41 protein-coding genes, 2 pseudogenes and 1 riboswitch (2 of these 44 only partly in view) are annotated in these 57,671 nt (G+C 73.7%); of the genes and pseudogenes, 29 read left to right on the top strand and 14 right to left on the bottom strand.

Annotated elements, in window-relative coordinates:
• Window positions 1–153: the start of an LOG family protein gene (locus tag HCN08_RS17200; protein ID WP_167983974.1), read on the bottom strand. The gene continues 378 nt to the left of window position 1, outside the view; the window shows 153 of its 531 coding nt (coding positions 1–153); it begins with the start codon at window positions 151–153; its stop codon lies beyond the left edge, outside the window.
• Window positions 150–1,322 carry a tRNA 2-thiouridine(34) synthase MnmA gene (gene mnmA, locus HCN08_RS17195; protein ID WP_322974497.1) on the bottom strand — a complete coding sequence of 391 codons (1,173 nt, stop codon included), beginning with the start codon at window positions 1,320–1,322 and terminating at the stop codon, window positions 150–152. The genes HCN08_RS17200 and mnmA overlap by 4 nt, the downstream gene beginning before the upstream one ends.
• Before the next feature lie 199 nt (window positions 1,323–1,521).
• Here mnmA and HCN08_RS17190 point away from each other — a divergent pair, with 199 nt between their 5' ends.
• The 3 genes from HCN08_RS17190 to HCN08_RS17180 all read left to right on the top strand — a co-directional run bounded on the left by HCN08_RS17190 (window position 1,522) and on the right by HCN08_RS17180 (window position 5,300).
• On the top strand, window positions 1,522–2,382 hold the full coding sequence (locus HCN08_RS17190; protein ID WP_167983973.1) for a thioesterase family protein: 861 nt from the start codon (window positions 1,522–1,524) through the stop codon (window positions 2,380–2,382).
• Window positions 2,383–2,498: 116 nt separating this feature from the next.
• Window positions 2,499–3,665: a cysteine desulfurase family protein gene (locus HCN08_RS17185; protein WP_167983972.1), complete on the top strand. Its 1,167-nt coding sequence runs from the start codon at window positions 2,499–2,501 to the stop codon at window positions 3,663–3,665.
• Window positions 3,666–3,803: 138 nt separating this feature from the next.
• Entirely contained in the window at window positions 3,804–5,300 is a 1,497-nt protein-coding gene (locus HCN08_RS17180) for a DUF885 family protein (protein ID WP_167983971.1), read from the top strand.
• Window positions 5,301–5,304: 4 nt separating this feature from the next.
• Here the strand turns inward: HCN08_RS17180 and HCN08_RS17175 are convergent, their stop codons facing one another.
• Both HCN08_RS17175 and HCN08_RS17170 read right to left on the bottom strand, forming a co-directional pair.
• Entirely contained in the window at window positions 5,305–6,027 is a 723-nt protein-coding gene (locus HCN08_RS17175) for an enhanced serine sensitivity protein SseB C-terminal domain-containing protein (protein ID WP_167984020.1), read from the bottom strand.
• Window positions 6,028–6,218: 191 nt separating this feature from the next.
• Window positions 6,219–6,971: an enhanced serine sensitivity protein SseB gene (locus HCN08_RS17170; RefSeq protein ID WP_167983970.1), complete on the bottom strand. Its 753-nt coding sequence runs from the start codon at window positions 6,969–6,971 to the stop codon at window positions 6,219–6,221.
• Between the two features lie 147 nt (window positions 6,972–7,118).
• Window positions 7,119–7,221: riboswitch (glycine riboswitch) on the top strand.
• 177 nt (window positions 7,222–7,398) lie between these two features.
• On the opposite strand from HCN08_RS17170, the gene gcvT reads away from it, so the two are divergent.
• The 4 genes from gcvT (at window position 7,399) to HCN08_RS17150 (ending at window position 11,812) form a co-directional block, all read left to right on the top strand.
• A complete protein-coding gene (gene gcvT / locus HCN08_RS17165) occupies window positions 7,399–8,538 on the top strand; it encodes a glycine cleavage system aminomethyltransferase GcvT (RefSeq protein ID WP_167983969.1) in 1,140 nt (379 codons plus the stop codon).
• A 112-nt stretch (window positions 8,539–8,650) separates the two neighbouring features.
• Window positions 8,651–9,031, top strand: coding sequence for a glycine cleavage system protein GcvH (gcvH, locus tag HCN08_RS17160; RefSeq protein WP_167983968.1), 381 nt, complete (start codon window positions 8,651–8,653; stop codon window positions 9,029–9,031).
• A gap of 34 nt (window positions 9,032–9,065) precedes the next feature.
• Window positions 9,066–10,331: a serine hydroxymethyltransferase gene (gene glyA, locus HCN08_RS17155; RefSeq protein WP_167983967.1), complete on the top strand. Its 1,266-nt coding sequence runs from the start codon at window positions 9,066–9,068 to the stop codon at window positions 10,329–10,331.
• 113 nt (window positions 10,332–10,444) lie between these two features.
• Entirely contained in the window at window positions 10,445–11,812 is a 1,368-nt protein-coding gene (locus HCN08_RS17150; protein WP_167983966.1) for an L-serine ammonia-lyase, read from the top strand.
• 27 nt (window positions 11,813–11,839) lie between these two features.
• On the opposite strand, the gene HCN08_RS17145 is transcribed toward HCN08_RS17150, so the two are convergent.
• A complete protein-coding gene (locus HCN08_RS17145; RefSeq protein WP_167983965.1) occupies window positions 11,840–12,418 on the bottom strand; it encodes a suppressor of fused domain protein in 579 nt (192 codons plus the stop codon).
• Window positions 12,419–12,492: 74 nt separating this feature from the next.
• Between HCN08_RS17145 and HCN08_RS17140 the strand changes: the two genes are divergently transcribed.
• From HCN08_RS17140 to HCN08_RS17125, 4 genes and pseudogenes are all read left to right on the top strand, one after another.
• Window positions 12,493–12,987, top strand: coding sequence for a molybdenum cofactor biosysynthesis protein (locus tag HCN08_RS17140; RefSeq protein WP_167983964.1), 495 nt, complete (start codon window positions 12,493–12,495; stop codon window positions 12,985–12,987).
• An 83-nt stretch (window positions 12,988–13,070) separates the two neighbouring features.
• Window positions 13,071–13,787 (top strand): annotated as a pseudogene (locus HCN08_RS34800) (response regulator transcription factor); the annotation flags it as partial.
• Window positions 13,788–14,488: 701 nt separating this feature from the next.
• A complete protein-coding gene (locus HCN08_RS17130) occupies window positions 14,489–15,529 on the top strand; it encodes a sensor histidine kinase (RefSeq protein WP_240970147.1) in 1,041 nt (346 codons plus the stop codon).
• Window positions 15,530–15,713: 184 nt separating this feature from the next.
• Window positions 15,714–16,589, top strand: a complete 876-nt coding sequence (locus tag HCN08_RS17125; RefSeq protein WP_167983961.1) for an SMP-30/gluconolactonase/LRE family protein — start codon at window positions 15,714–15,716, stop codon at window positions 16,587–16,589.
• 69 nt (window positions 16,590–16,658) lie between these two features.
• Here HCN08_RS17125 and HCN08_RS17120 read toward each other — a convergent pair whose 3' ends face one another.
• Window positions 16,659–16,847, bottom strand: a complete 189-nt coding sequence (locus HCN08_RS17120) for a DUF6191 domain-containing protein (protein ID WP_167983960.1) — start codon at window positions 16,845–16,847, stop codon at window positions 16,659–16,661.
• Window positions 16,848–17,072: 225 nt separating this feature from the next.
• Between HCN08_RS17120 and budA the strand changes: the two genes are divergently transcribed.
• Window positions 17,073–17,831, top strand: a complete 759-nt coding sequence (gene budA, locus HCN08_RS17115) for an acetolactate decarboxylase (RefSeq protein WP_167983959.1) — start codon at window positions 17,073–17,075, stop codon at window positions 17,829–17,831.
• A 190-nt stretch (window positions 17,832–18,021) separates the two neighbouring features.
• Window positions 18,022–20,322: a glycoside hydrolase family 3 N-terminal domain-containing protein gene (locus tag HCN08_RS17110; protein ID WP_206318873.1), complete on the top strand. Its 2,301-nt coding sequence runs from the start codon at window positions 18,022–18,024 to the stop codon at window positions 20,320–20,322.
• A 62-nt stretch (window positions 20,323–20,384) separates the two neighbouring features.
• Here the strand turns inward: HCN08_RS17110 and HCN08_RS17105 are convergent, their stop codons facing one another.
• Entirely contained in the window at window positions 20,385–21,812 is a 1,428-nt protein-coding gene (locus HCN08_RS17105) for an MFS transporter (protein ID WP_167983958.1), read from the bottom strand.
• A 136-nt stretch (window positions 21,813–21,948) separates the two neighbouring features.
• Here HCN08_RS17105 and HCN08_RS17100 point away from each other — a divergent pair, with 136 nt between their 5' ends.
• From HCN08_RS17100 to HCN08_RS17080, 5 genes are all read left to right on the top strand, one after another.
• Window positions 21,949–22,626, top strand: coding sequence for a TetR/AcrR family transcriptional regulator (locus tag HCN08_RS17100; protein WP_167983957.1), 678 nt, complete (start codon window positions 21,949–21,951; stop codon window positions 22,624–22,626).
• 377 nt (window positions 22,627–23,003) lie between these two features.
• Window positions 23,004–25,415 (top strand): endonuclease/exonuclease/phosphatase family protein, encoded by a 2,412-nt coding sequence (locus tag HCN08_RS17095; RefSeq protein ID WP_407648822.1) that lies wholly within the window; start codon window positions 23,004–23,006, stop codon window positions 25,413–25,415.
• A gap of 128 nt (window positions 25,416–25,543) precedes the next feature.
• Window positions 25,544–25,981 (top strand): glutaredoxin domain-containing protein, encoded by a 438-nt coding sequence (locus HCN08_RS17090; RefSeq protein WP_167983956.1) that lies wholly within the window; start codon window positions 25,544–25,546, stop codon window positions 25,979–25,981.
• A gap of 216 nt (window positions 25,982–26,197) precedes the next feature.
• A complete protein-coding gene (locus tag HCN08_RS17085; protein ID WP_167983955.1) occupies window positions 26,198–26,896 on the top strand; it encodes a DUF4232 domain-containing protein in 699 nt (232 codons plus the stop codon).
• A gap of 274 nt (window positions 26,897–27,170) precedes the next feature.
• On the top strand, window positions 27,171–28,619 hold the full coding sequence (locus HCN08_RS17080) for a discoidin domain-containing protein (RefSeq protein ID WP_206318872.1): 1,449 nt from the start codon (window positions 27,171–27,173) through the stop codon (window positions 28,617–28,619).
• Between the two features lie 102 nt (window positions 28,620–28,721).
• On the opposite strand, the gene HCN08_RS17075 is transcribed toward HCN08_RS17080, so the two are convergent.
• Together HCN08_RS17075 and HCN08_RS17070 are read right to left on the bottom strand one after the other, a co-directional pair.
• A complete protein-coding gene (locus HCN08_RS17075) occupies window positions 28,722–29,654 on the bottom strand; it encodes an NADP-dependent oxidoreductase (RefSeq protein ID WP_167983954.1) in 933 nt (310 codons plus the stop codon).
• A 404-nt stretch (window positions 29,655–30,058) separates the two neighbouring features.
• On the bottom strand, window positions 30,059–30,688 hold the full coding sequence (locus tag HCN08_RS17070) for an LUD domain-containing protein (protein ID WP_167983953.1): 630 nt from the start codon (window positions 30,686–30,688) through the stop codon (window positions 30,059–30,061).
• Window positions 30,689–30,867: 179 nt separating this feature from the next.
• Between HCN08_RS17070 and sigJ the strand changes: the two genes are divergently transcribed.
• Window positions 30,868–31,842, top strand: coding sequence for an RNA polymerase sigma factor SigJ (gene sigJ / locus HCN08_RS17065; protein ID WP_167983952.1), 975 nt, complete (start codon window positions 30,868–30,870; stop codon window positions 31,840–31,842).
• 27 nt (window positions 31,843–31,869) lie between these two features.
• Here the strand turns inward: sigJ and HCN08_RS35410 are convergent, their stop codons facing one another.
• The 4 genes from HCN08_RS35410 to HCN08_RS17045 form a co-directional block, all read right to left on the bottom strand.
• Complete coding sequence (locus HCN08_RS35410) at window positions 31,870–32,271, bottom strand: ATP-binding protein (protein ID WP_322974495.1); 402 nt, start codon at window positions 32,269–32,271, stop codon at window positions 31,870–31,872.
• 430 nt (window positions 32,272–32,701) lie between these two features.
• The gene (locus HCN08_RS17055; RefSeq protein ID WP_167983950.1) at window positions 32,702–33,469 is read right to left on the bottom strand and encodes an enoyl-CoA hydratase/isomerase family protein; all 768 of its coding nucleotides are present in this window, start codon (window positions 33,467–33,469) and stop codon (window positions 32,702–32,704) included.
• 17 nt (window positions 33,470–33,486) lie between these two features.
• Window positions 33,487–34,722: a L,D-transpeptidase gene (locus tag HCN08_RS17050; RefSeq protein WP_407648815.1), complete on the bottom strand. Its 1,236-nt coding sequence runs from the start codon at window positions 34,720–34,722 to the stop codon at window positions 33,487–33,489.
• A gap of 496 nt (window positions 34,723–35,218) precedes the next feature.
• On the bottom strand, window positions 35,219–36,460 hold the full coding sequence (locus HCN08_RS17045) for a L,D-transpeptidase (protein WP_407648813.1): 1,242 nt from the start codon (window positions 36,458–36,460) through the stop codon (window positions 35,219–35,221).
• A 234-nt stretch (window positions 36,461–36,694) separates the two neighbouring features.
• On the opposite strand from HCN08_RS17045, the gene glgX reads away from it, so the two are divergent.
• The 7 genes and pseudogenes from glgX to HCN08_RS17010 all read left to right on the top strand — a co-directional run bounded on the left by glgX (window position 36,695) and on the right by HCN08_RS17010 (window position 48,723).
• Window positions 36,695–38,989: a glycogen debranching protein GlgX gene (gene glgX / locus HCN08_RS17040; protein WP_167984016.1), complete on the top strand. Its 2,295-nt coding sequence runs from the start codon at window positions 36,695–36,697 to the stop codon at window positions 38,987–38,989.
• 73 nt (window positions 38,990–39,062) lie between these two features.
• Window positions 39,063–40,352, top strand: a complete 1,290-nt coding sequence (locus HCN08_RS17035) for an MFS transporter (protein ID WP_407648812.1) — start codon at window positions 39,063–39,065, stop codon at window positions 40,350–40,352.
• 60 nt (window positions 40,353–40,412) lie between these two features.
• Window positions 40,413–41,159, top strand: a complete 747-nt coding sequence (locus HCN08_RS17030; RefSeq protein ID WP_167983947.1) for an SDR family NAD(P)-dependent oxidoreductase — start codon at window positions 40,413–40,415, stop codon at window positions 41,157–41,159.
• Window positions 41,160–41,315: 156 nt separating this feature from the next.
• Window positions 41,316–43,262, top strand: coding sequence for an ABC transporter ATP-binding protein (locus HCN08_RS17025; protein ID WP_167983946.1), 1,947 nt, complete (start codon window positions 41,316–41,318; stop codon window positions 43,260–43,262).
• Window positions 43,263–43,732: 470 nt separating this feature from the next.
• Window positions 43,733–45,529, top strand: a pseudogene (locus HCN08_RS17020) (ABC transporter ATP-binding protein); the annotation flags it as partial.
• 459 nt (window positions 45,530–45,988) lie between these two features.
• A complete protein-coding gene (locus HCN08_RS17015; RefSeq protein ID WP_167984014.1) occupies window positions 45,989–48,349 on the top strand; it encodes a M4 family metallopeptidase in 2,361 nt (786 codons plus the stop codon).
• 167 nt (window positions 48,350–48,516) lie between these two features.
• The gene (locus HCN08_RS17010; protein WP_167983944.1) at window positions 48,517–48,723 is read left to right on the top strand and encodes a cold-shock protein; all 207 of its coding nucleotides are present in this window, start codon (window positions 48,517–48,519) and stop codon (window positions 48,721–48,723) included.
• Between the two features lie 100 nt (window positions 48,724–48,823).
• On the opposite strand, the gene glgP is transcribed toward HCN08_RS17010, so the two are convergent.
• Entirely contained in the window at window positions 48,824–51,433 is a 2,610-nt protein-coding gene (glgP, locus tag HCN08_RS17005; RefSeq protein WP_167983943.1) for an alpha-glucan family phosphorylase, read from the bottom strand.
• Window positions 51,434–52,152: 719 nt separating this feature from the next.
• Between glgP and HCN08_RS17000 the strand changes: the two genes are divergently transcribed.
• The 3 genes from HCN08_RS17000 to HCN08_RS16990 all read left to right on the top strand — a co-directional run.
• On the top strand, window positions 52,153–54,138 hold the full coding sequence (locus HCN08_RS17000) for an alpha-1,4-glucan--maltose-1-phosphate maltosyltransferase (RefSeq protein WP_167983942.1): 1,986 nt from the start codon (window positions 52,153–52,155) through the stop codon (window positions 54,136–54,138).
• Window positions 54,135–55,835, top strand: a complete 1,701-nt coding sequence (gene treS / locus HCN08_RS16995; protein WP_167983941.1) for a maltose alpha-D-glucosyltransferase — start codon at window positions 54,135–54,137, stop codon at window positions 55,833–55,835. Before HCN08_RS17000 ends, treS begins: the two co-directional genes overlap by 4 nt.
• 782 nt (window positions 55,836–56,617) lie before the next feature.
• Window positions 56,618–57,671: the 5' portion of a maltokinase N-terminal cap-like domain-containing protein gene (locus HCN08_RS16990; RefSeq protein WP_206318871.1), read on the top strand. 299 nt of this gene lie beyond the right edge of the window; the window shows 1,054 of its 1,353 coding nt (coding positions 1–1,054); the start codon lies at window positions 56,618–56,620; its stop codon lies off the right edge, out of view.

Below are 57,671 nucleotides of genomic sequence, written 5' to 3'. Positions count from 1 at the left end.
GACGCTGTCGGCGAGCACCTTCATCAGGCCGACGTCGGAGCCGCCCCACACCAGGGTGTGGCCGCCGGCGCCGAGCAGTTTGCCGAACTCGCGGGCCGGCTCGGTGTACTGCTCCGACAGGTCCGCGGCGGACAGGAACACGCCGATGTTCATACGGTCACCGGGGGCTTCTGCTCGTGCGCGGTGGTGGCGCGGTCGATGGCGGCGCGGTCGGTGGTGGCGATGGTGGCGGAGCCGACGACGCGGGTGCCGTCGTAGAGGACCACGGCCTGGCCGGGGGCGACGCCGCGCACCGGCTCGGCGAAGCCGACCCGCAGCTCGCCGCCGGTCAGCTCGGCGGTCACGGGCACGTCCTCGCCGTGGGCGCGCAGCTGCGCGGTGTACGCGGCGGGGCCGGTGGGCGGGGTGCCGCACCAGCGGGGGCGTATGGCGGTGAGCGCGGTCACGTCGAGGGCTTCGGCGGGGCCGACGGTGACGGTGTTGTCGACCGGTGAGATGTCCAGCACATAGCGGGGCTTGCCGTCGTCGGCGGGCACGCCGAGCCGAAGGCCCTTGCGCTGGCCGATGGTGAAGCCGTACGCGCCCTGGTGGGTGCCGACCCGGCGGCCGGCCTCGTCGACGATCGCGCCCTCGGCGCTGCCGAGGGACCGGGCGAGGAAGCCCTGGGTGTCGCCGTCGGCGATGAAGCAGATGTCGTGGCTGTCGGGCTTCTTGGCGACGGCCAGGCCCCGGCGCTCGGCCTCGGCGCGGATCTCGTCCTTGGTGGTGAGGGTGTCGCCGAGCGGGAACATCGCGTGCGCCAACTGCCGCTCGTCGAGCACGCCGAGGACGTAGGACTGGTCCTTGGCCGCGTCGCTGGCACGGTGCAGCTCGCGGGTGCCGTCGTCGCGGGTGACGATCGTGGCGTAGTGGCCGGTGCACACCGCGTCGAAGCCGAGGGCGAGTGCCTTGTCGAGCAGCGCGGCGAACTTGATCTTCTCGTTGCACCGCAGGCACGGGTTGGGGGTGCGGCCGGCGGCGTATTCGGCGACGAAGTCGGCCACCACGTCCTCGCGGAAGCGCTCGGCGAGATCCCACACGTAGAAGGGGATGCCGATGACGTCGGCGGCGCGGCGGGCGTCGCGGGAGTCCTCGACGGTGCAGCAGCCGCGGGCGCCGGTCCTGAAGCTCTGCGGGTTGGCGGACAGGGCCAGGTGGACGCCGGTGACGTCATGCCCGGCCTCCGCAGCGCGGGCGGCGGCCACCGCGGAGTCGACACCGCCGCTCATCGCGGCGAGCACGCGCAGCCTCTTGGGCGCGGCGGGCGGGGAGAAGTCGTTCACCGGTCCAGGGTAACGGCCCGGCCGCGGCGGCCCTCGGGGTTATCCACAGGGGGCGGTGGCCGGCGGCCGGGAGCGGCCGGGCATCGTGGGGGCGGACAGGGGCGAGCGGGGCCTAGCGGGACCGGCCGGTGCACGCCCGGGGCTGACGGGCACCGCCGGGGCTGGACAACCGGCGACTACTGACGGGTAACATCGACTCATGGCATATGCATCGGCCCGTGCGGCCCTCGGGGACAGCGAGTTCGACCGCGACACCGCCGTGGCCGCGCGCCCCGGCGAGCCCGGCTTGTACGACGCGGGCCTCTCGGCGGGCTGGACGATCATCAGGGCCGTCAACGGCGGCTATCTGCTGGCCGTCGTGGGCCGCGCGCTGCGTGCCGCGCTCCCCCACCCCGACCCGCTGACCGTCACCGCGCACTACCTGACCGCCTCGGAGCCGGGCCCCGCGGTGATCAGGACCGAGACCGTACGCGCCGGGCGCAGCATGTCCACCGGCCAGGCGTCGCTCTTCCAGCGGGACGCCGAGGGCCGCGAGGTGGAGCGGATCCGGGTCATCGCCGCGTACGGCGACCTCGCCGCGCTGCCCGACGACGTACGCACCGCGGCGCGACCGCCGGAGATGCCCCCGTACGAGGACTGCGTCGGCTCCGACGACGCGCCCGAGGGCGGTCCGGTCACCGGCTCCACCGAGATCCTCAAGCGGCTCGACCTGCGCCTGGACCCGGCGACGGCCGGCTGGGCGGTGGGCGCGCCCTCCGGCGCCGGGGACATGCGCGGCTGGCTGGGCCTGGCCGACGGGCGCGACCACGACGCGCTGTCGCTGCTGCTGGCCGTCGACGCGCTGCCGCCGACCGCCTTCGACCTGGGCCTCGCGGGATGGGTGCCGACCCTCGAACTGACCGTCCATCTGCGGGCGCAGCCGGCGCCGGGACCGGTCCGGGTGGCCCTGACGACCCGCAACCTGGCGGGCGGGCTGCTGGAGGAGGACGCGCAGGTCTGGGACAGCAAGGACCGCCTGGTGGCGCAGTCCCGGCAACTGGCCCGCGCGCCGCGCCCCTGACGGCCGCCGGCCGCGGCGGCGCAATGGGCTGCGCGCCGCGGCGCAATGGGCTGCGGGGTGCCGGCGGCGGACGGGCGGGGCGAGCCGGGCCGGGCGGACCGTAGAATCGGAAAATCATGGCCTACTTCGATCACGCCGCCACCACGCCCATGCTCCCGGAGGCGGTCGAGGCGATGACCGCGCACCTGACGGTGACGGGGAACGCGTCGGCCCTGCACGCAGCGGGCCGCCGGGCCCGGCGGACGGTGGAGGAGGCGCGCGAGGCCCTTGCCGCGGCATTGGGCGCACGGCCCAGCGAGGTCGTCTTCACCGGCGGCGGCACGGAGTCGGACAACCTGGCCGTCAAGGGCCTGTTCTGGGCCCGCCGGGCCGCCGACCCGCGCCGGGTGCGCGTCCTGTCCAGCCCGGTGGAGCACCACGCGGTCCTGGACGCGGTGCACTGGCTCGCCGACCACGAGGGCGCCGTCGTGGAATGGCTGCCGGTCGACGCCTACGGCAGGGTCGGGCCGGACACCCTGCGCGCGGCGCTCGCGGCGAACCCGGACGACGTGGCCCTGGTCACCGCGATGTGGGCCAACAACGAGGTCGGCACGATCCTGCCCGTCGCCGATCTCGCGGCCGTATGCGCCGAGTTCGGCGTCCCGATGCACTCCGACGCGGTGCAGGCCTTCGGCCAGGAGGAGCTGGACTTCGCCGCGAGCGGCCTGGACGCGATGACCGTGACCGGGCACAAGGTGGGCGGCCCGTACGGCGTCGGCGCCCTGCTGCTGCGCCGCGACGACACCCCGGTGCCGCTGCTGCACGGCGGCGAGCAGGAGCGCAGCCGCTCCGGCACGCTCGACGTGCCGGCCATCGCCGCGTTCGCCGCCGCGGGCACGCTCGCGGCCGAGCGGCGCGAGCAGTTCACCGCGCACGTCGGGCGGCTGCGGGACGAGCTGGCACGCGGGGTGTTGGACGCGGTCCCCGACGCGGTCCTCAACGGCGACCCGGCGCCCGGCGGCCGGCTCGCCACGCACGCGCACTTCACCTTCCCCGGCTGCGAGGGCGACGCCCTTCTGCTGCTGCTGGACGCCCAGGGCATCGCCTGCTCCACCGGCTCGGCATGTACTGCGGGCGTGGCACAGCCCAGCCATGTACTGCTCGCCATGGGCCAGCCGGCCCCGCACGCGCGCGCCACGCTGCGCTTCTCCCTCGGCCACACGACGACCGCCGACGAGGTCGCCGAGCTCGTCCGGGCCATCGGGCCGGCCGTCGCCCGCGCCAGGACCGCCGGGCAGACCTGACGCCGGACGCCGGGGGCGGGCGGACGTCAGAGGTCCGGCCGGGTGAATTCCGCCCCGCCCATGGCGCCATGACACGCCGTGCCGACTCGCCCGGTGCCCCGGGCAGACGCGCGGCGGCGGCAACGCTACGGTCGTGGAATGGATGATCGGCTCCGCGCGGTCTGCGACCTGATGATGCCCACCGTCCGCGAGATGGCCGGGCTGCACGAGTACGACGGCCGCGTGCAGGACCTGTCCCCCGACGGAATACGCCGGGCCCTCGCCGCCGTCAACACGGCCCGGCGCAATACGCCGCGCCTTGAGGACCCGCACGACGAGGCGCACCTGCGGGTCTTCGAGGACGCGCTGCGGGTGCAGTACGGCGAGCTGGAGCTGCACCGGCGCGACCCGTACCCGCATCTGTCCAACCTGGAACTGGCCTGCTACGACCGGGAGTACGCGCCGCGCAAGGAGCGGGCCGCGGCCCGCCGCAACCACCTGGCGCAGTGGCCGGACGCCGTGGACGCGGCGATCGCCTCGCTGGACCGGGTCAGCTCCCCGGTCGCCGCGGCGCTGCTGGGCTCGGCGCAGGGCCTGGCGGCGGACCTGGACCCCGGGCAGGGCCCCGTCGAGGCGGCGGCCCTGGGCGCGCACGCCCGGCTCATGGCGCACCTGGAGGACGCCGCCGAGCACGGCGACCCCGACCCGCGGCTCGGCGGGCCCGCCCTGGCCGCGCTGATGGGCTCCCAGGAGGGCTTGCGGGTGGACCTGACGGCGCTGGCCGACGCGGCCGGCAAGGAGCGCGTACGGCTCGGCCAGCTGCTCGCCGACTCCTGCCGCGCCCTGGACCCGCGCCGCGCGGTCGACGACCTCATCCCGGAGCTGCTGGCCGACCATCCGGGCGCCGAGGGCGTCATCCCGGAGGCCGCCCGGCTCACCGAGGAGGTCATCGCCTTCACCCGCGAGCGGCGGCTCGCCCCGTATCTGGACGGCGAGTGCCTGGTCGGCCCGGCGCCGCCGTCACGCCGCTGGGCCATGGCGATGATGACGTGGGCGGGCCCGGGCGAGCCGGAGACGCCGTCCTGGTACCACGTCACGCCGCCCGAGCCGGACTGGCCGGCCCAGGAGCGGGAGGAGTGGCTGACGGTCTTCAGCCGCACCAGTCTGCCGTCGATCACCGTGCACGAGGTCGCGCCCGGACACTTCGCCCATGGCCGCGCCCTGCGGCGGGCCTCCAGCCCGGTCCGGCGGGTCCTGCACAGCCTCGCCTTCTGCGAAGGCTGGGCACACTACGTCGAGGAGGTCTGCCTCGACGAGGGCTTCCGCGCCCGCGACCCGCGCTTCGCGATCGGCGTGGCCCTGGAGGCGCTGGTCCGGGTGACCCGGCTGACATGCGCGATCGGGCTGCACACCGGCGCAATGGACGTGGCCGAGGCCACCCGCCTGTTCGTGCGGGACGCCCACCTCGCGCCCGCGGGCGCCTCCTCCGAGGCCCGCCGGGGCACCTTCGACGCGGGCTACGGCCGCTACACCTGGGGCAAGCTGGAGATCCGGCGCGCCCGGGACCGCGCGCAGCGCTCGCCGGGGTTCAGTGTGCCGTCCTTCCACGCCGGGCTGCTGGCGCTGGGCGCGCCGCCGCTGGGCCTGCTGCCGTAGCCGCTCAGTAGCGCGGGGGCGGGCCCCAGGACGGGGGGTTGGAGAAGGCGTCGCGGTCGAAGAATGGGTGGGTGTTGGCGCGCAGCCACATCGCCACCGGGTCGTGGACGTCGGCCATCGCGACCGTCGAGACGGGCAGGCCCTCGGGCACGCCCGCGACCGCCTGCTGCATCATCAGCCGCACCGCTTCCACCGCCTGCGGCGAGGAGTCGTAGACCTCGACGCCTATGGCCAGGTACGGCTCCCCCAGCGCCGGCTGCACCCATGCCTGGCGCAGGGCGCGCACCGCGGGGGTGCGTTGCGCAGCGGTGGCCAGCAGCGCGTAGAACTGCGGGATCTGCAGCGACGGCTCACCGATCTGGAGCGGGCCCGCGGGCAGCAGGTCCAGGCCGGCGGCGACGCGGCGCAGGTCGGGCCAGGGGATGCCGACCCCGCCGCCGGGGGCGTGCGGGTTGAGCCACAGGCCGCAGTGGTCGGGGAAGAGCGTCAGGGCGATGTCGCGGCCCGAGACGATCTCGTGCGCGCGGTTCCAGCCGCTGGCGGCCAGCTCCCGGGGGGAGGTGCAGCACGGCGCGTAGCGGTGCCCGGCGACCTCCATCGCGGCGTACTGCGCGTCGGGCCCGCCGGGCGCGCCCTGCCACAGCAGCATCCAGACCTGGCCGTCGGCCAGCGACGCGAGCAGGTTCTCGTATGCGTCGTAGCGGCCCGGCGCCACCTGGAGCAGCATCTGCTCCACATGGCCGGCCGCCGCGCCGCCGTGCGCGCCCGCGATCACGTCGGACCGCCCCTTTCCCCTCGTACGTCTTCCGCCATCAAATCAGGTCGGCTGTTACCGGTGGAACGGTGACCGACTCAAGCGGCGCCGGCTATATGCCGCGTATACGACGCGTATACGCCGCCGTCCGGGCGCCGGGCCGGTCAGTCCCTGGCGTAGAAGGGACGCACGGCCTCCAGCATCCAGTCGCTGACCGGGTCCTGGGCGATGTCGAGCAGGATCAGGTGGACCGGCCAGGGCAGCGGCACCGCGCCCAGTGCGCGGCCGAGCGCGTCCATGGCGACGGCGCGGTCGGGTTCCTGCCAGCGGTCGAGTTCCACGCCGATGTAGAGCGCCGGCGGGTCCTCCTCGACGGCGGCCATGGCGCGGCGGGCGCTCAGCACGACCGGGGTGACGGCGTATTCGGCGGCGGCGACCGCGAGGAAGTCCACCGGCTCCTCGTCCGGCGAGGGCTCCCACAGCCGGACCCTGGCCCCGCCGGGGCCCTGCTCGCCGTACGGGCCGAGCCGCCCCTCGCCGCGGCACAGCTCCGCCACGGCGCCCGGCGGCAGCGGTACGCCGACAGCCCCGCCGGGGTTGACGGCGATGCCGACCATCGGGGGCAGGCCGCGGGCGAACTCGCGTACCGGGGCGACCGTGCAGGACATGCCCTCGGCGCCGCGGCGGAACTGCTGCTCGGAGCTGAAGACCGGCACATAGGGCGCGCCGTTCAGCTCCATGGTGGGCAGGTCGAGCTCGGTGGACTCCGGCGAGCCGCCGCCCGGCAGCGGCACCCACACATGGGAGCGGCCCAGGACCTCCAGCAGCCGCGGCGTCGCCGAGGGGTTGCCGAGGCTGGCGGCGAGGACCTCCTCCAGCTCGTTGGCCGGCCATATGTACGGTGCCGGATTCTCCATGTCCACCCTTGTCCGCGCTTGTGCCACTGTCGGGGCCCGTGTCCTGCCCGGAAACACTAGCGGCTGCGCGCCCGGCACGCCCGGGCATGCAATGATGGCGGCGCAAGTCAGCAACGCCACACCACGACAAATCGCATACCGGCCGTTGGAGGCCGCGCGGGAGAGTTCCGGCCCCATGACCGACGGGGGCGGGCGCCGAAGGAGCAAGTCCTCCCTTGAATCTCTCAGGCACAGATACCGCGCGGGCGAGGCAGATCTGAAAAGCGGGCGGCCCGGCGTCACCGGTCCCACCCCACCCAAGGTGCAAACCGCGGCCCGCAGGGTCACGGTGAACCTCTCAGGTTCCGATGACAGATGGGGAGGCCGGGGCAGACGTCCCGGCCCGCAGATCCACGTCCGCCGTCCGCCGCCCCCGGGAGCACCTCCGATGACACAGCCCAGCGCCCCGCCCGCCGCGTCCCCGCGCCGTACCGCACTCGACGCGGTGCACCGCGCCCTCGGCGCGACCATGACCGACTTCGCCGGCTGGGACATGCCGCTGCGCTACGGCAGCGAGCGCGAGGAGCACCAGGCCGTCCGCACCAGGGCCGGGCTGTTCGACCTGTCCCACATGGGCGAGATCACCGTGACCGGGCCGCAGGCCGGGCAGGCGCTGGACTACGCCCTGGTGGGCCATCTGTCGGCGCTCGCCGTCGGCCGGGCCCGCTACACGATGATCTGCGCGCCGGACGGCGGCATCCTCGACGACCTGATCGTCTACCGGCTGGCCGACGAGCGCTTCCTGATCGTCGCCAACGCCTCCAACGCCCAGACGGTGCTGGACACCGTCGCGCTGCGGGCGACGGACTTCGACGCGGCCGTCACCGACGACCGGGACGGCTACGCGCTGCTGGCCGTGCAGGGCCCGCAGGCGCCCGGCATCGTGGCCGCGCTCACCGACGCGGACCTGGCGGGCCTGCGCTACTACGCCGGGCTGCCGGGGACCGTCGCGGGCGTCCCGGCGCTGATCGCCAGGACCGGCTACACCGGTGAGGACGGCTTCGAGCTGTTCGTGGCGCCCGGGGACGCCGAGCGGCTGTGGGAGGCGCTGCTGGCGGCCGGCGCGGACGCCGGGCTGGTGCCGTGCGGGCTGTCGTGCCGCGACACGCTGCGGCTGGAGGCGGGCATGCCGCTGTACGGGCACGAGCTGACCGCGAACGTGACGCCGTTCGACGCGGGCCTCGGGCGGGTCGTGAAGTTCGACAAGCCGGGCGACTTCGTCGGCCGCGCCGCCCTGGAGGCCGCCGCGGCGCGGGCCGCCGAGCAGCCGCCGCGCACGCTGGTCGGGCTGGTCGCCGAGGGGCGCCGGGTGCCGCGGGCGGGCTTCGCCGTGACCGGCCCGGACGGCACGGTCGTCGGCGAGGTCACCTCGGGCGCGCCGTCGCCGACCCTCGGGGTGCCGATCGCGATGGCGTACGTCGACGGGTCCGTCGCGCAGCCGGGGACGCCGGGCGTCGCGGTCGACATCCGGGGCAGCCGGGAGCCGTACCGCGTCGTGGCGCTGCCCTTCTACCACCGCGAGCGCTGAGCCCGCGGAAGTTTTCCACAGGTCCCTTGGGGCGGCGGCGCGGACGCCGGGTTTTCCACAGGCCGCCGCGCCGTCCCCGACATCACCTCTTCGCATCCGGGAGAATTCCGTCATGAGCATCAATCCTGAGCAGCTGCGCTACAGCAAGGAACACGAGTGGGTCGGCGCCCCCGAGGACGGTGTCAGCACGGTCGGCATCACCTCGCACGCCGCCGACGCGCTCGGTGACGTCGTCTTCGTCCAGCTCCCCGAGGTCGGCGCGTCGGTGACCGCGGGCGAGAGCTGCGGCGAGTTGGAGTCCACCAAGTCCGTCAGCGAGCTGTACGCCCCGGTCTCCGGCGAGGTCACCGAGGTCAACCAGGACGTGAACGACGATCCGTCGCTGGTCAACTCCGCGCCTTTCGAGGACGGCTGGCTGTTCCGGGTGAAGGTGGCGGGGGAGGACGCGGAGCTGCTGACCGCGGCCGAGTACGACGCCTTCATCGCCGGCTGAGCCCGCCCCGCCCCCGTACCCGAGGGAAGATCCCATGTCGCTCCTGAACCAGTCACTGCACGACTTCGACCCGGAGGTCGCCGCCGAGGTCGACGCCGAGCTGCGCCGCCAGCAGTCCACCCTGGAGATGATCGCGTCGGAGAATTTCGCGCCGGTCGCGGTCCTGCAGGCCCAGGGCTCGGTGCTCACCAACAAGTACGCCGAGGGCTACCCCGGGCGCCGCTACTACGGCGGCTGCGAGCACGTCGACGTGATCGAGCAGCTGGCCGTCGACCGGGTCAAGGCGCTGTTCGGCGCCGAGGCCGCGAACGTCCAGCCGCACTCGGGCGCCCAGGCGAACGCGGCGGCGATGTTCGCGCTGCTCAAGCCGGGCGACACGATCCTGGGCCTGGACCTGGCGCACGGCGGGCACCTGACGCACGGCATGAAGATCAACTTCTCCGGGAAGCTGTACAGGGTCGCCGCCTACCATGTCGACGCCGACACCGGCCTGGTCGACATGGCGGAGGTGGAGCGGCTGGCCAAGGAGCACCGCCCGAAGCTGGTCATCGCGGGCTGGTCGGCGTATCCGCGGCAGCTGGACTTCGCGGAGTTCCGGCGGATCGCGGACGAGGTCGGCGCGTATCTGATGGTCGACATGGCGCATTTCGCGGGCCTGGTCGCGGCGGGGCTGCACCCCTCGCCGGTGCCGCACGCACATGTGGTCACCACGACGACGCACAAGACGCTGGGCGGCCCGCGCGGCGGGGTGATCCTGTCCACCGCGGAGATGGCGAAGAAGATCAACTCGGCGGTCTTCCCCGGCCAGCAGGGCGGGCCGCTGGAGCATGTGATCGCCGGCAAGGCGGTCGCCTTCAAGGCGGCGATGACCGAGGAGTTCCGGGAGCGCCAGGCCAGGACGCTGGAGGGCGCGGCGGTGCTCGCCGAGCGGCTGGGCGGTGAGGATCTGGCGGCGGCCGGCGTGAAGGTGCTCTCCGGCGGCACGGACGTCCACCTGGTGCTGGTCGACCTGCGCGACTCCGCGCTGGACGGGCAGCAGGCCGAGGACCGGCTGCACGACATCGGCATCACCGTGAACCGCAACGCGGTGCCGAACGACCCGCGCCCGCCGATGGTGACGTCGGGCCTGCGGATCGGGACGCCGGCGCTGGCCACCCGCGGCTTCGACACCGACGCCTTCCGCGAGGTCGCCGACGTCATCGCCGCCGCGCTGCTGCCGGTCTTCGACGCGGACGCGCTGCGGGCCCGCGTCACGGCGCTGGCCGAGCGGTACCCGCTGTATCCGACGCTCGCGCCCTGACCCCTTCGGGGCGACCGCGGGGCATATCCCCCGCCGCGCGGTCGCCCTCCGCGCACCACCTAGCAATATCCCGCGGACAACGGCGTCCGCGGAGACCCGGGAGCAGTGAACCCATGGCAATCTCCGTGTTCGACCTCTTCTCCATCGGCATAGGCCCGTCCTCGTCCCACACCGTGGGGCCGATGCGGGCTGCCCGGATGTTCGCGCAGCGGCTGAAGACCGAGGACCTGCTCACCGCCACCGCGGGCGTGAAGGCCGAGCTGTTCGGCTCGCTGGGCGCGACCGGGCACGGCCACGGCACCCCCAAGGCGGTGCTGCTGGGCCTGGCCGGGCACTCCCCGCGCACGGTGGACGTCGAGGCGGCCGACGCCGAGGTGGCCGCGGTGCACCGCTCGCGCCGCCTGTTGCTGCTGGGCGCGCACGAGGTGCCCTTCGACCCGGCCGCCGACCTGGTGCTGCACCGCCGCCGGGCGCTGCCGTACCACGCCAACGGCATGACGCTGACGGCGTACGGGCCGGACGGCGCGGTGCTGCTGGCGAAGACGTACTACAGCGTCGGCGGCGGCTTCGTCGTGGACGAGGACGCGGTGGGCGCGGACCGCATCAAGCTGGACGACACGGTGCTGCGCCATCCGTTCCGCACCGGCGACGAGTTGCTGCGGCTGGCCCGGGAGACGGGTCTGTCGATCTCGGCGCTCATGCTGGAGAACGAGAAGGCGTGGCGCTCCGAGGCGGAGATCCGGGCCGGGCTGCTGGAGATCTGGCAGGTGATGCGGGAGTGCGTGGAGCGCGGCATGTCCCGCGAGGGCATCCTGCCCGGCGGCCTCAAGGTCCGCCGCAGGGCCGCGGTCTCAGCCCGCCAGCTGCGCGCCGAGGGCGACGCGGCGGCGCACGCCACCGAGTGGCTCACCCTCTACGCGATGGCGGTCAACGAGGAGAACGCGGCGGGCGGCCGGGTCGTCACCGCCCCCACCAACGGCGCGGCCGGCATCATCCCGGCCGTCCTGCACTACTACACGAACTTCGTCCCCGGCGCCGACGACGACGGCATCGTCCGCTTCCTGCTCGCCGCCGGCGCGATCGGCATGCTCTTCAAGGAGAACGCCTCGATCTCCGGCGCCGAGGTCGGCTGCCAGGGCGAGGTCGGCTCCGCCTGCTCCATGGCCGCCGGCGGCCTCGCCGAGATCCTCGGCGGCACCCCCGAACAGGTCGAGAACGCCGCGGAGATCGGCATGGAGCACAACCTGGGCCTGACCTGCGACCCGGTCGGCGGCCTCGTCCAGATCCCCTGCATCGAGCGCAACGGCATGGCGGCGGTCAAGGCGGTGACCGCGGCGAAGATGGCGATGCGCGGCGACGGCCGCCACCATGTCTCCCTCGACAAGGTCATCACGACGATGAAGCAGACCGGAGCGGACATGAAGGTCAAATACAAAGAAACCGCCCGCGGCGGCCTCGCGGTCAACGTCATCGAGTGCTGACCTCCAGCCCCCGAGTGCGCGTCGGTCTCAGATGACCGAGGGGCGGAAGGGGTCGGTGGGGATGATGTGCGCGGCGTCGAAGAGGCGTTCCAGGGCCTCGTGGCCGTGGTGCCGGCGGAAGGCGATCTCGGTTGAGGTCACGGGGAGGGTCCACAGGATGCGGGCGTGGCCGCCTGGGAGGGGGCAGTGTTCCAGCGCGGGGCCGTGGAGGTAGGGCAGGCTGATCAGGAGGTGGTCGCAGGTCGAGCCCGGCACCCATGGTTCGCCGATCGGCATGCTGTGCTCCAGGTCGAGCCGGTGCCCGCCGCAGTGGTAGTAGGCGATCATCGCCATGAGGTCGATGAACCGCTGGTCGCGGACGTGGGCGGTCATGACGAACTCCAGTCCGTGGCCGTCCTCCGCCGTCGCGGCCCAGCAGCCGGCGGTCACGTAGGCCCAGGTGTCGCTGCGGGGGCCGGGGCCCGCGACGAGGACGCGCAGGTCGGGCAGCACCGCGCGCCGTGCCTCGCCGGGGTCGTAGGCGACGGCCTCCACGAGATGGCCCTCGAAGTACGCCCGGACATGTGATTCGACGGCCTGCGCCGCCTGCACCCTCGCCTCGCTCACCGCGGGATCATCCCTCATCGACGCGGCCGGCCGCAGCGGCTGCGGAAGAAAGGCGGCGCCGTATCGTGGGGTGGGTGATCGCGGTGGAGGTCGTGCAGTTGCTGGTGTCGCCGGTGCACCGGTATGAGGGGCGGCCTGCGGACGGGCCGGTGCCGGGGGGTGAGGGGGAGTTGGTGGGGCGGATCGTGGTGAGGGGCGGGCTCGGGATCGTCGGGGACCGGTATTTCAACCAGCCCGCGCACCGCAATGCGTCGATCACGCTCATGGCCGCGGAGAATCTGCCGCACGACATCGACCCCCGCGCGGACCTGCGGCAGACCCGGCGCAATGTGCTGCTGCGGGGCGTCGACATCGACGCGCACGTCGGCGAGACGGTGGCGCTGGAGGGCGAGGGCGGCAGTGTCGTGCTGGCCGTACGGCGCCCCGCGCGGCCGTGCGCGTGGATGGACGCGGTGATCGGCCCGGGCGCGCAGCGCGCCCTGCGCGGCAAGGGCGGGGTCCGCTGCACCCCGCTCACCGACGGCGCGCTCGCGCTGGGGCCGGCGACGTTCTCCGTCGTCACCGTGTGACGGACCTTACGGAATGGGGACGGGGTCGGCTCGGCGGGGGGCGGGCCGGGACGTTCGGGGGCGCGTGGTGCGACGCTGTGAGGATGAGTACGCCAGCAGCGCCCGCCCGGATCCTGGTGGTCGAGGACGACCCGACCGTCGCGGAGGTCGTCACCGGCTACCTGCGCCGGGCCGGCCACATCGCCCTGCACGCGGCGGACGGCTTCTCCGCGCTCGCGCAGGCCGCGGACGGGGCGGTGGACCTGGTGGTGCTGGACCTCATGCTGCCCGGCATCGACGGGCTGGAGGTGTGCCGCCGGCTGCGCGCCACAGGCCTCCCGCTGCCGGTGATCATGCTCAGCGCGCGGGGTGAGGAGGAGGACCGGATCACCGGCCTGGAAGTCGGCGCGGACGACTACGTCACCAAGCCCTTCAGCCCGCGGGAGCTGACGCTGCGGGTGGACTCCGTGCTGCGCCGCAGCCGCGCCGGGAACGCGGCGGCGGCCGGCCCGGCCAAGGTGCTGCGGGCGGCGGGGCTCGTCCTGGACACGGGGGCCCGGCAGGCGGCCAAGGGCGGGCGGGAGCTGACGCTCACCCTGCGGGAGTTCGAGCTGCTCGCCTGGTTCCTGGCCCACCCCGGCCGCGCGCACAGCCGCGAGGAGCTGATGCGGGCGGTGTGGGGCTGGGAGTTCGGCGACCTGTCGACCGTGACCGTGCACGTCCGCCGGCTGCGCTCGAAGATCGAGGACGACCCGGCCGCGCCGCGGCTGATCCGTACGGTGTGGGGCGTCGGCTACCGCTTCGACCCGGGCGACGTGGAGCGGGACGCCCACGCCGCCGCCCCGGTCGCGTCGGACGCGCCCGCCGCACCCACCCCCACCGCGCCGCCGGCCGCACCCGCACCGCCGGGCGGCGGGCGGCCTGAGGGCGACCGCGGCCGACCGGCTGACAGCCCCGGCCGACGCGAAGACGGCGCTGCAGGGCCGGGAGGCGGCACCGGCCGCCCCGCGGACGGCACCGCAACGCCCGGCGGTGGGCTGCCGGAAGGCCCCGCCCCAGGCTCCGAGGGGGGCCCGAGCCACGGGGCGGACGGCACCTCACCCGGCGGTGGGCGGCCGGAAGGCCCCGCCCCAGGCACCGAGAGGGGCCCGAGCCACGGGGCGGACGGCACCTCACCCGGCGGTGGGCGGCCGGAAGGCCCCGCCCCAGGCACCGAGAGGGGCCCGAGCCACGGGGCGGACGGCACCCCGCCCGGCGGTGGGCGGCCGGAAGGCCCCGCCCCAGGCACCGAGAGGGGCCCGAGCCACGGGGCGGACGGTACCTCACCCGGCGGTGGGCGGCCGGAAGGCGCCAGCGCAAACCCCGGGGGCGAGTTTGCAAGCCCCGAGGGCGTTCCCGGCCGCCTCGCGGGCGGCGCCGCGGCCCCCGGGGGGATCGCGTGAGGGGGCTAATTGTCATCGCGTTGCTCGCGCTCGGGGGAGCCGGGTGTGCCGGGGTGGTCGGGGCCGGGGCGTTGTGGCTGTTGCGGCACCGTTCCGTCGCCGTGTCGCTCGCGGTCGTCGCGGGGGTCGCCGTCACCGCGATGCTCGGCGGGACCCTCACGGTGGCGTGGGCGATGTTCCTGTCGCCGCACGACCTGCGGGTCGTCACGCTCGTCGCGGCCATCGCCGCGGTCGTTTCGCTCGCGACCGCGCTGGTCATGGGCCGCTGGGTGGTCGCCCGCAGCCGCGCCCTCGCGCTCGCGGCCCGCGCCTTCGGGGACGGCGGCAGCTTCGCCCCGCCGCCCGTCGCGGCGACCGCCGAACTCGCCGACCTCACACGCGAGTTGGCCGCCACCAGCGACCGGCTCGCCGCCTCGCGGGAGCGCGAGCGCACCTTGGAGACCTCACGCCGGGAGCTGGTCGCCTGGATCTCGCACGACCTGCGCACCCCGCTGGCCGGCCTGCGGGCCATGGCCGAGGCGCTGGAGGACGGCGTGGCCGACGACCCCGGCCGCTACCACCGGCGGATCCGTACCGAGGTCGAGCGGCTCAACGGCATGGTCGGCGACCTCTTCGAGCTGTCCCGCATCCACGCCGGCGCCCTCGCGCTGTCCCCGAGCCGGGTCTCGCTGCGCGACCTCGCCGCGGACGCGATGCTCGGCGCCGACCCGCTCGCCCGCGAGCGCGGGGTGCGCCTGGTGGGCAACGGCATCGCGCATGTGCCCGTCGAGGTCGACGGCAAGGAGATGGCCCGGGTGCTCACCAATCTGCTGAGCAACGCCATCCGCCACACCCCGCCGGACGGTACGGTCGCGGTCTCGGTGAGCTGCCGCGACGACACGGCCCTGCTGGCGGTGACCGACGCGTGCGGCGGCATACCGGAGCAGGACCTGCCGCGTGTCTTCGACACCGGGTGGCGCGGCAGCCAGGCCCGCACCCCGCCCTCCGGCGCCGGGCTGGGGCTGGCGATCGTCCGCGGCATCGTCGAGGCGCACGCGGGCCGCGCCGAGGTCCGCAACGTCCCCGGCGGCTGCCGCTTCGAGGTGGCCCTCCCGCTGGGCGGCGCCACCACCATCGCCTGACCCCACCACCCGACGCCCCGGCCGGCGCCCTCGCCGGCAACCCGACCCGCGCCCGGGCCCGCGCCCAGGTCAGCACGCCAGCCCGCGCCCCAACCGGCGCCCCCGCGCCCCCGCCCCACCCCGTACGGCAGACTCCACCCGTACGGGGTGGACGCGACCGCCCCCGGCAGAGGAGAGCCGCGCCGTGTTCGACGTCTTCTCGCCCGGGCGCCACCAGCTCGGCGAAGGCCCGCTGTGGGACGCCCGGACGGCGACGCTGCACTGGGTCGACATCCCCGCCGGCGAAATATGGCGCCGGGCCGAGGACGGGACCCGGGCCCGGGCCCGGGTGGTGGCGGTCGGGGCGGAGGTCGGGTGCCTGGGGCTCACCGCGGAGCCGGACGTGCTGGTCGCCGGGATGCGCGGCGGCTGGCACCTGGTGGACCTGCGCACCGGGGCAGCGCGGCCCCTGGCCGACCCGGAGGCCGCCCGGCCGTCGTACCGCTTCAACGACGGCGCCGTCGACCCGGCCGGGCGCTTCTGGAGCGGCTCGCTGGACGACGACGCGCACCGCCCGCGCGGGCGGCTCTACGCGCTGCGCGGCGACGGCACGTACGCGACCGCCGACGAGGGCTTCGCGTGCCCCAACGGCATCGACTGGTCGCCGGACGGCCGGCACATGTACCTCGTGGACACCCTCGCCGACCGCATCCACCGCTACCCCTTCGACGCGGCCTCGGGCACCCTCGGCGAGCGCGAGGTCTTCGCCGACACCTCGGCCCTGGACGGCATGCCCGACGGGCTGCGGGTGGACGCGGCCGGCGACGTGTGGTGCGCCTTCTGGGACGGCGCCCACCTCACGCGCTTCGCGCCGGACGGCTCGGTGCGCGAGCGGCTCGACGTGCCCGCGCCGCGCCCGACGAGCATCGCCTTCGGCGGCCCAGACCTGCGCACCATGTACGTCACCACGGCCTCCCGCGGCCTCACCGAGGAGCAGCTGCGGCGGTGGCCGCTGTCCGGCGCGGTGCTGCGGCGCCGGGCGGACACCCCGGGGCGGCCGGCGCACCTCCGCGCCGGCTGAGCAGGCCGTAGAAACACCGCAGCGGCCGGCCGGATACCTACCCGGCGTACCCGGCCGTGCGAGATAAGCTCAGGCGCCCGTCGCCTCGGGCGACGTACGCGGGGTCGCGCGCATCACGACCTTCCCCGACGAGAGGTCTATCGGCCCGCGGGCCGGATCGCCGTTGCCCTCCTCCTCGCGGAAGAGCTCCAGGCGGTTGCGCTCGTCGTCGGTGTGCTTACGCGAGGGCGCGAACAAACCTTCGAGGATGTTGAACACGCGGACCTCCCCGCAGCCGGGCACAGTCCCTTCAGGCTACGCCCGAAAGGCGGAAAACGGGCGGACAGGTTTTCCCGCCCCGCCCCACCGGCCCGGGCCAGGGGATTCGCCGCCCCGCCCCGCCCGCGCGCACACTCGACAGCAGGCACGGCGAGCGAGCCCCAGGCCCGTAAAGCCCGTAAAGCCCAGAAGAGCCCCGCACCCCACAGGAGGGAGCGGCCGACCATGACCCCCACCCCCGACGACACCCCCGCGCCCGGCGCGCCCACCCCAACCGGCGAGGTGTACCAGACCTCCACGATGGGCGCCCTGCTCGACGGCGTCTACGACGGCGACGTCACCGTCGCCGAACTGCTGGAGCACGGCGACTTCGGCCTCGGCACCTTCAACCGGCTCGACGGCGAGATGCTGGTCCTCGACGGCACCTGCCACCACCTGCACGCCGACGGCAGCGTCGCCCTCGCGGCCGGCGACGAGCGGACGCCCTTCGCCGCCGTCACCCGCTTCGCACCCGACCTCCGGGTGCCGCTCACCGCACCCTGCGACCGCCGCGACCTGCTACGGCAGCTCGACGAGGCCATCGCGGGCAGCGCCAACCTCATCCACGCCGTCCGCGTCACGGGCACCTTCGAGGCCGTGCACACCCGGACCGTACGCGAGCAGCAACCGCCCTACCCGCCGCTGAACGAGGCGACGGCCGGGCAGCGGGAGAGCGTGGTCCGCGACGCCGCCGGCACGCTCGCGGGCTTTCGCACCCCCGCCTTCGAGCAGGGCGTCTCGGTCGCCGGCTACCACCTGCACTTCCTCGACGACGAGCGGCGCCGCGGCGGCCACGCGCTGGACTTCCGCCTCGCGCACGGCACCGCCGAGATCAGCACCGCCTCCGAGCTGCACCTGAACCTGCCGACGACCCGGCAGTTCCAGGACGCGCAGCTCGCACCCGCCGACGCCGACCGGCGGATCCGCCAGGCCGAGGGCCACTGAAGGGCAGCCGAAGAGCGGCTGAAGAGCGGCTGAGGGACGACCGACAAAGCGACCGACGAGCGCCTGAGCAGAAACCCGGCGCGCCAGACCCGTACGCGCCCTTGACAGCGGATCGTGCGCGCTGGCCTCATCTATGGGAGCGCTCCCATACTCCAGGGCCCCCCACGGCCTCCCCCCACCCGGAGTCGTCATGTCCAGACGTACGTACCGCAGAGCGGGCGTCGCCCTAGGCGCCGTCCTCGCGATGCTCTCCCTCACGAACGCGGCGGTCCACGCGACCGCCGCGACCTCGCAGCCCGGCGCCCAGGCGGCCGGGCTGCCGTACCAGGACCCCTCGCTGCCGGTCGCGCAGCGCGTCGACGACCTGCTCTCGCGCATGTCGCTCGACGAGAAGATCGGGCAGATGACGCAGGTCGACAGGACCGCGCTGACCTCCGCCCCCAACGACCTGGCCACGTACCGGATCGGCTCGGTCCTGTCCGGCGGCGGCTCGGCGCCGAGCCCCAACAACGCCGGCTCCTGGGCCGACATGTACGACAACTTCCAGCGCACCGCGCTCAGTACGCCGCTGGCCATCCCGATGGTCTACGGCATCGACGCGGTGCACGGCGACAACAACGTCTACGGCGCCACGATCTTCCCGCACGACATCGGCCTCGGCGCGACGCGCGACCCGGCGCTGGTGCAGAAGATCGGCCGGGCGACCGCCGAGGAGGTGTCGGGCACCGGCATCGACTGGGACTTCGCGCCCTGCCTGTGCGTGGCGCGCAACGACCGCTGGGGCCGTACGTACGAGTCGTTCGGCGAGACGCCCGACCTGCCCACGCAGATGACCACCGAGATCACCGGCCTCCAGGGCGAGACGCTCGGCGGCCCGGCATCGGTGCTGGCCACCGCCAAGCACTACATCGGCGACGGCGGCACGGACGGCGGTGTCAACGAGGGCAACGCCACGCTGTCGGAGGCGGACCTGCGGGCGATCCACCTGCCCCCCTTCAAGGCGGCCGTGGACCGCGGGGTCGGCGCGGTCATGGTGTCGTACAGCAGCTGGAACGGCGTCAAGGACCACTCCAACCACTACCTCCTCACCGACCTGCTCAAGGGCGAACTCGGCTTCTCCGGCTTCGTGGTGTCGGACTGGGCGGGCATCGACCAGATCGACGGGCGGCAGGGCTTCACCGCGGCGGAGGTCGCGACGGCGGTCAACGCCGGTATCGACATGGTGATGGTGCCGACGGACTACAAGTCCTTCATCGCCGACCTGAAGAGCGACGTGAGCAGCGGCACGGTCACCACGGCCAGGATCGACGACGCCAACCGCCGCATCCTGACCAAGAAGTTCCAGCTCGGGCTGTTCGAGCACCCGCTGACCGACCGCTCGTACACCGCCACGGTGGGCTCCGCCGACCACCGGGCGATCGCCCGGCAGGCGGTGCGCGAGTCGCAGGTGCTGCTGAAGAACGACGGCAATGTGCTGCCGCTGTCGAAGTCGGCGAAGATCTTCGTGGCCGGCAAGTCGGCCGACGACATCGGCAACCAGAGCGGCGGCTGGACGATCAGCTGGCAGGGCGCGAGCGGCAACACCACGCCGGGCACGTCGATCCTGCAGGGCATCAGGTCCGCGGTGGCCAACTCCTCGCAGGTGACGTACAGCAAGACCGGCGACGGGATCAGCTCGTCGTACGACGTCGCCGTCGCGGTGATCGGCGAGACGCCGTACGCGGAGGGCCAGGGCGACCGGACCGGGTCGATGGGCCTGGACCAGACGGACCTGGGCGTGCTGGCCAAGCTCAAGGCGAGCGGTGTGCCGGTCGTGACGGTGCTGGTGTCCGGCCGCCCGCTGGACATCGCCGCCCAACTCCCGGACTGGAAGGCGCTGCTGGCGGCCTGGCTGCCCGGCACCGAGGGCAACGGCGTCTCGGACGTGCTCTTCGGGGACTACGCGCCGACGGGCAAGCTGCCGGTGTCGTGGATGCAGAGCGTGTCGCAGGAGCCGATCAACGACGGTGACGGCAAGACGCCGCTGTTCGCGTACGGTTACGGCCTGACGTACGGCGGCACGACCCCGCCGACCAGCCCGCCGCCGACCACTCCCCCGCCGACGACGCCGCCGCCGACCACTCCCCCGCCCACGACCCCGCCCCCGACGACGCCGCCGCCCACCACCCCGCCGCCGACCACGCCGCCCGCGAGCGGCTGCACGGCGACGCTGACGGTGACCAACTCCTGGTCCGGCGGCTTCCAGGCGGATGTCGCCGTCGCCAACCCGGGTACGTCCGCGCTCGGCGGCTGGAAGGTCACGTGGTCGCAGCCGGGCGCGACCATCACCAGCCTGTGGAACGGCACGCTCTCACAGAGCGGTTCGTCGGTGACGGTCACCAACGCCCCCTACAACGGCGCCGTTTCGCCGGGCGCCTCGGTCTCCTTCGGCTTCACCGCCAACGGCGCCCCCGGCTCACCGCTGCCCGTCCCGGTGTGCACCGCGTCGTAGCACGTCCGCCGCAACCCACCCGGGAGCCGGGCCCGTCGAGGCGGGCCCGGCTCCTTCGGGTGTTACGCCGCTGCCGCCGCGCCGGCGATCTGGTCGGCGGTCGGGGCGAGCCGCGGGGAGAAGAAGAGGGTGACCAGGAAGGTGCCGGCGCAGAAGGCCGCCGCGATCAGCAGGCCGCGGTGGAAGCCGGCGACCAGGGCGTCGGACTGCGTGGCGCCGGTGGTCAGGGCGTGGGTGGTGCGGGAGGTGGCGAGCGTGGTGACGACGGCAAGGCCGACCGCGCCGCCGACCTGCTGGAAGGCGGTGAAGACCCCGGAGGCGGCGCCCGCGTCGGTGTCCTTGACCTCGACGACGGCGGCGATCTGCGCCGGCACGGACACCGCGATGATGCCGATGCCGAACAGCACCGTGCCGGGCAGGATCTGGCTCGCGTACGCGCCGGTGGCGTCGGCCCGGGAGAGCAGCAGCAGCCCCGCGGCGCCGAGCAGGGTGCCGGCGGTCTGCACCGGGCGGGTGCCGAAGCGGTGGATGAGCGGGGTGGCGAGCACCGCGGAGGCGATGGCCGCGCCGCCCATCGGCAGGAATTCCACGCCGGCCCGCAGCGCGCTGTCGCCGCGCACCTGCTGCAGGAAGATCGCGGTCAGGTAGAACATCGACAGGAAGCCCGCGCCGGTCAGCGCGATGGCGCCGCCCGAGCTGCTCAGGGCGCGCGAGCGCAGCAGCCGCATCGGCACCAGCGGCGCGTCGGTGCGGGTCTCGACGAGGACGAAGGCGACGAGCAGCAGCACCCCGCCGGCCAGGCAGCCGACGACCTCGGCGGAGGACCAGCCGAGCGGTTCGGCGCGCACGACCGCGTAGACGACGGCGAGCAGCCCGCCGGTGGCCAGCAGCGCGCCCAGCAGGTCGAAGGAGCGGTTGCCCGCGTGCGGCTTGATGTGCGGGACGAGCAGCGGGGTGACGGCGACCAGCGCGACGACGATCGGCACGTTGACGATGAAGACCCAGCGCCAGCTCAGCGAGTCCACGAGGAAGCCGCCGGCGACGACGCCGAGGGTGCCGCCGAGGCCGGCCAGGCCGCCCCACACGCTCATGGCGATGTTGCGCTCGCGGCCGCGCGGGAAGGTCACGGTGAGGATGCCGAGCGCGGCGGGCGAGAGCAGGGCGCCGCCGAGGCCCTGCACGGTACGGGCGGCGATCAGCAGCCCGGGTGAGCCGGCCAGGCCCCCGGCGAGCGAGGTCACGCCGAACAGCACCAGGCCGGCGACGAAGACGCGGCGCGGCCCGAGCAGGTCGGCGGCCCGCCCGCCGAGCAGCAGGAAGCCGCCGAAGACCAGGGTGTAGGCGCTGATGACCCATTGCAGGCCGTCGGGGGTGAAGCCGAGGTCGGTCTGGATGTGGGGCAGCGCGACGTTCACGATCGTCACGTCGAGCACCACGATGAACTGGGCGAGGGCCAGCACGGTGAGCGTGGCCCAGGGACTGCGTCGCATAGCAACCTCAACGGTGTTTACAGCGTATGCTTACAGCGCAACCATACAGGCAGAGCTTACGATGTAAACCTCCGCCGCCTGTGTACGCTGTAGACCCCGGTGGGGGCGGCGGCGGACAGGGAGAAGGTGGGCGCAGATGGCGGCGCAGAAGCGTTTGAACCGCGACGACCTGGTCACCACCGCACTGGCCGTCGCGGACGCCGAGGGGCTGGACGCGGTCACCGTCCGCCGGGTCGCGCAGCTGCACGGCGTCACCCCGATGGCCCTCTACCGGCACTTCGAGGACAAGGACGGGCTGCTGCTCGCGATCGCCGAGCGGCTGCTGGCCGGCACCGTGCTGCCCGCGCCGGACGACCGGCCCTGGTACGAGCAACTGCGCGACCTGCTCGGCAACTTCGTCGACGCGCTGCGCCCGCACCCGAACGCCGCGCTGCTGGTCTTCCAGGGCATGGTCACCACCGAGCCGGGCCTGGCCGTCACCGAGCGGTCGCTGGAGCTGATGGCGCAGGGCGGTATGTCGGCCGAGCGCAGCGCCGAGTGCGCGAGCCAGATCCTGGGCTCGCTGGTCGCGCTCGCCCTCGCGGCGCCCGTGCCGCTGCCCGGCCCCGACCCGGAGGCGCGCGAGGACGAGGTGCGCGCCAAGCGCGCGACGCTGCTCGCGCTGTCGCCGCGCCGCTATCCGCACATCGTCGCCGCCGCGGACACCCTCGCGGCGTGCTCGGACCCGGAGTTGTACTTCGACCGCGGGGTGGACATGGTCGTGACCGGCATACGCGACGCCGCCCGCGCGGAGGCCGCCGCCGCGGGCCACTGAGCCGCCGCCGTACGCCCCCGGTACACCCCTCGTACGCCCGCCGTACGCCCGCCGCCGCACCCGCGCACCCCGTTGCGTACACCCCCGTACCCCAGGGCCGTACGTGACTGCATGTCACCTGCACGATCGGGATGTATCGGAGCATAAGCCGCAGCCGTCGCCCGCGGCACCCAGAATTCACCGGAAAGCCCCTTCACGGGCCGGTCTACGCGCGTATCTTGAGGCCCGATCGTGCGCCGCCCCATGCGGGGTGACGCGCCGTCACCGCCATCTGCCCCGCACGAAGGAGAAACCCTCCGGTGTCGCACCCCTCTGAGGCCACGGACGCCCCACCACGCCCCGCCGCGCAGCCGCCCGCCGGGCTCCGCAAGCGGTTCCTGCCGATCGGCATAGCCGGCGCCATGGTGCTGGCCGGGATGGTGGGCGTGCACGCCGCCTTCGCCGCGCCGTCCGCCGACGCCCTCATCTCCGAGGTGTACGGCGGCGGCGGCAACTCCGGGGCCACGTACACCAACGACTTCGTGGAGCTGGCCAACGCCGGTGCCGCGCCGGTGGACCTGGGCGCCTACAGCGTGCAGTACCTGCCCGGCGCGCCCACCGCGTCCTCCAAGTGGCAGGCCACCCCGCTGACCGGCTCGCTCGCCGGCGGCGCGCGCTACCTGGTCCAGGAGGCCGCGGGCACCGGCGGCAGCACCCCGCTGCCCGCGCCCGACGCCACCGGCGCGATCAACATGTCCGGCACCAGCGGCACGGTCGCCCTGGTCACCGGTGCCGACCCGCTCACCTGCCTGACGGCCGCGGACTGCGCCGCCGACCCGCGGGTCAAGGACCTGGTCGGCTTCGGCACCGCGCTGGTGCACGAGGGCGGCGGCGCCGCGGCCGGCGCGAGCAACTCCGCCTCCGTGGCCCGCGCGAGCTCGCTCGCCGACACCGACGACAACGCGGCGGACTTCACCGCCGGCGACCCGACCCCGCAGAATTCCGGCGGCTCGGGCCCGACCCAGCCGCCCACCACCCCGCCCACCACGCCCCCGACGACCCCGCCGGTCAGCGGTGTGTCGGCGCGGATCCACGACATCCAGGGCGACACCCGCAACTCCCCGCTCGCCGGCAAGGCCGTCAAGGACGTCACCGGCGTCGTCACGGGCGTGCGCGACTACGGCTCCTCGCGCGGCTTCTGGATGCAGGACCCGACGCCGGACGCCAACCCCCGCACCAGCGAGGGCATTTTCGTCTACACCAGCTCCAGCCCGACCGTCGCGGTCGGCGACGGCGTCTCGGTCGCCGGCACGGTCTCGCAGTACTACCCGGGCGGCGCCGACACCGGTGTCCAGGCGGTCACCGAGATCACCAAGCCGGTCGTGACCAAGCTCTCGGCCGGCAACGCGCTGCCCGCCCCCGTCGTGCTCGACGACAAGGACGTGCCGGGCGCGTTCGCGCCGAGCGCGGGCGGCGGCAGCATCGAGGACCTGCCGCTGCGGCCGACCGAGTACGCCCTCGACCTGTACGCCTCGCTGGAGGGCATGAACGTCCAGGTCAAGGACACCCGGGTGGTCGGCGCGACCGACACGTACGGCGAGCTGTGGGTCACCGTCAAGCCCAAGCAGAATCCGACCAAGAGCGGCGGCACCCTCTACACCGGCTACGACCAGCCCAACTCCGGCCGGCTGATGGTCCAGTCGCTCATCCCGACCGCGACCTCGCCCTTCCCGGTCGCCAACGTCGGCGACACCTTGCGCGGCACGACCACCGGGCCGCTGGACTACAACCAGTTCGCCGGTACGTACGCCGTCCAGGCCCGGCAGATCGGCACCGTCAAGAGCGGCGGCCTCAAGCCCGAGGTCACGGCGAAGGCGGCCGGCGACCAGGTGACCGTGGCCACCTACAACGTGGAGAACCTGGCGCCGGGCAACCCCCAGTCGAAGTTCGACGCGCTCGCGCAGGGGCTGGTGCACAACCTGCGGGCGCCCGACATCGTCGCCCTGGAGGAGATCCAGGACAACAACGGCGCCACCGACGACGGCACGGTGGCCGCGGACCAGACGCTCACCAAGCTGACGGACGCGATCGTGGCGGCCGGCGGCCCGCGCTACCAGTGGCGGGAGATCGACCCGGTCAACGACAAGGACGGCGGCGAGCCCGGCGGCAACATCCGCCAGGTGTTCCTGTTCAACGCCCAGCGGGTCGGCTTCACCGACATCGCCGGCGGCGACTCGACCACCGCGGTCGGCATCAAGGGCACCGGCGACGCGACGTCGCTGACCGCCTCGCCGGGCCGTATCGCCCCGAACGACCAGGCGTGGAACACCAGCCGCAAGCCGCTGGTGGGCCAGTTCACCTTCCGCGGCAAGAAGCTGTTCGTCATCGCCAACCACTTCGACAGCAAGGGCGGCGACCAGGGCATCGACTCCCGCTTCCAGCCGCCGGTGCGCAGCTCGGAGGTGCAGCGGGTGCGGCAGGCGATCCTGGAGCACGACTTCGTGCAGCAGCTGGAGACCGCCGACAAGAAGGCGGACGTGGTCGTCCTGGGCGACCTGAACGACTACCAGTTCTCGCCGGCCGTCCAGAGCCTGACCGGCAACGGCTCCGCCCTGACCGACCTGGTCAACACGCTCCCGGTCAAGGAGCGCTACTCCTACGTCTACGAGGGCAACTCCCAGGTCCTCGACCACATTCTGGTCTCCCCCAACCTGGACAACCGCGTCGCCTACGACGTCGTCCACATCAACGCGGAGTTCTCCGCGCAGACCAGCGACCACGACCCGCAGGTCGTCCGGCTGCGCCCGTAGCCAGCCGCGGCACGAGGGGGTGGGCCTGCCCGGCGGGGCGGGCCCACCCCCTCGGCGTTGCCGGGGCGGGTTGCGGCCACCGGCCGTGCCGGGGCGGGTGGTTGGGTGCGCCGGTAGCCTGGGGCCTCATGATGCGCGCGTGGAGGATGCCGGTGGCGCTCGTCGCGTGCGGCGCGGTCGTCGCCGGCGGGTCGGCCGCCGGCGGGAACCCGGCGCTCGCCGCGGCCGAGGCGGTGGTGTTCGCGGCGCTGGCGTGGCTGACCTCGCCGCTGCTCTTCCCGCGCCCGGTCGGCGCCGCCGAGGCGCAGCGCCGCAGCGCGGCCGACGGCCGGCCGGTCGTCTACTGGCGGCCCGGCTGCGCGTACTGCCTGCGGCTGCGGCTGCGGCTCGGCCGCGGTGGCCGCCGGCTGCACTGGGTCGACATCTGGCGCGACCCGCAGGGCGCGGCGGCGGTGCGGGCGGCCAACGACGGCGACGAGACCGTGCCGACCGTCGTGGTGGCGGGCCGGGCGTACACCAACCCCGACCCGCGGTGGGTGCGCGAGCAGGTCGCCGCGGGCCGGTGAGCCGCGGCCGGTGAACCGCGGCGAGTGCACCGCGGGCGGTAAGGCGCCGGCGGATGAACCGCGTCCGGTGGCCGGTTTCGGCGGAGCCGATCCCTCCCTGTACGCGGTCGGTAACAGATCAATGGCCCCCGCAAGCAGTGTCGGAGGGTTGTCGCATACTCGCCCCGTACCGGAAATGCACGAGGGGGCTTCCGGCAGGCCAACGGGGGGAAAACCGTGAGAATTTCTGCCGTCACCGACCACGCCGTCCGGCGCGCCACCGGGTACGCCCTGGGGGCCGCGGCGCTCGCCGCGGTGCTCGCGGTCACCGGGTGCGGCGCGGGCTCGCACGGCGGGAAGGCGTCGCACCCGCCGAGCCCGGCCGCGGCGGGAGCGGCGGGCGGCGCGGGGGCGGGCGCCGGCTCGGGCGCCCCGGCGACACCGGCCGGTTCCGGCGACTCGGCCGACTCCGGCGACTCCGGCGACGCGGGCAGAGCCGCCGACGCCTGCAAGCCGGACGCCGTCTCGCCGGCCGCGACGAACGAGGACGGCGAGGGCCGGGACCCGCGCCATCTGCTGCTCACGCTCACCAACGCGGGCGACAAGCCGTGCACCCTCTACCGCTACCCCTACGTCCGGCTCGGCACGTACTCCCGCTCGCCGGTCCCGGCGATCGAGGACAGCGCCCCGCGGGGCACGGTCACCCTCGCGCCCGGCGCACAGGCGTACGCGGCCCTGCTGGTGGGGGGCGGGAGGACGGACGCGTACGAGACCAAGGCGATCGCGCTGCTGCTGCAGGACCGCGACCCGGGCTCCACCACGGGCGACCCGGTGCCGTTCGAGCTGCCCGCGGTGGCCTCCTTCGACGAGGGCGCCCGCGTCACGTACTGGACCACCGCGCAGGGCGACGCGCTGGACTTCGTCATGTCCCGCTGAGGCGGCCCCGGGCGGCCCGCCCGCGGGAGCGGAGCGCCGGGCTCCGCGAGGTGTGCAGGCCGGCCCGCGGGTAAGGGCTTTCGGGCCGGACGGCCCGCCGAAGTGTCACGTGCGTATCGTGCGCAACATCTTGACGCCGGATTGGCGGGGTATTAGACAACTCTCTGGTCAAGAGAGCGCTCTCAGCCCGACCTACGGGGACGGAAGCGGTTACTTGCTTGCGTCCCCGTGCGCACCCCCCACCTTTGGGCACCTCGGGACAGGAGACCCACGCATGTCCTACGGACACGCAGCAACACCGCCGGCGGAAGGCCGCCCCACCGGCCACCGCAGGACCCGGACGAAGGCGCGGCTCACGCTCGCCGCCTTCACCGTCGGCGCGCTCAGCCTCGCGGGGCTGACCGTCGCCGCGGCGCCCGGCGGCGCGGCCACCCCGGCCGCCGCCCCGGCGGCCCACGCGGCGCAGGCGGCCCCCGCGGCTGCGCCGAACGCCGTGCCGGCGCCGCCCGCCGGATTCACCACCACCTGGAGCGACGACTTCAGCGGCGCGGCCGGCACCGGCCTGAACACCGGCACCTGGAAGTACGACACCGGCCCGGGCAGCAGCTTCGGCACCGGCGAGATCGAGACGATGACCAACAGCACCTCCAACGTCTACCAGGACGGCAACGGCCACCTGGTGCTCAAGGCGCTGCACAGCGGCAGCGACCCGCGCTCGGGCTGGACCTCGGGCCGGGTCGAGACGCAGGCCGCGACGTTCGGCGCGCCGGCCGGCGGCGTGGTGATGATGCAGTCCTCGATCCAGCAGCCGAACCTCACCACGGCCAACGGCGCCGGCTACTGGCCGGCGTTCTGGATGCTGGGCTCGACGCTGCGCAGCGGCGTGGGCTGGCCGAAGTCCGGCGAGATCGACATCCTGGAGGACATCAACTCCCGCAGCTCCGTCTTCGGCACCCTGCACTGCGGCACCGGCTCCGGCGGCCCGTGCCACGAGACGACGGGCATCGGCAGCGGTGAGCGGGCCTGCTCCGGCTGCCAGACCGCCTACCACACGTACGCGGTGCAGATCGACCGCTCGGTCTCGCCCGAGCAGATCCGCTGGTACCTGGACGGCAACAACTACTTCACCGTCAACTCCACGCAGGTGGACGCCCAGACGTGGGCGGACGCGGTGGACCACCCGTTCTTCATCATCTACGACCTGGCGATGGGCGGCGGCTTCCCCGACGCCTTCGGCGGCGGCCCGAACGCCGCGACCGTCTCCGGCGGCCAGATGAACATCGACTACGTGGCCGTCTACAACAAGGGCCCGGGCAGCACCACTCCGCCGCCGGCCGGCGGCAACCTGTCGCAGGGCAGGACCGCGACCGCGTCCTCGACGGAGAACGGCAGCTTCACCGCGCCCAACGCGGTGGACGGCAACACCGGCACCCGCTGGTCGAGCGCGTTCAGCGACCCGCAGTGGCTCCAGGTGGACCTCGGCGCGAGCCACACCATCAGCCAGGTGAAGCTCAACTGGGAGGCGGCGTACGCCAAGGCCTTCCAGATCCAGACGTCCAACGACGGCACGAACTGGACGACGATCTACTCCACGACGGCCGGCACCGGCGGCAACCAGACGCTCAACGTGTCGGGCAGCGGGCGCTATGTGCGGATGTACGGCACGCAACGCGCCACGCAGTACGGCTATTCGCTCTACGAGTTCCAGGTGTTCGGCAGCTAGCCGGCGCAGGGACGTAAGGGCATGAGGGCGCACGGCGCAAGGACGTGAGGAAAGGGGTGGGCCGGGCCGCCGGGTCCGGTCCACCCCGCCGTCGTCCGGGCCTCAGGGCTCCAGCACGATCTTGCCGGCCAGGTGCCCGGCCTCGCTCTCCCGGTGCGCGTCCGCGGCCTGCTCCAGCGGGTAGGCGCGGTGCACGGCGATTTGGAGCCGGCCGGCCGCGTGCAGCGCCAGCAGCTCCTCGGCGGCGGGCCCGCCGCGGTCGGCGCCCCGGCCGCCGCCGCTGCTGAAGGCCACCCCGTACTTCCCGGCGGCGACCGGGCTGCCGATGGTCACCACCCGCTCGGCGGGGGCCAGGGCGACCGAGGCGGCGATGGACTCCTCCAGGCCGGTGGTGTCCAGGACGGCGTCCACCCCGTCCGGGGCCAGCTCCCGCACCCGCTCCACGAGCCCTTCGCCGTACGCGACGGGTTCGGCGCCGAGCGCCCGCAGGTACGCGTGGTTGGCCGGGCTCGCGGTGCCGATGACCCGCACCCCGCGGCCGGCGGCCATCTGCACCGCGAGGCTGCCGACGCCGCCGGCCGCGCCGTGGACGAGCAGCGTCTCGCCGGTGCGCAGGGCGAGCGCCTCGAAGACCCGGTAGGAGGTCTCGCCGGCGACCGGCAGCGCGGCGGCCTCCGCGAAGCCGAGGGTGTCCGGCTTGATCACCAGCCTGCCGGCGTCGGCGAGCGCGAGCCGCGCGTACGCCCCGGTCAGGGTGCGGCCGAAGACCGGCTCGCCGGCCATCAGCCCGGTGACGCCCTCGCCCACGGCCTCGACCACGCCGGCCGCCTCGACACCGGGGACGTGCGGCAGCTCCACGGGGAAGGCGTCGTTCATCGCACCGGACCTGATCTTGTGGTCGAGCGGGTTCACGCCCGCCGCGCGCACCTCGATCCGCACCTGCCCGGGGCCGGGCTCGGGGATGTCGACGTCCACCGGGTGCAGGACGTCCGCGGAGCCGAACTCGGTGAAGGCGATGGCCTTGGTCTGGGTCATGTCGCACAGTCCTCGTATGCGTCGGTGGTGCCGGGACAGCACCGTCGCCTCCATCCTGGCCGTCCCGGGTAGTGGCCGCCTGGGAAATGAGATCATCAGAACATTGGAAGACCGGCAGAAGAATTTTCCGTCGTTTACAAGGCGGGTGGCGCACATCACCCGCTGAACACTCGGCATATTGTCCCTTTTGCCCGCTATGCCGCATAGAGACGTTTGCTCTGCCGTACCGCCCGTGCGACAGTCGTACCAACGGCCGCCTGACCCGAGCCCGGCCGTTCCCCAAGCGCCGCGGACCACACCCCCCTGCTCCGCGGCGGTCATGAAGAGGCCCTTCACGCAGTCGGCACCCCGACGCGAAGGGCCTCTTCACTTGTTCCCGGCGGCTGCCGCGGGGCCGCCCGGGCTCAGAAGCCGACGGCCTTCCGCAGCAGCAGGACCGTGCCGCGCCCGGGCACGAACTCCGCGTTGAGGACCAGCAGCCGGTTGACGGCACTCGGCCACCCGTGGGCCGCCATCGTACGGGCGGTCTCCAGCGGCAGGCAGTGCTCCTCGACCCGCCGCAGCGCGGTCTCCAGGTCGGGCACGATCTTCTGCGCCCCGACGACCCAGATCGCCCGGGCGGCGCCACCGGCGTACGCGGGCAGCTGGCTGCCGCTGCCCGAGGCGATCACCAGCGAACCGGTCTCGGTGACCGCGGCGACGCTGCCCACGGCGACGTCGGGGCTCGCCAGCAGCTTGCGGATCCGGTCGGCGCCGGTGGCCCGGTCGAGGGCCAGGACCTGCGGCCTGATCGCCTCGTACGTCTCGCCGGCGTTGACGTCCTGCTCGATGCCGGACAGGCGCAGCGTCTCGCTGGCCGCGGTGAAGACGGCGGCGCCGGGCGGTATCAGCTCCGCGACGCGGGAGCGGGCGGCGGCGAGGTCGTCGAGGATCTCCACGGTGAAGCCGTGGACGGTCAGCGCGGCGGCTGCCCGCTCCAGGCGGTCGGCGGGGGCCGGGTCGGCGAAGGGGCGGGCCGGTGTGCGGGTGGTCATGGTGGTCCCGGGCTTTCTGCTGGCTGGATGATGTTCCAGCGGTTCGACAACGCAGCTGCCGCGGATGTGAGGCGGCGGCGCTGGCGGGTGCGCGGGCCGCGGGGCCGGCCTCACGTTCCGGCCGGCTGCCTTGTCATATGGGTGAGGGGCAGCACAACGAGCGAAGGAGCGTCCGCGCCATGACCACCCCATCCGCCGGGTCCGCACGTGGCGCGGACGCCGGCCCGGACGCCGGCCCGGACGCCGGCCCGGACGCCGGCCCGGACGCCGGTCCCGGTGAGCGGCGCCGGCTGATCAACGTCGCCTACCGGCTGCTGGGGTCGCTCGCCGAGGCCGAGGACGCCGTCCAGGAGGCGTACGCCCGCTGGTACGCGATGTCCCCGCCGGCGCGGCAGGCCGTCGCCTCGCCCGCCGCGTGGCTCACGACGGTCACCAGCCGGGTGTGCCTGAACGTGCTCGGCTCGGCCCGCGCCCGGCGGGAGACCTATGTGGGCGAGTGGATCCCCGAGCCGCTGCCCGAGGGCGCGCAGTGGGGCGGCGGGCGGCCGGGCGCGGGCGGCGCCGATCCGGCCGACCGGGTCACGCTGGACGAGTCGGTCAGCCTCGCGCTGCTCGTCGTCCTGGAATCGATGACGCCGGCCGAACGTGTCGCGTTCGTCCTGCACGATGTCTTCTGCCACACCTTCGCCGAGGTCGCCGAGGTCCTCGGCCGCAGCCCCGCGGCCTGCCGCCAGCTGGCCTCCTCCGCCCGCCGCCGGGTCCGCGACGCGCGGCCCTCGGCCACGCCGGCGGCGCAGCGCGCGGGCGTGGTCCGCAAGTTCCGGCACGCGTGGGAGGCCCAGGACATCGCCGCCCTGATCGCGCTGCTGGACCCCGGCGCCACGGCGGTCGCCGACGGCGGGGGCCTGGCCGTGACGTTCGTGGAGCCCATCGCGGGCGGCGAGGCGATCGCGTACGCCTGGGCGGAGATCGCCCGCCGCAGGCCGGCCGGCATGACGTTCCTGGAGCGTACGGTCAACGGGCAGCCGGGGCTGGTGGCCGAGCAGGACGGCACCGTCGTGACGGTCTTCGCCTTCGACGTCGACGGCGACCGGATCACCCGTATCTGGGTGGTGCGCAATCCGGAGAAGCTGCGCCACTGGACGGCGGCCTGACGCCTCGCGCGCCGGCCGGGGCCGGCCTCAGCGGTCCTGGACCCGCAGCTCGAACCAGGTGGTCTTGCCGCGCGACTGGAGGTTGACGCCCCAGCGGTCGGAGAAGTGGTCGACCAGGAACAGGCCGCGCCCGGTGACGTCCAGCTCGCGCACCGGCAGCAGGCAGGGCAGCGCCCGCGAGGGGTCGCGCACCTCGACCCTGATCCAGCCGCGCTGGCGCCGTGTCCGCAGCCCGATGCTGAGGGCGCCGGTGTGCCGCACGGCGTTGCCCACCAGCTCCGACGTCAGCAGCTCCACGGTCTCGCCGTAGGGCGCGAGCGCCCATTTGTGCATCACCGCCACCACCATCTGGCGGGCTCTGCCTGCCGATTCGGGCTGCGAGATCAACAGGACCTCGGCGATCGAGGGATCGCCCAGCCGCTCCAGCACACCGCCCTCGGCAACCTCCGCCGCCCCGTCCGTGACAGCGCCTTCCCCGGTGAGTAAAGGTAAGGCGCCCACCGCGGGACCGGACTCCGCCCGCTGCGACTGCTCAGATCCACCCCGGCCCGCCATGGGTTCATCATGGCCGCAAGCACCCGGCTCCGGGTGCCAACCGGCGGAATTGACGCGGGGGAATGAGGGGTTCCGCACCTGCGTCCAGGCATATTCCACTGGCATGAAACAGCTCGGAGCGACCGCTCCCACCTGCAGTGTTGGCGAAGCCAACCATCCCGGTGATCGGTGGCGGCACGAAATTCCTTAAGGTCGCGCTAAGGCCGCCTTAAGGTATGCCGCCACCGGCGGGCGACCACTGTTCGAGAGCATGTACGAAATTCGTACAGAACTCAAGAGCCCGCCACCGGCCGCCGTTCCCGCCTCAGCGGAATTCGGCTTTGCCCGGGCCCTGCTCCACGAAGCTGCGCATTCCGGTCTCGCGGTCGGCGGTCGCGAACAGCCCGGCGAACAGCGCGCGTTCCAGCGCGAGCCCGCTGTCGAGGTCGGTCTCAATACCGCCGTCCACCGCCTGCTTGGCGGCCCGCAGCGCCAGCGCCGGCCCCCGCGCGAGCCGCCCGGCCCACTCCCGCGCGGCGTCGTACACCTCCGCGGCCGGCACCACCTTGTCGACCAGCCCGAGCGAGAGCGCCTCCGCCGCGCCGACCATGCGCCCGGTGAAGATCAGGTCCTTGGCGCGGGACGGACCGACGAGCCGGGCCAGCCGCTGCGTGCCGCCGGCGCCCGGGATCAGCCCGAGCAGGATCTCCGGCTGGCCGAGCCGGGCGTCCTCCGCGGCGATCCGGAAGTCCGCGCACAGCGCCAGCTCGCAGCCGCCGCCGAGCGCGTACCCGGTCACCGCGGCCACCACCGGCTTGGGGATGCGGGCGATCGCGGTGAAGGCCTCCTGCAGCGGGCCGGAGCGCAGCGCCATGTCCTCGTAGGACATGGCCTGCATCTCCTTGATGTCCGCGCCGGCCGCAAAGACCTTCTCGCCGCCCCACAGCACCACCGCCCGCACGTCGGGCCGCGTCCCGATCTCCCGGGCGAGCTGCGTGAGCCGGTCCTGCATGGCGCTGTCCAGCGCGTTCATCGGCGGCCTGGCGAGCGTCACGGTGCCGACGCCGTCGTCGACTTCGAGGGTCACAGTCATGCGGCGAGACTACGGCGTCACGCGGTCCAGTCGTTCCAGCTGAGGTTCCAGCCGTTGAGGCCGTTGTACCACTGCACGGTCTTGTCCTTGGAGTGCACGACCTCGACGACGTCGCCGATCATCGAGCTGTTGTAGAACCACGCGGCCGGGGTGTCGGGGTCGTGCGCGCCGCGCACGTCGTGCAGGCCCACGCAGCCGTGGCTGGTGTTGCTGTGGCCGAAGACCGAGGGCCCCGCCCAGTAGTTGCCGTGGATGAAGGTGCCGGACGTCGTCAGGCGCATCGCGTGCGGCACGTCCTTGATGTCGTACTCGCCGCCGAATCCGACGGTGTCGCCGTTCATCCGGGTGGTGACGTACTTCTCGGAGATCACCATCTTGCCGTTGTACGTGGTGTGCGTCGGGCCGCCGGCGGAGATCGGGATGGTCCTGACCGCCTTGTTGTCGCGGTAGACGGTCATCGTGTGCTTCGAGGCGTCCACGATGCTCACCTGGCGGCGACCGATGGTGAAGTGCACGGACTTCTGCTGCTTGCCGTAGACGCCGGGGGCGCCCTCGACGCCCTTGAGGTCCAGGCTCAGCGTGACCTTGGTGCCGGGCGTCCAGTAGTCGGCCGGGCGGATGTAGAGCTCCTGGCTGCCGTTCCACTTCGCGGCGACCGGCACGGACGGGGCGGCGCTGACCCGCACCCCGTCCTCGACGGCCTTCTTGTTGCTGATCGGGCGGCTGAACCGCAGGTAGACCTCCATGCCGACCCCGACCGTGGAGCCGTCCTCGGGCGTGAAGTAGCCGACGAAGGTGTCCTTGGGGGTCACGGTGGTGAAGGTCGCGTGCTTGTCGGACTCGCGGCCCGCGGCGTCCTTCGCGGTCGCGTCGACGGTGTACTGCGTGGAGGTGTCCAGGTGGCCGCTGGGCGTCCAGCCGGTGCCGTCCGCGCTGATGTCGCCGGGCACGACGGTGCCCTTGTCGTCCTTGACCACGACGCTGGACAGCTTGCCGCCGGTCGCGCCGACCTTCAGCGCGCCCGTCGTCGCGACACCGTCCGCGCCGTCCTCGGGCGCGATGGTGACGACCGCGGTCGAGGCGACCGTGTCGGTCGTCGCCGGCGCCGAGGCACCGGGCGGCGCCTTGTGGTCACCGGACGCGGAATCGCCGCCGCCCCCGCCGCCGCATGCCGCCACCAGCAGCAGCACCGCGCCGAGCGCGAACGCCGACGCCTTCCTCCTGACACCAGGCGCAACGCCTATCGGCTTCACGTCCGCTACTCCCCTTGCCCGCTTCCCGCACCCAACGCCCTGGACACCCCCGGCTGGCGCAAGAAAACCACACCTTCGGCGTGCCGGGGCTCCCAGGAATGTCACCATTGCGTCCCAGATCACTGAGAACGCGATGCGCGCAACGAGCGAAACGAGCGCGATGTGCGCAACGGGCGCGGCGGATGGCGGGACGGCGGGACCGGCTCAGGTGGCCGTGCGCGGTCCGCGGGGCTGTGAAGGTCGCGGCGCCGGTTCGGTGCCGCATCCCATTTTCCGGCAGTCCGGGTTCGAGCAGGACATGGGCCTCACTCCTTGCTGTGCTGTCGTGCAGACGTTCCGACCTGGGCGCGGCGGCGCGCCGCACAGGAGTGCGGTTCCGACGCGCGGTCGTCAAGATCGACGCACAGCGAGGCGATTCGGTTCCCTCTCAAGGGAGTTCACAGCATTACCGCGACTTTTCACAGCTCCGCCACGGAGTTGACGTCAATTTCGCCACTCACAGTGCCGAACCGGCGACCCATTGCGCCCAGGAGAGATTCCAGCCGCTCATTCCGTTGTCGGGCGCGACGGTGACGTCGTGTGAATTCACCACCCGGATCGGGTCACCGACGAGCGAGTGGTCATAGAACCAGCCGGCCGGGGTGTCGGCGCCGCCGCCCTTGGTGTCGAACAGGCCGATGCAGCCGTGGCTGACGTTGGTGCGGCCGAACACGTCGGGCGCGGACCAGTAGTTGCCGTGCACGAAGGTGCCCGAGCGGGTCAGGCGCATCGCGTGCGGGACGTCGGGGATGTCGTACTCGCCGCCGAAGCCGACGGTGCGGCTGTCCATCCGGGTCACGGCGAACTTCTGGGCGATGACCATCACGCCGTTGTACGTGGTGTGGCCGGGCGCGCCGGTGGAAACGTCCAGGCTGCGGACGACCCGGCCGCCGCGCCGGACGGTCAGGGTGTGCGCGGCGGCGTCGACGGTGGAGCGCTGGTCGCGCCCGATGGTGAAGTGCACGTCCTTGGACTGCGTGCCGTAGACGCCGGGGGCGGCCTGCACGTCGCGCAGCCGCAGGTGCAGGGTGACGCGGCTGCCGGGCCGCCAGTACGCGGCGGGGCGCAGGTCCAGGCGCTGGTCGCCGAACCAGTGGCCGACGACGGGGACGGCGGGCTCGGCGGTGACGGTCACGGCGCGCTCCACGGCGGCCCGGTCGGCGACCGGGCGGCTGAAGTCGAGCGAGACGATCATGCCGTCGCCGACGGTGGTGCCGTCCTCGGGGCTGAAGAAGCCGATGACGGTGTGCTGCGGGACGAAGGTGGTGAAGACGGTGTGCCGGGCGGCCTCCCGGCCGTGCGTATCGGTCGCGAGGGCGTCCACGGTGTACTGCGTGGCGAGTGCGAGCCGCCGCGCCGGGCGCCAGCTGCGGCGGTCGGCGGCGAGCGCGCCCGGCACCGCCGTGCCGTCGGCGGCCTGCAGCCGGACGCCGGTGAGGGTGCCGTGGGTGACGCTCACCACGGGGGCGCCGTCGGGGGCGACGTCCTTGGCGCCGTCGCCGGGCGCGACGGTGATCACCGCGCCGGACAGCCGGCGGTCCGCCGCGGTGCCGGCCCCCGGTTTCCCGTCCGGGCCGCTGCCGCCGCCCGCACCGCCGCCCGTACCGCCACCCCCGCCGCCGTCCGCCGCGCCGCCGCAGCCGGCGACCAGCGCCGCACACAGCACCGCACCCGCACCCGCACGCCACGCGCGCCTCACCGCATTCCTCACGCCCCGTCAACGACGCCACCGCGGCCGGGGAAACGCCACCGGGGCGCGCACGTGCGGCGGGCGCGCGCCCCGCGGTGTGAAACCGGGTCCCGGGAGGGGAAGGTAAGGGGCAGGGACACGGCGGGCCGCCGGGCACGGGACGCCCAGGCGAGGCCGAGGCCGGGTCCGAGCCGCGGGAGGACCTACGTGTCGCAGGCACGCGAATCCGGCGTATCCGGCGCCGTGTCCGGTACGCCCGGCGCACCAGGCGCCGCCGGTACGCCCGGCGCGCTCACCGCTCCCCCGCCGCAGCGCCCCGCGCCCTCGGCCGCCGGTGCGCGCCGGGCGCACCCCGCCCCGCGCCGGGCCGCGGTGTGGCCGGGCTCGCCGCAGCCGCTGGGCGCCCGCTTCCACGCCGGGCCGGACGGGACGCCGGGCACCAACTTCGCGCTGTGGGCGGGCGGCGCGGAGTCGGTCGAGGTGTGCCTGTTCGCGCCGGACGGCACCGAGACCCGCGCCCCGCTGGCCGAGCTCACCCACGAGGTGTGGCACGGCTTCGTCCCCGGCGTGCTGCCCGGGCAGCGCTACGGCTTCCGGGTCGGCGGTCGCTGGGACCCGTGGACGGGGGCGCGCTGGAATCCGGCGAAGCTGCTGCTCGACCCGTACGCCCGGGCGGTGGACGGCGAGTTCCGGCTCGTCCCCGAGGTGTACGGGCATGTACGCGACTGGCCCGAGCCGGAGGTCGCCGACACCGTGCGCGACGACCGGGACTCCGCGCCGTTCGTGCCCAAGGGCGTGGTCGTGGACGACGATGACGACTGGGAGGACGACCACCGCCCCAAGACCCCGTGGTCCGACACCGTCATCTACGAGCTGCACGTACGCGGCTTCACCCGCCGCCACCCCGGTGTGCCGCCCGAACTGCGCGGCACGTACGCCGGGTTGGCGCATCCGGCGGCGATCGCGCATCTGACCTCGCTCGGCGTGACGGCGGTCGAGCTGCTGCCGGTGCACCAGTTCGCGCACGAGGACCACCTGGAGCGGCGCGGCCTGGCCAACTACTGGGGCTACAACTCGATCGGCTACTTCGCCCCGCACGCCGGCTACAGCGCCAGCGGCTCGGGCGGCGGGCAGGTCGGCGAGTTCAAGCGGATGGTGCGGGCGCTGCACGCGGCCGGTATCGAGGTGATCCTGGACGTCGTCTACAACCATACCGCCGAGGGCGGCCGGGGCGGCCCGACGCTGTCGCTGCGCGGCATCGACAACCGCGGCTACTACCGGCTCGCCGAGGACCCGCGCGGCTACGCCGACTACACCGGCTGCGGCAACACCCTGGCCGTGATGCAGCCGCACGTCCTGCGGCTGATCACCGACTCGCTGCGCTACTGGGTGACGGAGATGGGCGTCGACGGCTTCCGCTTTGACCTGGCCGCGGCGCTGGCCCGCGCCATGCACGACGTCGACATGCTCTCGCCCTTCCTCGCCGTCATCGCCCAGGACCCGGTGCTGCGCCGCGTCAAGCTCATCGCCGAGCCCTGGGACGTCGGCTCGGGCGGCTACCAGGTGGGCGCCTTCCCACCGCTGTGGACGGAGTGGAACGACCGTTTCCGCGACACCGTACGGGACTTCTGGCGCGGCGCCACCGCCGACGTCCGGGACCTCGGCTACCGGCTGTCGGGCTCCAGCGACCTGTACGACTGGGGCGGCCGGCGGCCGTACGCGTCGGTCAACTTCGTGACGGCGCACGACGGTTTCACGCTGCGCGACCTGGTCAGCTACCAGGGCAAGCACAACGAGGCCAACGGCGAGGACGGCCGGGACGGCTCCGACGACAACCGGTCGTGGAACTGCGGCGCGGAGGGCGAGACCTCCGACCCGCACGTACTGGCCCTGCGGCGGCGGCAGTTGCGCAACCTCCTGGCGACGCTGCTGCTGTCCACCGGGGTGCCGATGCTGGTCGCGGGCGACGAGATGGGCCGCACGCAGGGCGGCAACAACAACGCCTACTGCCAGGACAACGAGACGAGCTGGGTCGACTGGTCGCTGCTGGCCGACCCCGGCTGGGCGGCGCTGCGCGACCTCGCCGCCCGGCTGATCGCGCTGCGCCGGGCCCATCCGGTGCTGCGCAGCGGCGGCTTCTTCTCGGGCCTGGCCACCGCGCCCGAGGGGCTGCGCGATGTGGCGTGGTTCGGCGCGCACGGGCGGGAGTTGACCGACGAGGAGTGGTTCGCGCGGTCGGCGACGCTGGGGATGTACCTGTCGGGCGCGGACATACCGCACCGCGACGCCCGCGGCGAGCCGGTCGTCGACGACAGCTTCCTGCTGCTGGTGCACGCCGACCACCGCGACGCCACCTTCACCCTGCCGGGCCTGCCGTGGGGTTCGGCGTACGACCTGCTGCTGGACACCGCGCTGGAGGAGCAGTCCGCGCCGCCGCCGCGGGAGCCGGCCGCGGCGGGCACGGCGGTACGGCTGGGGGCCCGCTCGGTGCGGCTGTACCGGGCGGTGCGCGAGGGCCCGGGCGGCACAGCGGTGTGAGGTCCATCCCGGCGCCGCCCGGGGAGCGGAATTGCACTGGACGCGGGCAATGGTCCAGTCCAATATGTGCCCAGTGACCTCCTCCGCACCCCGCTCCGGGCCCGCAGCAGACTCACTGTCCGGCGCGCCGTCGCTGCCGGCGGCCGGCCCCGCGATCTGGTCCCGCAACTTCCGGCTCTACTTCACCGCCCGCTCCGTCGCGATGCTCGGCGACACGATGCTGCCGGTCGCGCTGTCGGCCGGGCTGCTGTCGTACGGCTACTCCGCGGGTGACATCGGCCTGGCCATGGCCGCGACCACCGCGTGCTTCGCCGGCTTCGTCATATTCGGCGGGGTCGTCGCGGACCGGTTCGACGCCCGCCGGATGATGATCGGCGCGGACCTGGTGCGGGTGTGCACGCAGTCGGCCGTCGCGGTGCTCTTCCTCACCCACAGCGTGCGGTTGTGGGAGGTGGTCGTGGTCGGGATGGTCAACGGCACGTGCGCGGCGACCTTCCAGCCGGGCGTGGCCAGCACCCTCGTGCGGGTCGCGCGGGATGTGCAGGGCGCCAACGCCGTGACCAGGACCGCGGAGTCCGGGGCGACGCTGGCCGGACCGGCGCTGGCCGGCGTCCTGGTCGGGTTCACCTCCGCCGGCGCGGTGTTCGCGGTGCACGCGGCGACGTATCTGACCAGCGCGCTGTGCCTGCTGACGCTGCGGCTCGCGCCGGTCAAGCGGCCTGAGGGCGCGAAGGCCGGCACCGGGGAGCGGCGGCCGGGCAGCTTCCGGGCCGATCTCGCCGAGGGCTGGCGGGAGTTCCGGGCCCGGACGTGGATGTGGGCGGTCATCCTGGTCTGGACGCTCTACACGATGTGCGTCATGGGCCCGTTCACGCCGCTGGCCGCGGGCCGGATCATCCCCGCGCACGGCGCGGGCGCGTACGGCCTGGTCAACTCCGCGCTGGGCGCGGGCACCGCGGTGGGCGCGCTGACCGCGATGCGCGTGCGGGCCGAACACCCCCTGCGGGCGGGCAGTTTCGGGATCTTCGCGATGGCGCTGATGCCGCTCTCGGTGGGCCTGGACCTGCCGGTGCCGTGGGTGTGCGCGTGCGTGTTCGTCGCGGGCGTCGGCGGCGCGGTGTGGAGCATCAACTGGGCGACCAGCGTGCAGACCCAGGTGCCCGGCGACATCCTCAACCGCATCCACGCCTACGAAGTCGCCGGCTCCGTCGCGATGTTCCCGGTCGGCCAGGCCCTCGCCGGCCCCGCGGCGGCGGCCTTCGGCACCCGGCACGTCCTCCAGGCCGGCGCGGTGGTCGCCGTCTGCACCGGCACCGCGCTGCTGTGCATCCCCGCGGTACGGGGCCTGCGCCGGGCGCGCTGACGGTTTCGACGGCCGATTACCGCCAGACCCCGGCGGGGCCGCGCACCAGGATCGTGAGCCATGGACACCACCGAATTCCGAGGGAGAACGGCGCTGGTCACCGGGGGCGCCCGCGGTATCGGCGCGGCCGTCGCGCTGCGCCTGGCGGCGGGCGGCGCGGACGTGGCGCTGACGTACGAGCAGGGCAAGGACCGGGCCGAGGAGGTCGCGGCCCGCATCCGCGGCCTCGGCCGCCGGGCGCTGGCGCTGCGGGCCGACAGCGGGGACGCCGCCGAGGTCGAGGGCGCGGTCGAGCGTACGGCGGCGGAGTGGGGGCGGCTGGACGTGCTGGTCTGCAACGCCGGCGTCTACACCACCGGCGCGGTCACCGAGCTGGGCCCGGACGCGTTCGACCGCACGGTCGCCGTCAACGTCCGCGGCCCCTACCTCGCCGCCCGCGCGGCGGTGCGGCACATGCGGCCCGGCAGCCGGATCGTCAGCATCGGCAGCAACGTCGCCGAGCGCACCCCCTTCCCCGGCCTGACCCTCTACGCCCTGACGAAGTCCGCGCTCGCCGGTATGACCAAGGGCCTGGCCCGCGATCTCGGCCCGCTCGGCATCACCGTCAACCTGCTGCACCCCGGCCCCACCGACACCGACGCCAATCCGGCGGACGGCCCGTTCGCGGAGACCGTACGCGGCCTGACCGCGCTCGGGCGGTACGCGGAGCCGGCGGAGATCGCCGAGGTCGTGGCGCATCTGGCGTCGGGCGGGGCGTCGTACATGACCGGCGCGGTCGTCCACGCGGACGGCGGCTTCACGGTCTGACGCGGGGCCCGGCGGGGCCGGGCGGGGCCGGGGGCCGGGCGTCACCCGTCCGGCCCCTGTCCGGGCCCGTGCGGCCCCACGCGGTCCGGTGCCGGCACGCGGCGCGGCGGAAAACGGGGTGAAGAGTGTCAGTGGGCGACCGTAGTGTCAGGAGTGATGTCTGCCGCCGCCCCTGACCCCGCGCCCGCCGCCCGCCCGCGGTCCTCGCTCCGCTCCCTGCTGCGGCTGTGGCCGTACGTCCGGCCGGTCCGCGGCCGGCTCGCGGCGTCCGCGGTGATCGGCGTGGTCGCCTCCAGCATGGGGCTGCTCATCCCGCTGGTGCTCAAGTGGCTGGTGGACGGGCCGGTCGGCGACCGGGACCCGTCCGGGGTGTGGCTCGGCGGCGGGCTCGTGCTGCTGCTCGGGCTCGCGGAGGCGGGCCTGTTCGGGCTGCGGCGGTGGCTGGTGGCCCGGCCGCTCGCGGGCGTCGAGGCGGCGATGCGCGCGGATCTCTACCGGCGGCTGCAACGGCTGCCGGTCTCCTTCCACGACCGGTGGGCGTCCGGGCAGTTGCTGTCCCGGGCGACCACCGATCTGATGATCCTGCGGATGTTCCTGGCCTTCCCGCTGGTCTTCCTCTTCGTCAACGGCACGACGATTTTGCTGGGCCTGGGCATCCTGCTGGCGCAGAGCCCGCTGCTGACGCTGGTGCTGCTCGGGCCCGCGGTGCCGCTGATGATCCTGTCCTCGCGCTTCGAGTCGCAGTACGCGCTCGCCGCCCGCCGCGCGCAGGACCAGGCGGGCGACCTGGCGACGCTGGTCGAGGAATCGGTGCTCGGCATCCGCATCATCAAGGCGTTCGGCCGGCACCGCTCGCAGTCCCAGGCCTTCCACGGCCGCGCCCGCGAGCTGCGCCGCACCGAGCTGCACAAGGCGCGGCTGCTGGCGGACCTGTGGGCGGTGATCATGACGCTGCCCGAGGTCGCGATCGGCGCGGCGCTGGTGATCGGCGTGCTCCAGGTCTCCGACGGCAAGCTGTCCGCAGGCACGCTGGTGGCTTTCCTCTCCACGGCCCTGGCCCTGCGCTGGCCGGTCGACTCGATCGGCTTCCTCCTCGCCATGAGCAACGAGGCGGCCACGGCCGCGGACCGCTACTTCGAGCCGATGGACACGCCGGGGGCGGAACCCTCCGGGGGCGCGCCGGAGGACGCGGTGCCTCCGGCCACCGCGCCGCTGGACGGCGACCCCGGTGCGGGCCTCCGGCCCGCCACCCGCCCCCCGGCGAACACCGCCGCGACCGGCTCCGCGCCGGCCGATGGCGCGGGTGCCGGCGGGGGGTTGCGGATGGAAGGCGTCGGGTTCCGTTACCCCGATGCGCCGGGGGACAGTCCGCCGTTGCTCACGGGTGTGGACCTGCACATCCGGGCCGGGGAGACGATGGCGCTGGTCGGGGCGACCGGCAGCGGGAAGACGACGCTCACCGCGCTCGTGCCGCGGCTGCATGTGCCGACGTCCGGGCGGATCACGCTGGACGGCGCGGACACCGCGCTGCTGCCGGTGGCGCGGCTCCGGGAACTCGTCGCGGTGGCCTTCGAGGAGCCCACCCTCTTCTCCGCGAGCGTGCGGGAGAACGTGGCGATGGGCGCCGGCCCCGGCGGCGCGGACGAGGCGGACGTCCTGCGGGCGCTGGAGGTCGCGCAGTGCGGCTTCGTGCACGCGCTGCCCGAGGGGCTGGAGACGCAGGTCGGCGAGCAGGGGCTGAGCCTGTCCGGCGGGCAGCGGCAGCGGCTCGCGCTGGCCCGCGCGGTCGTCGGCCGGCCGCGGTTCCTGATCCTCGACGACCCGCTGTCCGCGCTGGACGTGCACACCGAGGCGCTGGTCGAGGCGGCGCTGCGCGAGGTGCTGCGGGAGACCACCGCGCTGGTCGTGGCCCACCGGCCCTCGACCGTGCAGCTCGCCGACCGGGTCGCGCTGCTGTCCGGCGGCCGGATCACCGCGGTGGGCACGCACCCGGAGTTGCTGCGCAGCAGCGCGGAATACCGCCACCTGATGTCGGGCCTCGGCCCCGGCGCCGACGACGGCCCCGGCGCCACCGCGCCGCTGGAAAGGAGCCAGGCCCGATGACCTCGGCCACCGACCAGCACCTCCACGACCCCGACGACGCCACCCCACCCGACTCCGCCACCGCAGCCGCGAACGCAACCGCCCCCGACACCGCAACCGCGGGCGCGAGCCGGTCCGGCACCAACACCGCAGGCGCGGGCGCAACCGCCACGGGCACCACAGCCACAAGCGCAACCGCCCCCGGTACGGCAGGCGCAAGCCCGACCACCCCCGACACGGCAGCCGGCGCGAAGCCGCCGGCCCCCGACACCGCAGCCGCAGGCGCGAGCCCACCCGACTCCGCCACCGCAGCCACGAGCGCAACCGCTACCAGCGCCGAAGCCGCAGCCACAGCCACAGCCACAGCCACAAGCGCAACCGCCCCCGGCGCGGCAGCCGGCCCGGCATCGACCGCCCCCGGTGCGGCACCGGCCGTCGCCGGCGCGGCAGCCGACGGGGCCCCGGCCGCCGCCGGCCCGGAGGCCGGGGCGGGTGAGGGCGATGCGTTCGCGCAGGACGTGTTGCCCGCGCCCGCCGACGCCCAGTCGGCACTGCTGCGGTCGCTGCTGCGCCCGCACCACGCGCGGTTGTGGCTCGCGGCCGTGCTGCTGCTCGTGCAGCAGGCCGCGGTGCAGGCGGGGCCGCTGCTGGTCGCGTATGCGATCGACCACGCCATCCCGCAGGTGCGGGACGGGCGGCACGGGGCGCTGGTCGCGGTCGCGTGCGGGTATCTCGGGTGCGGGATCGCCGCCGGGCTGCTGCAGCGCGGCTTCATCCGGGCGGCTGCCCGGGTCAGCCAGGACGTGCTGATCGACCTGCGGGCGCGGATGTTCCGGCATGCGCAGACGCTCAGCCTGGACTTCCACGAGCGCTACACCTCCGGCCGGCTGATCTCACGGGCGACCTCCGACGTCGAGTCGATCAGGGAGCTGCTGACCGACGGCCTGGAGGAGCTGCTCGGCGTCGTGCTGAGCACCGTCTACATCTCGGTGCTGCTCATCGTGCTGGACTGGCGCCTGGGCCTGGTCACGCTGCTGTCGTACGGGCCGCTGTACGTGGCGATCCGCGGCTACCAGCGGCGCTCGATGGTGGCCTACCGGCGCCGCTCGACGGCGATCGCCGCGGTCATCGTGAAGTTCACCGAGACGATGAACGGCGTGCGCCCGGTGAAGTCCTTCCGCCGCGAGGTGCCCAACGACGCGGCCTTCGAGGAGCTGAACCACCGCCACTACCGGGCCAACGGCGACGCGATCCTGGAGATGGCCCGCTACGTCGTCGGCTCGCGGCTGATCGCGAACGTCACGGTCGCCGGCATCGTCGTGTGGGGCGCCTACCGGGTCGCGGGCGGCGCGATGGCGCTCGGCGTGCTCGCGGCCTTCGTGCTGTACCTGCGGCGGCTGTACGACCCGATCGACCGGCTCGGGATGTTCCTGAACTCCTACCAGTCCGCCGCCGCGTCGCTGGAGAAGATCGCCGGCCTGCTGGCGCAGACGCCGGGCGTGCCGGAGCCGGAGCGCCCGGTGCCGCTGCCGCCGGCCGCGCAGGGGCGGCCGGGCCGCGAGGTGGTCTTCGACCGGGTGAGCTTCGGCTACCGCACCGGCGGCGAGGTGCTGCCGGCGTTCGACCTGCGGCTGCCGGCCGGCCAGACGGTCGCGGTGGTGGGCGCGACGGGCGCGGGCAAGTCGACGCTGGCCAAGCTGCTGGCCCGGTTCTACGACCCGAGCGGCGGCCGGGTGCTGCTGGACGGGGTGGACCTGGCCGACCTGGCGCTCGCGGACCTGCGGCGCGGGGTGGTGATGGTGACGCAGGAGGCGTTCCTGTTCTCCGGCACGGTCGCGGACAACATCGCGATCGGCCGCCCCGACGCGACCCGCGAGGAGGTCGAGGCGGCGGCCCGGGCGATCGGCGCGCACGACTTCATCGCGGCGCTGCCGGACGGCTACGACACCGACGTCCGCAAGCGCGGCGGCCGGATCTCGGCGGGCCAGCGCCAGTTGGTGGCCTTCGCCCGCGCGCTGCTGGCCGACCCGGGGGTGCTGATCCTCGACGAGGCGACGTCGTCGCTGGACATCCCCGGCGAGCGGGCCGTGCAGCACGCCATGCGCACCGTCCTGACCGGCCGTACGGCGGTGGTCATCGCGCACCGGCTGTCGACGGTGGCGATCGCCGACCGGGTCCTGGTCATGAGCGACGGCCGCATCGTGGAGGACGGCACGCCCGCCGCCCTGATCGCCGGCCAGGGCCACTACGCCCGCCTGGACGCCGCCTGGCGCGACGGCCTGGCCTGAACCGCCCGGCACGCCGGCACCGCACGCTGGCCTGAACCGTGCCCGCCGGGCCGCCGCCTCGTACGGCGTCCCGGCGGCCGGCCGTACCGCCACCGGCCCCGCACCCCCGCCGTATCGTCCCCTTTGCGCAGATCCGCCCCGGTCGCGGGCGTGCGAGATTTCTCGCGGGCGCAACACCGCTCACACAATCGCCCGCTATGCGGACGCCCACTCCCGGACATCGAACGAATTTCGGCCAAGTTGAGACCATGGGACTGACATGAACAGGTAAAGAGTGCCACTCTGTGCCCCGTTCCACAGCACATCCACAGCTCTATCCGGGCGGATCACCAACCCCACCCGCCCGGCCTGTCACCGGCCGCGCACCCGCGGTCGCCGCAGAAGGAGTGACGAGTGGCACGATCCCCCCGTACGGCCCGCACGGCGGCAGCCGCCGGTGCGCTGATCGCCGGTGTGGCGATGGTCGCCGTGACGCTGCCGGCCGGCACCGCGGCGGCGGACCCCGCCGCACAGACCGGCTCGGCCGCCGCGCAGGCCGCCGCCGCGCACGCCCAGCCCAGGGCCGGCGCACTGCCCGCCGCGCTGACGCCCGCGCAGCAGTCGGCGCTGGTCGCACAGGCCGCGGCGCACACCGCGCAGACCGCGGCGTCGCTGCACCTGGGCACGCAGGAGAAACTGGTCGTCAAGTCCGTGGTCCAGGACGCGGACGGCACCACCCACACCCGCTACGAGCGCACGTACCAGGGCCTGCCGGTGCTCGGCGGCGACCTGGTGGTGCACTCCAGCGCGCTCGGCGCGACCACCGGCGTGGACAAGGCGACCAGCGCGACGATCGCCGTGCCCTCCACCACCGCGCGGCTCAGCGCCGCCGAGGTGAAGGCCGACAGCCTCTCGCGCATGAAGGCGGTCCACAACGACTCCGCCACGGTCGACTCGACCCGCAAGGTCGTCTGGGCCGCCGCCGGCACCCCCGTGCTGGCCTGGGAGACCGTGCTCGGCGGCTTCCAGGACGACGGGACGCCCAGCCAGTTGCACGTCATCACCGACGCCACCTCCGGCAAGGAGCTCTTCGAGTACCAGGGCATCGAGACCGGCGTCGGCAACAGCGAGTACAGCGGGCAGGTGAACATCACCACCACGCTGTCGGGCAGCACCTACCAGCTGACCGACAACACCCGCGGCGGCCACAAGACGTACAACCTGAACCACTCGACGTCCGGCACCGGCACGCTGTTCACCGACGCGGACGACACGTGGGGCGACGGCAACGGCACCACCGCGCAGACCGCGGGCGTGGACGCCGCGTACGGCGCCCAGGAGACCTGGGACTTCTACAAGAACACCTTCGGCCGCAACGGCATCGCCGACGACGGCCGGGCGGCGTACTCCCGCACCCACTACGGGAACTCCTACGTCAACGCCTTCTGGGACGACTCCTGCTTCTGCATGACGTACGGCGACGGCAGCGGCAACGCGCACCCGCTGACCGCCCTGGACGTCGCGGGCCACGAGATGAGCCACGGCGTCACCTCCAACAGCGCCGGCCTGAACTACTCGGGCGAGTCCGGCGGCCTCAACGAGGCGACCTCGGACATCTTCGGCACCGGTGTGGAGTTCTACGCCAACAACTCCTCGGACCCCGGTGACTACCTCATCGGCGAGAAGATCGACATCAACGGCGACGGCAGCCCGCTGCGCTACATGGACAAGCCCAGCAAGGACGGCGGCTCGAAGGACTACTGGTCCTCCAGCCTCGGCGGCCTGGACGTCCACTACTCCTCGGGCCCGGCCAACCACCTCTTCTACCTGCTCTCCGAGGGCAGCGGCGCCAAGGTCATCGGCGGGGTGAGCTACAACAGCCCGACCTACGACGGCCTGTCGGTGCCCGGCATCGGCCGGGACAACGCCCTCAAGCTCTGGTACAAGTCGCTGACCGAGCGCTTCACCTCCACCACCAACTACGCGGCGGCCCGCACCCAGTCACTGCAGGCCGCGGCCGACCTGTGGGGCCAGGGCAGCGCCACGTACAACACCGTCGCCAACACCTGGGCGGCGATCGGCGTCGGCAGCCGGGTGTCCAACCCGACCGGCGTGACGGTGACCAACCCGGGCAACCAGTCGACCAAGGTCAGCACCGCGGTGAGCCTGCAGATCCAGGCCAGCTCCACCACCTCGGGCGCCCTGACCTACAGCGCGACCGGCCTGCCCCCGGGCCTGGCGATCAACGCCTCGACCGGCCTGATCTCCGGCACCACGGGCACCAGCACCGGTACGTACAACGTGACGGTGACGGTCAAGGACTCCGCCAACGCCACCGGCACCGCCTCCTTCACCTGGACGGTCACCAGCAGCGGCGGTGGCGGCTGCACCGCCGGCCAGCTGCTGGCCAACCCCGGCTTCGAGAGCGGCAGCTCCGGCTGGACGTCCTCCTCGGGCGTCATCGACAGCAGCAGCGGCGCCCCGGCGCACTCCGGCTCGTACAAGGCGTGGCTGGACGGCTACGGCACCACCCACACCGACACGCTCTCCCAGTCGGTGACCATCCCGGCGAGCTGCACCAGCGCCAACCTCACCTTCTACGTCTACATCTCCACGCAGGAGACCACGACGTCCAGCGCGTACGACAAGCTCACCGTCGCCGCCGGCAGCACCACGCTGGCCACCTACTCCAACCTCAACAAGACCAGCGGCTACGTCCAGAAGTCGCTGAGCCTGACGCCGTACATCGGCTCGACGGTGACGCTGAAGTTCACCGGGGCCGAGGACGTGACGCTCGCGACCTCGTTCCTGATCGACGACACCGCCGTCAACGTCAGCTGACCGGCTGATCCACCCGTTCGGCGCAGGGCGCCCGGACCGGTCCATGGGCCGGTCCGGGCGTCCTTCGTTTTTTGACCGGTTTCCCCGGTGTGGGGTGATTCTCCCGGGCGACCTGCATCCGTACAGTGCGGATCTGGAAAGTGCCCCACCCGTAGGAGATGGAAATTATGGCAACCGGAACCGTGAAGTGGTTCAACTCGGAAAAGGGTTTCGGCTTCATCGAGCAGGACGGCGGCGGCTCGGACGTCTTCGCCCACTACTCGAACATCCAGTCGACCGGCTACCGCGAGCTGCTGGAGGGCCAGAAGGTCTCGTTCGACGTCACCCAGGGCCAGAAAGGCCCGCAGGCGGAGAACATCCGGACGCTCGGCTAGCGCCCGGCTCCCCTTCTGCGAGGCCCGCACCCACCGGTGCGGGCCTCGCCCCGTTCCGGCGGCCGGCGGACGCCGGAACGGGGACGGGGACGGGGGCGGCTCAGCGCAGCACGCCGGCCGTCATGCCCGCGGCCTGCGGCGGTACGGCGACCAGGCCGAGCTCGGCCGGGTCGGCCAGCAGCGGGTGCGCGGGCAGCACCCGGACGGTGTAGCCGAACGAGCCGGTGCGGTCCAAGGTGAGCGGCCCCTCGTAGCAGTAGCGGCCGGCGGTGTCGGCGCGCCCGGTGGGCTTGAGCGAGACCACCGTGGGGTCGGCCATCCGGTCGGCGGCGTCCACCCGCCCGGACACCAGCTGCACGTCGATGTCGGCGGGGTCGAGGCCGCCGAGGCCGATCCGGGCCCGCAGGGTCAGCGTGGAGCCCAGCTGCGGGGTGCCCTCGACGGAGTCGCTCTCGACATGGTCGATGGTCACCTGCGGCCACTGGCGGCGCAGCCGGTTCTTCCACTCGGCCAGCTCCGCGGCGGCGGCACCCTGTATGGCGCGGTGGGAGCGGGCGGCGGGCGCGTACAGCCGGTTGACGTAGTCGCGGACCATGCGGCCGGCCACGACCTTGGGGCCGAGCGTGGTCAGGGTGTGCCGGACCATCTCGATCCAGCGCTGCGGCACCCCGCGTGCGCCGCGGTCGTAGAAGCGCGGCGCGACCTGGTGCTCCAGCAGGTCGTAGAGCGCGGCGGCCTCCAGCTGGTCGCGGCGGTCCTCGTCGCTGACGCCGTCGGCGGTGGGGATGGCCCAGCCGTTGTCGCCGTCGAACCACTCGTCCCACCAGCCGTCCAGCACCGACAGGTTCAGGCAGCCGTTGAGCGCGGCCTTCATCCCGGAGGTGCCGCACGCCTCCAGCGGGCGCAGCGGGTTGTTGAGCCACACGTCGCAGCCCGGGTAGAGCAGCCGGGCCATCCGCATGTCGTAGTCGGGCAGGAAGACGATCCGGTGCCGCACCCGCGGGTCGTCGGTGAAGCGGACCAGCTCCTGCACCAGCCGCTTGCCGCCGTCGTCGGCGGGGTGCGCCTTGCCGGCCACCACGATCTGGATCGGCCGCTCGGGGTGCAGCAGCAGCTCCATGAGCCGGTCCTGGTCGCGCAGCATGAGCGTGAGCCGCTTGTACGACGGGACGCGGCGCGCGAAGCCGATGGTCAGCACGTCCGGGTCCAGCACGCTGTCGGTCCAGCCCAGTTCGGCCTCGCCGGCGCCGCGCTGCCGCCAGGAGGCCCGCAGCCGGCGGCGTACGTCCTCCACGAGCTGCTCGCGCAGCTCCCGGCGCAGCTCCCACAGCGCCGTGTCGGGGATGCCGCCGAGCGCCTCCCAGCAGTCGGTGCCGCCGGTCATGAGGGCGTCCTCGGCGCGCTGGGCGCCGATCTGCTTGGCGCCGAGCCGCAGCACCTCGGGGGCGACCCAGGTGGGGGCGTGGACGCCGTTGGTGATGGACGTGATCGGCACGTCCTCGGGGTCGAAGCCGGGCCACAGGCCCGCGAACATCTCCCGGCTGACGGCGCCGTGCAGGGTGGACACGCCGTTGGCGCGCTGGGCCAGGCGCAGGCCCATGACGGCCATGTTGAACAGGTTGGGGTCGCCGCCGCGGTGGGTCTCCATGCCCAGTTCCAGAATCCGCCCGGTGTCCACGCCGGGCAGTTCCGCGCCGTCGCCGAGGTGGCGGGCAACCAGTTCCCGGTCGAAGCGGTCGATGCCGGCCGGCACGGGCGTGTGGGTGGTGAAGACGGTGCCGGCCCGTACCGCCTCCAGGGCGGCGTCGAAGTCCAGGCCGTCCAGGGACAGCTCGCGGATCCGCTCCAGGCCGAGGAAGCCGGCGTGGCCCTCGTTGGTGTGGAAGACCTCGGGCGCGGGGTGGCCGGTGATGCGGCAGTACGCGCGCACGGCACGCACCCCGCCGATGCCCAGCAGCATCTCCTGGAGCAGCCGGTGCTCGCTGCCGCCGCCGTAGAGCCGGTCGGTGACATCGCGCTCGGCGGCCTCGTTGCCCTCGACGTCGGAGTCGAGCAGCAGCAGCGGGACCCGCCCGACCTGGGCCTTCCAGATCCGGGCGTGCAGCGACCGGCCGCCGGGCAGCACCAGGCTGGTGCGGGCGGCCGAGCCGTCGGCCTCGCGCAGCGGGGTGACGGGCAGCGAGTTGGGGTCGAGGACGGGGTACTGCTCCTGCTGCCAGCCCTCGCGGGAGAGCGTCTGCCGGAAGTAGCCGTGCCGGTAGAGCAGGCCGACGCCGACGAGCGGGACGCCGAGGTCGCTGGCGGCCTTGAGGTGGTCCCCGGCGAGGATGCCGAGGCCGCCGGAATACTGCGGCAGCGCGGAGGTGATGCCGAACTCTGGTGAGAAGTAGGCGATGGCCTCGGGCAGGTCGGTCTGCTCCTGGTACCACCGGGGGCCGGCCAGGTAGTCCGACAGCTCGTCGGCCGCGGCGGCCAGCCGGCGCAGGAAGCGCCGGTCCGAGGCAAGTGCCGCGAGCCGCTCCTTGCCGACGGTGCCGAGCAGCCGCACCGGGTCGCCCTGGGCGGCCCGCCAGCCCTCGGGATCGATGCTCTGGAACAGCTCCCTGGTTTCCTGGTGCCATGACCAGCGCAGATTCTGGGCCAGATCCCCCAGCGGGCGCAGAGGTTCCGGCAGGACGGTGCGCACGGTGAATCGACGGATAGCCTTCACCCTTCGACCGTAGCCCCGTCGGAGCGGGGCCCGCGGGTCCTGTCCCCATTCCGGTGGTTCAAACGCTCGAACGGCGGCTCACTGGAGTGCGGGCGGGTGGGGCGCGGGCGCGGGCGCGTTCAACCATCCGGACCAGAGGCGACCGGGAAATGTCAGCGCGGGGCGATACGGGGGGCTCGGATCACACGGCTCACGGCGGGTCGGACTGCGGCTCGGCGTCCCTCCAGGGCGTACGCGGGGGCGTGTTGGGGGGCGCGGGCAGGCATGGGCAGGGGTACGAAACCGGACCGGCCGGGACCGGCCGGGCGTGGCTCGAACGCATGGTGCCCGGCGGTACCGGGGGCGCGGGCGAGAGCACTCCGGCCGTGCTCCCGAAACGCCGTCAGGTGGTGCGTGTCGCGCGTAGACCCGGGGCAGGCTCCCCGGGTGCGTCCGGCCGCACCGGGCCGCACCGGGTACTCCGGCGACACCCGGGTACCCGACCTGCGCACGGACCGGCCGCCACCGGTGGTTTCACCCGCTCGGCCCTGCCACCGCCACCCGGGTGATCACCGGTGGCCGCGGCCCCGCAGGCAGGCCTACAACGCCAAGAACAGTTAAAAAGAGCGGAAGTGGCGCAACAGGCGGAGGTCGTCCCGTACGCCGCCCGACGCCGTCCCGTAAGAGTCGTCTGCAAGTGTCGTGTGTGTCCCGTATCCAGCGCGCTGTCAGGTGAGGAAATGATCGGTCGCATTCCCGTACTCGATGTCAGGCCGCTGGTGGACTGCGGCCGGCGCCCGGCCAAGGCGGTGGCCGGGGAGACCTTCGAGGTGACCGCCACGGTGTTCCGCGAGGGGCATGACGCGGTGGCCGCCAACGTCGTGCTGCGCGACCCGGCGGGCCGCTCGGGGCCGTACACCCCGATGCGCGAGCTGGAGCCGGGCAGCGACCGGTGGGGCGCGCGCGTCACGCCCACCTCGGAGGGCCGCTGGTCGTACACCGTGGAGGCGTGGTCGGACCCGGTGGCGACCTGGCGGCACACCGCGGGCATCAAGATCCCGGCGGGTATCGACACCGACCTGGTGCTCACCGAGGGCGCGCTGCTGTACGAGCGGGCGGCGGCCGGGGTGCCGAAGAACGACGGGCGGCCCACGGTGCTGGCCGCCGTGGACGCGCTGCGCGACACCGGCCGCTCGGTGGCCGCCCGGCACGCCGCCGCGCTCGCCCCCGACGTGGTCGCGGTCCTGGACCGCTACCCCTTGCGCGAGCTGGTCAGCGCCTCCCGGCCGCTGCCGCTGCACGTGGAGCGCGAACGGGCGCTGTTCGGCTCGTGGTACGAGTTCTTCCCGCGCTCGGAGGGCGCGGTCGTGGAGGACGGCGTGCCGGTGCGGCACGGCACGTTCCGTACCGCCGCCGACCGGCTGCCCGCGATCGCCGCGATGGGCTTCGACGTGGTCTACCTGCCGCCGATCCACCCGATCGGCCGCGCCTTCCGCAAGGGCCGCGACAACGGCCTGACCGCGGGCCCGCACGACGTCGGCTCGCCGTGGGCGATCGGCTCGCCCGAGGGCGGGCACGACGCGGTCCACCCGGATCTCGGCACCCTGGCGGACTTCGACCACTTCGTCGCCCGGGCCAAGGAGCTGCGGCTGGAGATCGCGCTGGACTTCGCGCTGCAGTGCTCGCCGGACCACCCGTGGGTGGACAAGCACCCCGAGTGGTTCGCGCACCGCGCCGACGGCACGATCGCGTACGCGGAGAACCCGCCGAAGAAGTACCAGGACATCTACCCCGTCGCCTTCGACGAGGACTTCCCCGGCATCGTGCGCGAGACGCTGCGGGTGCTGCGGCACTGGATGGCGCACGGGGTGCGGATCTTCCGGGTCGACAACCCGCACACCAAGCCGGTGGTGTTCTGGGAGAAGGTCATCGCCGACATCAACCGCACCGACCCCGACGTGATCTTCCTCGCCGAGGCGTTCACCCGCCCGGCGATGATGAGCACGCTCGGCCAGATCGGCTTCCAGCAGTCGTACACGTACTTCACCTGGCGTACCGCCAAGGACGAGCTCACCGACTACGTACGCGAGCTCAGCGGCGAGAAGGCGGCCTGGATGCGGCCGAACTTCTTCGTCAACACCCCCGACATCCTGCACGCCTTCCTCCAGGACGGCGGCCGTCCGGCCTTTGAGATCCGGGCGGTGCTCGCGGCGACCCTCTCCCCCAGCTGGGGCGTCTACGCGGGCTTCGAACTGTGCGAGGCGGTCCCCGCCAAGCCCGGAAGTGAGGAGTACCTGCACTCGGAGAAGTACGAGCTACGGCCGCGGGACTGGGCGGCGGCCGAGGCCGAGGGGCGCTCGCTGGCCCCGCTGATCACCACGCTCAACCGGTTGCGCCGCCGTCATCCGGCGCTCCAGCAGCTGCGGGACATCACGTTCCACCCGGTGGACAACGGAGCGATGCTCGCCTACTCCAAGCGCCGCGGCGACGACGTCGTACTGGTGGTCGTCAACCTGGACCCGTTCCACACCCAGGAGGCGACCGTGTCGTTGAACATGCCGGAACTCGGCCTCTCCTGGCACGAGTCCGTGCCGGTGCGCGACGCGCTCACCGGCGAGACCTACCACTGGGGCAGGGACAACTATGTGCGCCTTGAGCCGGGCCGCGCGCCCGCGCACGTCCTGTCGCTGCGACCGTCTCCATCGATCGGAGGGTCACTCAGTTGATCGTCAACGAACCCGTCCCTGACAAGTTCGAGGACACTCCCGCCAAGGACCGTGATCCCGACTGGTTCAAACGGGCGGTCTTCTACGAAGTCCTCGTCCGCTCGTTCCAGGACAGCAACGGCGACGGTGTGGGAGACCTGAAAGGGCTCACCGCCAAGCTCGACTACCTGCAATGGCTGGGCGTCGACTGCCTGTGGCTGCCGCCCTTCTTCGCCTCCCCGCTGCGCGACGGCGGCTACGACGTCGCCGACTACACCGCCGTGCTCCCGGAGTTCGGCGACCTCGCGGACTTCGTGGAGTTCACCGACGCCGCGCACCAGCGCGGTATGCGGGTGATCATCGACTTCGTCATGAACCACACCAGCGACCAGCACCCGTGGTTCCAGGCGTCCCGCAACGACCCGGAAGGCTTCTACGGCGACTTCTACACCTGGGCCGACGACGACAAGCAGTTCGCCGACGCCCGGATCATCTTCGTCGACACCGAGACGTCGAACTGGACCTTCGACCCGGTGCGCAAGCAGTACTACTGGCACCGCTTCTTCTCCCACCAACCGGACCTCAACTACGAGAACCCGCGCGTGCAGGAGGAGATCCTCGCCGCCCTGCGCTTCTGGCTGGACCTGGGCATCGACGGCTTCCGGCTGGACGCGGTGCCGTACCTCTACCAGCAGGAGGGCACCAACTGCGAGAACCTGCCGCGCACGCACGAGTTCCTGAAGAAGGTGCGCGCCGAGATCGACGCGCAGTACCCCGACACCGTGCTGCTGGCCGAGGCCAACCAGTGGCCCGAGGACGTCGTCGACTACTTCGGCGACTTCCGCAAGGGCGGCGACGAGTGCCACATGGCCTTCCACTTCCCCGTCATGCCGCGCATCTTCATGGCCGTGCGGCGCGAGTCGCGCTACCCGGTCTCGGAGATCCTCGCCAAGACGCCGGCGATCCCCAGCTCCTGCCAGTGGGGCATCTTCCTGCGCAACCACGACGAGCTGACCCTCGAAATGGTCACCGACGAGGAACGCGACTACATGTACGCGGAGTACGCCAAGGACCCGCGGATGCGGGCCAACATCGGCATCCGCCGGCGGCTCGCCCCGCTGCTGGACAACGACCGCAACCAGATCGAGCTGTTCACCGCGCTGCTGCTGTCGCTGCCCGGCTCGCCGATCCTCTACTACGGCGACGAGATCGGCATGGGCGACAACATCTGGCTCGGCGACCGGGACGCGGTGCGCACGCCCATGCAGTGGACGCCCGACCGCAACGCCGGCTTCTCCTCCAGCGACCCCGGGCGGCTCTACCTGCCGACCATCATGGACCCGGTCTACGGCTACCAGGTCACCAACGTCGAGGCGCAGATGAGCTCACCCAGCTCGCTGCTGCACTGGACCCGGCGGATGATCGAGATCCGCAAGCAGAACCGGGCGTTCGGGCTCGGCTCCTACACCGAGCTGCCGTCCAGCAACCCGGCCGTGCTGGCCTTCCTGCGCGAGGACGGCGACGACTTCGTGCTGTGCGTGAACAACTTCTCCCGCTTCGCCCAGCCCACCGAGCTGGACCTGCGCCGCTTCGCCGAGTGGCATCCGGTCGAGCTCATCGGCGGAGTGCGGTTCCCGGCGATCGGCCAGCTGCCGTACCTGCTCACCCTCGCGGGGCACGGCTTCTACTGGTTCCGGCTGCGCCGCGACGCGTCCTGACGGCGGGGGGCCGGGATGTGCCGGCCCCCCGCGCCGCCTTCGCCGGGCCTGTGCCCTCGGCTGCCGGCCGTGCGCCGGTCGCCCGCCGGCTGTCTGCCGTCCGCCGGGCGGCCACCACGTGTGCGCCCGAGTAGCGGGCCTGACGCACCTTTGGCAGGATCCAGAGAAATCCAGCCGCATATCCGGCGTACCCGACTTCCCCGGACTCTCCGTCCCACGCAGTACGCCAGGCCCCGCCGGGCCGGCCACGCGACGGTTGCGCGAAGTGGCAACCGGACTGTTACGCGGGCGGGCCGTACGGCGGTTTCCTGTCACCCGCCCGGGGCAGGCTCCCCGTGTCGCCGGACAGCCCGAACCCGTCATCCGGGAGGCTGGCGCCCCCGCCGCGCTCCGAAGCGGCGCGGTGCGCGACTCCCCGGGGAAAGGACGTCATGTCGGACAGCTCCTGGACCCGCGTTCCTTCTACTACTACGCCGCCTCCGCCGGACCCGTCGCCCGCCGCGCCGAGCCCGACTCCCGCCGCCCCGAGCCCGACTCCTGCCGCGCCGGGCTCCGTCGGCGCCGCCGCGCCGGGGCCGGTCGGCGCAGCGACGCCGGGCGGGCGCGCTCCCGCGACGCCGGCCGCGTCAGCGCACGGCCCTGCCGCGCCGGGGACGGCTTCGGCCACCCCGGGGGCGGGAGGCTCGCGCACTGCCGCGCAGGGCACGGATACCCCTGCCGCGCCGGGGACGACCGCTTCTGCCGCGCCGGGCGGGGCGCGTCCGGCCGCGCCGGAGGCGGGGTTGCTGCGGTCGCTCGACCCGCTGCTGCGGGGGTGGTTGCCGCGGCAGCGGTGGTTCGCCGGGAAGGGGCTGCCGATCCAGGGGTTCCGGCTGGCCGCCGCGACCGAGCTGATGCCGCCCGGGGGGCGCCTCGGGCCGCTGGGGCTGCTGCACGTGCTGGTCGACGTCGAGCAGCCCGGCCGGCCCGCCGACTGCTACCAACTGCTCCTCGGGGCGCACCCGCTGCTGCCCTCCGCGCTGATCCGCTCGGCGCTGGGCCCCGCGGTGGGCGGCCCGTACGACGGCCTGACGCTCTACGACGCCCCGCACGACCCGCGGCTGGCCGCGCTGCTGCTGGAACGCCTGAGCCTGCCCGGCCGCGCCGGCCGGCTGCGCTTCACCGCCGAGCCGCACGCCGGCTTCCCGCCGGGCCTGGCGCCGCGCGTGTCCACCGCCGAGCAGTCCAACACCTCGGTCGTCTACGGCGACGCCTTCATCCTCAAGCTCTTCCGCCGCGTCTCGCCGGGCACCAACCCCGACCTGGAGCTGACCCTCGCGCTGGCCCGGGCCGGCTCGCGGCGGGTGGCCGAGCCCGTCGCGTGGTTCGAGTCGCTGCCGGCCGGGCCGGACCCGGACGCCGAGGAGCCCGCCACGCTCGGCGTGCTCCAGCGCTTCCTGCCCGGCTCCGCGGACGGCTGGGCGCTGGCCCTGGCCTCCGTCGCCGAGGACGGCGACTTCCGCTCCGAGGCCGCGGCGCTCGGCCGCGCCACCGCCGAGGTGCACGCCTCGCTCGCCGCCGCGCTGCCGGTACGGGCGCTGGACGGCGCCGCGCTGGAGCGCATCGCCGCCGGCATGACGCGCCGGCTCGACGAGACCGCCGCGGAGGTCCCGGCGGTACGCCCCTACGCCGGCGCGCTGCGCTCCGCGTACGACGACCTCGCCCGGCTCGCCGCCATCACCCGTACGGATGCACCCGTCACGGCCCAGCGCATCCACGGCGACCTGCACCTCGGCCAGGCGCTGCGCGGGCCCGACGGGCAGTGGGTGCTCATCGACTTCGAGGGCGAGCCGGCCC

This window comes from Actinacidiphila epipremni (assembly GCF_012034175.1).
Lineage (GTDB): Bacteria > Actinomycetota > Actinomycetes > Streptomycetales > Streptomycetaceae > Actinacidiphila > Actinacidiphila epipremni.
This window is presented reverse-complemented; position numbering and strand designations above follow the sequence as displayed.

Bases quoted from the DNA above. Each gene is read 5' to 3' on its own strand.
- HCN08_RS17010 (WP_167983944.1), top strand. From the start codon at position 48,517: ATGGCAACCGGAACCGTGAAGTGGTTCAACTCGGAAAAGGGTTTCGGC.
- sigJ (WP_167983952.1), top strand. From the start codon at position 30,868: ATGACCACCCCATCCGCCGGGTCCGCACGTGGCGCGGACGCCGGCCCG.
- HCN08_RS17105 (WP_167983958.1), bottom strand. From the start codon at position 21,812: ATGCGACGCAGTCCCTGGGCCACGCTCACCGTGCTGGCCCTCGCCCAG.
- HCN08_RS17180 (WP_167983971.1), top strand. From the start codon at position 3,804: ATGGATGATCGGCTCCGCGCGGTCTGCGACCTGATGATGCCCACCGTC.
- budA (WP_167983959.1), top strand. From the start codon at position 17,073: ATGACCCCCACCCCCGACGACACCCCCGCGCCCGGCGCGCCCACCCCA.
- HCN08_RS17030 (WP_167983947.1), top strand. From the start codon at position 40,413: ATGGACACCACCGAATTCCGAGGGAGAACGGCGCTGGTCACCGGGGGC.
- HCN08_RS17185 (WP_167983972.1), top strand. From the start codon at position 2,499: ATGGCCTACTTCGATCACGCCGCCACCACGCCCATGCTCCCGGAGGCG.
- HCN08_RS17100 (WP_167983957.1), top strand. From the start codon at position 21,949: ATGGCGGCGCAGAAGCGTTTGAACCGCGACGACCTGGTCACCACCGCA.
- HCN08_RS17175 (WP_167984020.1), bottom strand. From the start codon at position 6,027: ATGCTGCTCCAGGTGGCGCCGGGCCGCTACGACGCATACGAGAACCTG.
- gcvH (WP_167983968.1), top strand. From the start codon at position 8,651: ATGAGCATCAATCCTGAGCAGCTGCGCTACAGCAAGGAACACGAGTGG.
- HCN08_RS17075 (WP_167983954.1), bottom strand. From the start codon at position 29,654: ATGACCCAGACCAAGGCCATCGCCTTCACCGAGTTCGGCTCCGCGGAC.
- glyA (WP_167983967.1), top strand. From the start codon at position 9,066: ATGTCGCTCCTGAACCAGTCACTGCACGACTTCGACCCGGAGGTCGCC.
- HCN08_RS17090 (WP_167983956.1), top strand. From the start codon at position 25,544: ATGATGCGCGCGTGGAGGATGCCGGTGGCGCTCGTCGCGTGCGGCGCG.
- HCN08_RS17080 (WP_206318872.1), top strand. From the start codon at position 27,171: ATGTCCTACGGACACGCAGCAACACCGCCGGCGGAAGGCCGCCCCACC.
- HCN08_RS17055 (WP_167983950.1), bottom strand. From the start codon at position 33,469: ATGACTGTGACCCTCGAAGTCGACGACGGCGTCGGCACCGTGACGCTC.
- HCN08_RS17190 (WP_167983973.1), top strand. From the start codon at position 1,522: ATGGCATATGCATCGGCCCGTGCGGCCCTCGGGGACAGCGAGTTCGAC.
- gcvT (WP_167983969.1), top strand. From the start codon at position 7,399: ATGACACAGCCCAGCGCCCCGCCCGCCGCGTCCCCGCGCCGTACCGCA.
- HCN08_RS17170 (WP_167983970.1), bottom strand. From the start codon at position 6,971: ATGGAGAATCCGGCACCGTACATATGGCCGGCCAACGAGCTGGAGGAG.
- HCN08_RS17070 (WP_167983953.1), bottom strand. From the start codon at position 30,688: ATGACCACCCGCACACCGGCCCGCCCCTTCGCCGACCCGGCCCCCGCC.
- HCN08_RS17150 (WP_167983966.1), top strand. From the start codon at position 10,445: ATGGCAATCTCCGTGTTCGACCTCTTCTCCATCGGCATAGGCCCGTCC.
- HCN08_RS17025 (WP_167983946.1), top strand. From the start codon at position 41,316: ATGTCTGCCGCCGCCCCTGACCCCGCGCCCGCCGCCCGCCCGCGGTCC.
- HCN08_RS17000 (WP_167983942.1), top strand. From the start codon at position 52,153: ATGATCGGTCGCATTCCCGTACTCGATGTCAGGCCGCTGGTGGACTGC.
- HCN08_RS17110 (WP_206318873.1), top strand. From the start codon at position 18,022: ATGTCCAGACGTACGTACCGCAGAGCGGGCGTCGCCCTAGGCGCCGTC.
- HCN08_RS17015 (WP_167984014.1), top strand. From the start codon at position 45,989: ATGGTCGCCGTGACGCTGCCGGCCGGCACCGCGGCGGCGGACCCCGCC.